We start from the raw sequence: 57,671 nt of genomic DNA on the forward strand, positions 1-57,671 counted from the left end.
AGAGCACGGGATTGTGACTCCCGTTGTCGTGGGTTCGATCCCCATCGTCCACCCCATATTTCGAAAGGCGCCAGATTAAAAGTCTGGCGCCTTTGCTTTAACAGCTTCAACCCGCGGATGTGGTGGAATTGGTAGACACACTGGATTTAGGTTCCAGCGCCGCGAGGCGTAAGAGTTCGAGTCTCTTCATCCGCACCAAATAAAGCTTCAGTCATGCCGCTTGGCTTGTTTGGGGCTGACTAAAGAAGTTGTTTGGCTTCTTTGTCATGCAATATGGTGGGCGTAGCTCAGTTGGTAGAGCACGGGATTGTGACTCCCGTTGTCGTGGGTTCGATCCCCATCGTCCACCCCATATTTCGAAAGGCGCCAGATTGAAAAGTCTGGCGCCTTTTTTGTTTCAGCGGTTCGAGTATTCAGCGGCTGCAGGTTCTGGGTCGCAGGGGCAGGGCGTTTCGTCGTATTTATGTTTCTCGATGATGCTGCGCTGCTCGCCGGCCTTGCTCGCAAGATCGGCTGTCAGGGAGATGATTGGCTGCCTCTTCTATATATAGAAGGGTTGGCGCAGAGCCCTGGCGTGATTGGCTGTATTTGCCACCGGGGCGAGGTGCATCCGTGCATTCGCACCTATAAATTGCCAGCTGCTTTTTTACCCGTTTTCAGTAGGGTGACTTCTTGAGTTTGACCCACTAGAATGCATGCCCTTGATTCTGGGGTCGGAAACGGCCGGCTAACGTCTGTGCAACGAGGAATATCCATGCAAGTTTCTGTTGAAAATACTTCTGCTCTTGAGCGCCGCATGAGCATCACCGTGCCGGCTGAGCGCATCGAGACTCAGGTCAACAAGCGTCTGCAGCAGACTGCCCAAAAGGCCAAGATTGCTGGCTTCCGTCCAGGCAAAGTGCCAATGAGCGAAATCAAGCGCCGTTTCGGCGCTGAAGCTCGCCAGGAAGCTGTAGGCGACGTGATCCAGTCCTCTTTCTATGAAGCTGTGGTTGAGCAGAAGCTGAACCCGGCTGGTTCGCCTTCGATCGAGCCTAAGTCGCTCGAAGCTGGCAAGGACCTGGAATACGTTGCTGTTTTTGAAGTGTTCCCTGAGTTCACCGTTGCCGGTTTCGAAGGTATCACCGTAGAGCGTCTGAGCGCTGACGTGGCTGATGCCGATCTGGACAAGATGCTGGACATCCTGCGCAAGCAGAACACCCGTTTCGAAGTGGCCGATCGCGCTGCTCAAAACGAAGACCAGCTGAACATCGATTTCGTAGGCAAGGTCGACGGTGAAGTGTTCGCTGGCGGCTCCGCCAAGGGCACTCAGCTGGTTCTGGGTTCCGGTCGCATGATCCCTGGTTTCGAGGACGGCCTGGTTGGCGCCAAGGCCGGCGAAGAGCGCGTTCTGAACCTGACCTTCCCAGAGGACTATCAGAACCTGGACCTGGCAGGCAAAACCGCTGAGTTCACCGTCACCGTAAACACCGTTTCCGAGCCAAAACTGCCAGAGCTGACCGAAGAGTTCTTCGCTCAATTCGGCATCAAGGAAAGCGGCCTGGAAGGCTTCCGCACCGAAGTTCGCAAGAACATGGAGCGCGAGCTGCGTCAGGCGATCAAGTCCAAGGTCAAGAATCAGGTTATGGATGGTCTGCTGGCCACCAACCCGATCGAAGTGCCTAAGGCTCTGTTGTCCAACGAAGTTGACCGTCTGCGCGTGCAGGCTGTTCAGCAGTTCGGCGGCAACATCAAGCCTGATCAACTGCCGGCCGAGCTGTTCGAAGAACAAGCCAAGCGTCGCGTAGTACTGGGCCTGATCGTCGCTGAAGTGGTCAAGCAATTCGACCTCAAGCCTGACGAAGCCCGCGTTCGCGAGATGATTCAGGAGATGGCTTCGGCTTACCAAGAGCCTGAGCAGGTTGTGTCCTGGTACTACAAGAACGACCAGCAACTGAACGAAGTCCGTTCGGTTGTGCTGGAAGAACAAGTTGTGGATACTGTTCTGCAGAAAGCTAGCGTGACCGACAAATCGGTCTCTTACGAAGAAGCGGTCAAGCCGGTAGAAGCTCCACAAGCCGACTGATTGTTTTTGCGGTAAGAAGTACACACCATAAGCCAGCCTTCGTGCTGGCTTATGCGTATTCAAGACATAACTATTTGGGAGTGACTGCAGAGCATGTTCCGTAATTCGTATATTCAGCAGAACTCTGATATCCAGGCCGCAGGCGGCCTGGTCCCGATGGTTGTCGAGCAGTCTGCTCGTGGCGAGCGCGCCTATGACATCTACTCGCGTCTTCTCAAGGAGCGAGTGATTTTTCTGGTAGGTCCGGTAGAGGACTACATGGCCAACCTGATCTGTGCGCAACTGCTGTTCCTTGAAGCGGAAAACCCGGACAAGGACATCCATCTCTATATCAACTCCCCGGGTGGTTCGGTGACGGCGGGCATGTCGATCTATGACACCATGCAGTTCATCAAGCCAAACGTGTCGACTACCTGCATTGGCCAAGCGTGCAGCATGGGTGCGTTTCTTCTCACGGCTGGTGCCCCTGGCAAACGTTATTGCCTGCCGAACTCACGTGTGATGATTCACCAGCCATTGGGCGGTTTCCAGGGCCAGGCTTCGGATATCGAAATCCATGCCAAGGAAATCCTCTTTATTCGTGAGCGTCTCAACACGCTGATGGCCAAGCATAGTGGTCGCACTCTTGAAGAAATCGAGCGAGACACAAACCGCGACAATTTCATGAGTGCGGAAGCCGCGCGTGAATACGGGTTGATCGATGAAGTGATCAGCCAGCGCCCTGCTTAAAATAAGCAGCTCAAAATAAGGTTGGTCGGCAGGTCCGATCACCTGCGGGCTTGAAAAAGCCCGCAATAGCCTTCATCTTGTGTTGCAAGCCTATCGGATTTGGATCGAACGAATGACTGACACCCGCAACGGCGAGGACAACGGCAAGCTGCTCTATTGCTCCTTCTGTGGCAAAAGCCAGCATGAAGTGCGCAAATTGATTGCCGGCCCCTCGGTCTTTATCTGCGACGAGTGCGTCGACCTGTGCAATGACATCATCCGTGAGGAGGTGCAGGAAGCCCAGGCCGAAAGCAGCGCGCATAAATTGCCTTCGCCTAAAGAAATCAGCGGCATCCTTGATCAGTATGTGATTGGTCAGGAGCGTGCAAAAAAAATTCTGGCCGTAGCGGTGTACAACCACTACAAGCGCCTGAACCAGCGTGACAAAAAGAATGACGATGTCGAACTCGGCAAGAGCAACATCCTGCTGATCGGCCCGACAGGCTCGGGTAAAACCCTGCTTGCCGAAACACTGGCCCGCTTGCTGAACGTTCCGTTCACCATCGCCGACGCAACCACCCTCACCGAGGCGGGTTATGTGGGTGAAGATGTCGAGAACATCATTCAGAAGCTGCTGCAGAAGTGCGATTACGACGTGGAAAAAGCCCAGATGGGCATTGTCTACATCGATGAAATCGACAAGATTTCGCGCAAGTCTGACAACCCGTCGATTACCCGGGACGTTTCCGGTGAAGGCGTGCAGCAGGCCCTGCTCAAATTGATCGAAGGTACAGTCGCTTCCGTTCCGCCTCAAGGTGGTCGCAAGCACCCACAGCAGGAGTTCCTTCAGGTCGACACCCGTAACATCCTGTTCATCTGCGGTGGTGCATTTTCCGGTCTGGAAAAGGTTATTCAAAACCGTTCCACCAAGGGCGGCATTGGTTTCAACGCGGAAGTGCGCAGCAAGGAAGAAGGCAAGAAAGTCGGTGAATCCCTGCGTGAAGTCGAGCCTGACGATCTGGTCAAGTTCGGTCTGATCCCGGAATTCGTCGGTCGTCTGCCGGTTCTTGCCACACTGGACGAGCTCGATGAAGCTGCTTTGATGCAGATCCTCACCGAGCCGAAAAATGCTCTGACCAAGCAGTACGCCAAATTGTTCGAGATGGAAGGCGTGGACCTGGAATTCCGGGCAGACGCACTGAAATCGGTTGCGAAACGCGCACTGGAACGCAAAACCGGCGCTCGTGGCCTGCGTTCGATTCTCGAAGGTGTATTGCTCGACACTATGTATGAAATCCCCTCGCAGTCTGAGGTGAGTAAAGTAGTGATCGATGAAAGCGTTATAGAAGGCAAGTCCAAGCCACTGTATATCTATGAAAACAGTGAGCCTGCTGCCAAGGCCGCGCCAGACGCATAAGCGTCACGCAGCCGGTACAAAGAAGGGGCCTTCGGGCCCCTTTGCTTTTGTGGCGGTGGGCTTGTCGGATCGCTGCGCCGCTGGGAAGGCGACATGCCAGCCCGCCTGCCTGTTTTTTCGCTGTCTCCGAGCCCCACAGTTGCCGCCGTAAGAAGCGATCTTTTAAGTCGTACTTTTATCCGCTTGTTTTTTTCCAGATCAGCCCCCATCTTGGTTTCAAGCTTACTTCCATCTGTTTACGGCCTTATGGCCGCCGTAGAGGCGAAATCATGAAGACAACCATCGAATTGCCTCTCCTGCCATTGCGTGATGTCGTGGTTTATCCGCACATGGTTATCCCGCTGTTCGTGGGGCGCGAGAAATCCATCGAAGCCCTTGAGGCTGCGATGACGGGCGACAAGCAAATCCTTCTGCTGGCACAGAGAAACCCTGCTGACGACGATCCCGGCGAAGATGCGCTTTATCGCGTAGGTACGATTGCCACCGTTCTGCAATTGCTGAAGCTGCCTGACGGCACGGTCAAGGTTCTGGTCGAAGGCGAGCAACGCGGCGCCGTGGAGCGTTTCAGTGAAGTGGACGGCCATTGCCGTGCCGAAGTCTCCTTGATCGACGAAGTCGACGCGCCTGCGCGCGAGTCGGAAGTGTTCGTGCGCAGCCTGCTGTCGCAGTTCGAACAATATGTGCAGCTGGGCAAGAAAGTCCCGGCTGAGGTCCTCTCGTCGCTCAACAGCATCGACGAGCCCGGGCGCCTGGTCGACACCATGGCCGCGCACATGGCCCTGAAGATCGAGCAGAAGCAGGAAATTCTCGAAATCATCGATTTATCGGCCCGGGTCGAGCACGTTCTGGCGCTGCTGGACGCCGAGATCGATCTGCTGCAAGTCGAAAAACGCATTCGCGGTCGTGTCAAAAAGCAAATGGAGCGCAGTCAGCGCGAGTACTACCTGAATGAGCAGATGAAAGCCATTCAGAAGGAGCTCGGCGACAGCGACGAGGGGCACAACGAAATCGAAGAGCTGAAAAAGCGTATCGATGCCGCTGGCCTGCCAAAAGACGCGCTGGCCAAGGCTACAGCCGAACTGAACAAGCTCAAGCAAATGTCGCCAATGTCCGCGGAAGCGACCGTGGTGCGCTCGTACATCGACTGGCTGGTTCAGGTGCCGTGGAAGGCCCAGAGCAAAGTGCGTCTGGATCTGGCGCGCGCCGAAGACATTCTCGACGCCGATCACTACGGTCTGGAAGAAGTCAAAGAACGAATTCTCGAATATCTCGCCGTTCAAAAGCGCGTGAAAAAAATTCGTGGCCCGGTGTTGTGCCTGGTGGGGCCTCCTGGGGTGGGCAAAACCTCCCTGGCGGAGTCGATTGCGCACGCCACCAACCGTAAATTCGTGCGCATGGCCCTCGGCGGCGTACGTGATGAGGCGGAAATTCGTGGTCATCGCCGTACCTACATCGGTTCGATGCCAGGAAGATTGATTCAAAAGATGACAAAGGTGGGCGTTCGCAACCCGCTGTTCCTGCTCGATGAAATCGACAAGATGGGCAGCGATATGCGTGGCGACCCGGCGTCGGCTTTGCTGGAAGTGCTCGATCCTGAGCAGAACCACAATTTCAACGATCACTATCTGGAAGTCGATTACGACCTGTCCGATGTGATGTTCCTGTGCACCTCGAACTCCATGAACATTCCGCCCGCGCTGCTGGACAGGATGGAAGTGATTCGTCTGCCGGGCTACACCGAAGACGAGAAGATCAACATCGCGGTCAAATACCTTTCGCCCAAGCAGATTACGGCCAATGGCCTTAAGAAGGGCGAGCTGGAATTCGACTCCGAAGCGATCCGCGACATCATCCGCTACTACACCCGCGAAGCCGGTGTACGGGGGCTGGAGCGGCAGATTGCCAAGGTTTGCCGCAAGGCGGTCAAAGAGCATGCACTGGAAAAACGCTTCTCGGTGAAGGTCACCGCAGACATGCTGGAACACTTCCTGGGCGTGCGTAAGTTCCGCTACGGCCTCGCTGAACAGCAAGACCAGATCGGTCAGGTCACCGGATTGGCGTGGACGCAGGTGGGTGGCGAGTTGCTGACCATCGAGGCCGCCGTCGTACCGGGCAAAGGCCAGTTGATCAAGACCGGTTCGCTCGGTGATGTGATGGTCGAATCGATCACGGCTGCCTTGACCGTGGTCCGTAGCCGCGCTAAGAGCTTGGGGATCCCCCTGGACTTCCACGAGAAGCGTGACACGCACATCCATATGCCGGAAGGGGCGACCCCGAAGGACGGCCCTAGCGCCGGTGTAGGCATGTGCACGGCGCTGGTTTCGGCACTGACCGGTATCCCTGTGCGCGCGGATGTCGCCATGACCGGTGAAATCACCTTGCGTGGTCAGGTGTTGGCAATCGGTGGCCTGAAAGAAAAACTGTTGGCCGCTCACCGTGGCGGGATCAAGACTGTGATCATTCCGGAAGAGAATGTGCGCGATCTGAAGGAAATTCCCGACAATATCAAGCAAGATCTACAGATTAAACCGGTTAAATGGATTGACGAGGTCCTGCAAATTGCGCTGCAATACGCGCCGGAGCCCTTGCCTGATGTGGCTCCGGAGATAGTCGCGAAGGATGAAAAACGCGAGTCGGATTCTAAGGAAAGAATTAGCACGCATTAGTACGTATTTGCCTGAAGGGCTTCCTTGACAGCTTTTTAGAGCCCTTGTTATAAAGCGGCTCTTAAGTGTCTGTAGGCCATTCAGCACTCGTTTTTGCTTTCACCAAAAAAACTTAGAATCATACTCAAATAGATATAAGGGGACTTAGAGTGAACAAGTCGGAACTGATTGATGCTATCGCTGCATCCGCTGATATCCCGAAAGCTGCTGCTGGCCGTGCGCTGGACGCTGTAATCGAATCCGTCACTGGCGCTCTCAAGGCTGGCGACTCTGTTGTTCTGGTTGGTTTCGGTACTTTCTCCGTCACTGATCGTCCAGCTCGCATTGGTCGTAACCCGCAGACCGGTAAGACTCTGGAAATCGCAGCAGCCAAAAAACCAGGTTTCAAAGCCGGTAAAGCTCTGAAAGAAGCTGTCAACTAAGTTCGATTCAGGTTTTTGCCTATCCGGGTCGGGGTCATGCCTGACCTGGCAGCGGAGCGGTAGTCCAGTCGGCAGATGCCGGTCCGAGACGCCGAGGCTCGCAAGTTCGAGTCATCGGTCCGCTCCGCCAGTTACGAGAAGGCGCATCCTCGGATGCGCCTTTCTTCTATCCGGATTCTACCCACGCTCCACGGTTGCCTAATTTTGAAGTTCAACCGTTTATGGGGGACGCATGCTGCAGAATATCAGGGACAATTCACAAGGCTGGATTGCCAAGACCATTATCGGGGTCATCGTTGCACTGATGGCTTTGACTGGTTTCGACGCCATTTTCAAGGCCACGACGCACAACAATGAAGCGGCAAAGGTCAACGGCGAACAAATCAGCCAGAACGAGCTGAGCCAGGCGGTTGATATGCAACGCCGTCAACTCATGCAACAGCTGGGCAAGGATTTCGATGCTTCCTTGCTCGACGAAAAAATGCTGCGCGAATCGGCCCTCAAAGGCTTGATCGACCGCAAACTGCTGCTGCAAGGCGCAGAGAGCTCGAAATTCGCTTTCTCCGAAGCGGCGTTGGACCAGGTCATCCTGCAAACACCTGAATTCCAGGTGGATGGCAAGTTCAGTCCTGAGCGTTTCGATCAGGTTATTCGTCAGCTCGGCTACAGCCGTCTGCAATTCCGTCAGATGCTGGCCCAGGAAATGCTGATCGGTCAATTGCGCGCCGGCGTTGCGGGCAGCGGTTTTGTCACCGATGCACAGGTCCTGGCTTTCGCCCGTCTGGAAAAACAGACCCGCGATTTCGCTTCCCTGAACATCAAGGCTGACCCGGCGGCTGTGAAGTTGACCGACGATGAAATCAAAGCCTATTACGACGAACACGCCAAGGAATTCATGACGCCAGATCAGGTGGTCATCGATTACCTGGAGTTGAAGAAGTCCTCCTTCTTTGATCAGGTCAGCGTCAAGGACGAAGACCTGCAAGCGGCGTATCAGAAAGAAACCGCGAACCTGTCCGAGCAACGTCGGGCGGCGCACATTCTGATCGAAGTGAACGACAAGACCACTGAGGCGCAAGCCAAGGCCAAGATCGAGGAGATCCAGGCCCGTCTGGCCAAAGGCGATAAATTCGAGGCTCTGGCCAAGGAATTCTCCCAGGATCCTGGGTCGGCCAACAACGGTGGTGATCTCGGCTACGCGGGGCCGGGTGTCTATGATCCAGCGTTCGAAAAAGCATTGTATTCACTGGCCAAGGATCAGGTTTCCGCACCGGTTCGCACCGACTTCGGTTTCCACCTGATCAAGCTGTTGGGTGTGGAAGCGCCGGAAGTGCCGACCTTCGCCAGCTTGAAAGACAAGCTGACTCGCGAACTGAAGGCCCAGCAGGTCGAACAGCGCTTCGTCGAGGCAACCAAGCAACTGGAAGACTCTTCGTTCGAGGCGTCTGATCTGGCTCAGCCGGCGCAGGACCTGAAGCTGACCGTTCACACCTCCAAGCCGTTCGGCCGTGAAGGTGGCGAAGGTGTTACGGCCAACCGTGCCGTGGTGACTGCAGCGTTCAGCCCTGAAGTACTTGATGAGGGTGCCAACAGCACTGCCATCGAACTCGATCCGGAAACCGTGATCGTGTTGCGCGCCAAGGAGCACCTCAAGCCTGCGCAGCTGCCGCTGGAAAGCGTCGCCGGCCCGATCCGCGAGCAATTGACCAAGGAGCACGCCAGTGCCGCCGCCAAGACCAAGGCTGACGAGCTGATCGCCAGTCTGCGTGCTGGCAAGACGCCGTTGGACAAGGCGATCGACGGGCAGAACTGGAAAGTCACCGCCGGCGCGACTCGCGCTCAGGAGGGGGTTGACCCAACCGTGCTGCAAGCGCTGTTCCGGATGCCGAAGCCTGTCGCGAAAGACAAGCCGGCCTTCAGTAGCGTGACGTTGCCTGATGGCAGCCTGATGATCGTGCGGCTGAACAGTGTCAACGAAGCGGCAACGCCAACCGAAGAAGAGAAGGCTCAATACCGTCGCTTCCTCGCTTCGCGCGTTGGCCAGCAGGACTTTGCGGCTTACCGCAAGCAGCTGGAAAGTCAGGCGGACATCAAGCGTTTCTGATGCCCGACTGAGTTTTGCGCTTATCAAGAACCCCGGCCGAAAGGTCGGGGTTTTTTGTTTGTGCAGTTGTCATCAATCTTCCGGGATCTTTTGCCTAATATCGGGATCAACGGACCTGTAACTGTTTTAAGACACAATCGTTGCGCCGCTAAGCATCGATCTGTTGCACAATACGCCCCGAACCGATTTCCTCAGGATGTTCAATGTTTAAATCATTTCCCATGCGTGTTGCCGGGCTGGCGCTGGTGCTGGCCGTTGCGGCCGGGTGCTCGTCGAAAAAAGCCGCCATCTATGAGCATGAGAACTTCGCCGACTCCGGTACGTTTTCCCGTAACTATCCGGTGACTGATGCGCAATCCTGTGAAGCCGCCCGTCGGGCGTTGCTCAGCCAGGGCTATATCATCACCAGCAGTGATCCGAAACTGGTCAGTGGTCACAAGAGCTTCCAGCAGACCGGTGAGACCCATATGGAGATCAGCTTCAGTGTGGTGTGTACCGATGATGGTAGCGAGGGACACCACGCGACCATGTTCGCCAATGCCCTGCAGGACCGCTATGCATTGAAGAAGACCAACAACTCCGCGAGTCTTGGTGTCGGTGTGTTGGGTTCGGTGTCGATGCCAATAGGCTCGTCTGACGACTCGATGGTCAAGGTCGCCAGCGAAACCGTATCGTCGGCCAAGTTCTATGAGCGTTTTTTCACGCTGGTCGAACTGTTCCTGCCACCGGAGGCGAAGAAGGCTGCACACATCACCGAAAAACCGAAAACCGATCTGGGAGTGCCTGAAGCCAAGGCTGCTCCGGCTCCGTTAGCAGCGACCCCGGCACCGGCAGCAGTACCTGCACCCGTAGCGGCCCCAGTGCCCCCAGTGCCCCCAGTGCCCGCTGAAGCCACTCCCGCAGCCTCTGAGCCGGTTGCGCCGCCGGAAACCGCGCCAGTTGCGGCGACCCGGAGCGAAGAGCCGGCCGCATCCTCGGAAACCATTACGCCGCCGACCCATTCAAGCGACATGCCGCCGCCGACAGAACCGATTCCGGCGATGCCTGTTACCGGCCAATAGCGGGTTGCAGCGTCGCGGGAGTGGAAAACCGCTCCCATTGCGCTGCACAGATTGACCCACGTCAAACCAGGCTGCCGTTCTGCGGTCTGTCTCGAAAAAAACGCTGATAAATGCCTGACCGCCTGCTACGTTTTATCGTAGAGCGAAGGCGTGTCGTGGCTGCGTCATTTTTCTTTCATGCGCGGACTTTATGCTCAAGTTGCTGGTCATTTATTCAGACAATTTTCAATGAGCCGTGGGGGATTCAAAATGGACGATTATCAGGAAGAGCTGCTCGAGTATCAGGCCTTTGAGCTGGACCCGCTGGAACCAGCCGAAGACGCGACCGAGCTGTAAGCGTCAGGCTAACTGACGGTGGCTGCGGCGAAATTCGCCGGGGGTCTGACGGTTCCAGCGCTTGAATGCGCGTTGAAAGGCTTCGGCTGAGGCAAAACCCAGCAGATAGGCGATTTCTCCGAATGCCAGTTCGGTGTCGCGAATGTAGGTCATGGCCAGGTCGCGACGTGTGTCGTTGAGAATTGCGCGAAATTGCGTGCCTTCTTCGGCAAGTCTGCGACGCAAGGTCCAGGTGGGCAGCTTCAGGCGTGCCGCCACTTCTTCGAGGTCGGGTTCCCGGCCGCCATTGAGCAACGGCCCCAGCAACTGAGTGATACGTTCACGCAGGCTGCGGGTGCGTGTCAGTTGCTCCAGTTCCCGCTCGCACAGTTGCAGCAAGTGACGCCAGGTGCTTGGACAATGTTCAGGGTTGCGCTGAGCGAGACTCTCCAGGCCCAGGCGCAGCTGATTGTGTTCGCAGCCGAACTGGATCGGGCAGTCACCCAACACTTCATAGTCCGCGCGGTAATCGGGGGCTTCGAATTCGATCTCGATGCGCTCGGCACGCAGTGGAGCAGGGCTGACGCTGGACAATTGCTGCAACCAGCCGGCAATGATCGAGTCGACCACAAAGCGGTTATAGCTGTTGTAAGGGCTGATCGAGTAGAACCTCAGCCAGGCACCCTGGGGGTCTTCGTGAAAGCTCGATTGTCCGCGATAGTTGGAACCATACAAGGCTTCAAAACGGATCAGGCAACGTGCCGCTTCGCGCACGGTCGGCGCCTGGGAGGCGGTAACTCCGGCGAGGCCCGCCTGGCTCAAGCGACTGTACCGGCCCATGCGCAGTCCAAGTGCCGGGTTATCGGTCAGCTGAATAGCGCCATGGCCCAGGCGCATGTAGCGGGGTATCGAGAGTCGTGCACACGCTTCGCCGAGTCGGGCTGCGTCGAGGCCGTATTGTTCGAGCAAGGGTTGCGGGTCCACTCCGTGGCTGCGTATGGCGTCAGCCAGGCTGTGAACAAACCCCACTGACAGATCGCCCAGACGCATCGGAAGGGATTTCATGCGCTACAACCAGAGGTTCAGCAAGCGCGCACCATGCGCGTTGGTATCGATGAACTGCTGGCCGCTGCTGCTGATGAAGCTTTGTCCGGCGCTGCCCTGATCCCAGAATTGCCCGCGCAGAAACACGCTGACCCCAGCGGAGGCCTGACTGGCCGGTGCCTGGGTCGTGAGGGTCAGGTGCTGCCACGCCTGGCCTTCGCTGAGCTCTCCTGGCTTGAGGTTGACAGAGAGTGGCGTCGACGAGCCCCGGTATCCTCGCCACGGTTGATCCCAGGTGCCGCGCCCTGCCAAATAGGCGGGAACCGCAACCAGTTGCACGTGCAGCTCGTCGAGCTTGCGATAATTTTCCGGATACCAGCTGTCGCGACCGATCAGCACGCCCAAACGTCCGGCCGGTGTGTCGACCACATTGAGTGAATGCTCGCCACTGGCCTTGATCCCATCCTGCTTGGCAAACATCGGGTGCATCTGGCGCTGCGGTTGCCCGATTGGCAGGCCATCGCGGCTAAACACCACGCTACTGTTGTAAAGCGCACCGTGGCCGATTTTCAGAGTGCCATCGATGATGCTCGGCTCGGGCAATACAATGGAGCCTGCCACCAGCGTCACGTTGAATTCTTTCGCCAGGCCGCCAAACAACGCCTGGTAATCCTTGGCCATGCCTTTTGCTTTCATACGCAGGTGAGCATCGTCCAGGCGGTTGCCGCCTTCGGCGCTGATCAAGGCACGGACAAATTTCAAGGGGTTGCTTGCGGCCAGCCAGTTCATGGCTTCCTTCAACGTGCTGGCCTGGTACAGCTCATCCTTCTCGCCGCTGACCATCAGCCAGGTGCCGACATGCTCCGGCAGGACCACGATGGTTTTTTCGTTCAGCAATCCCTGGTCTTTGGCTTTCTGCAAGTAGGCCGCGAGTTTGCGGTGCAGGCGTTCAGGGCTCTGATAATCGGTGGGAAAGAGTTCGGGCTGGATGCCCAGCAGATTGCCGCGGTCGGCAGGCGTGCCCTGATCGACGGCCAGGTTGATCCGCAAGTCCGAGAGGTAATGCCCCACCGGGCGATCCGCGGCCCACATGGCGTAGGTCGTCAGGACAGCAATCAGCGCCATGGAGAAGGTCAGGTACAAAAGTTTGCGCATGGGGAAACAGTCAACGGCCGCGAGCAGGATTCGTCGACTAGGGTATGGCCCATGCCGGCGCTTGCCAAGGGGGGCTGCGCATTTGGATCAATAAGTTGTCAGTTATGGTCATTGAGTGACAACGACTCGGCTCTTAGTCTGTCGAACATGACTGACGGGGGCCACGAGAGCTTCCGCATTTTTCCCGTGATCGCTCGATGTGGAGTTTCCGATGACCGCCGCCCATTACCCGCACCTGCTGGCCCCGCTGGACCTGGGTTTCACCACGCTGCGCAACCGTACCCTGATGGGGTCGATGCACACCGGCCTCGAAGAGAAACCGGGTGGGTTCGAGCGCATGGCGGCCTATTTCGCCGAGCGTGCCCGTGGGGGTGTCGGTTTGATGGTCACCGGTGGCATTGGTCCGAACGATGAGGGCGGGGTGTATTCCGGCGCCGCCAAGCTGACCACCGAAGAAGAGGCGCTCAAGCACCAGATCGTGACGCGCGCGGTGCACGAGGCGGGTGGCAAGATCTGCATGCAGATCCTTCACGCCGGCCGTTATGCCTACAGCCCGAAACAGGTCGCGCCGAGCGCCATTCAGGCGCCGATCAACCCGTTCAAGCCCAAAGAGCTGGACGAGGAAGGCATCGAGAAGCAGATCCGCGATTTCGTCACCTGTTCGACCCTGGCGCAACAGGCCGAATACGACGGCGTCGAAATCATGGGCTCCGAAGGGTATTTCATTAACCAGTTCCTGGCCGCTCATACTAACCACCGTACCGACCGCTGGGGCGGCAGCTACGAAAACCGCATGCGCTTGCCAGTGGAGATCGTCCGCCGGGTGCGTGAAGCGGTAGGGCCGAACTTCATCATTATTTTCCGCCTGTCGATGCTCGATCTGGTGGAAGGCGGCAGTACCTGGGAAGAAATCGTGCAGTTGGCCAAGGCCATCGAGCAGGCGGGTGCGACCCTTATCAACACCGGTATCGGCTGGCATGAAGCGCGGATTCCGACCATTGCCACCAAGGTCCCGCGTGCGGCCTTCAGCAAGGTCACGGCTAAGCTGCGTGGTTCGGTGAATATTCCGCTGATCACCACCAACCGCATCAACACCCCCGAAGTCGCCGAGCAGATTCTGGCCGAAGGCGATGCTGACATGGTCTCGATGGCGCGGCCGTTCCTCGCCGACCCGGACTTCGTCAACAAGGCCGCTGAAGGCCGCGCCGACGAAATCAACACCTGCATCGGTTGCAACCAGGCGTGCCTGGACCACACCTTCGGCGGCAAGTTGACCAGTTGCCTGGTCAACCCGCGTGCCTGCCACGAAACCGAACTCAACTATCTGCCGGTCAAGCAGATCAAGAAAATCGCCGTGGTCGGTGCCGGCCCTGCCGGTTTGTCCGCCGCGACCGTAGCGGCCGAGCGCGGCCATCAAGTGACGCTGTTCGATTCGGCCAGCGAGATCGGCGGGCAGTTCAACGTCGCCAAGCGCGTACCGGGCAAGGAAGAGTTCTACGAGACCCTGCGTTACTTCAACCGCAAGTTGCAGACCACCCACGTCGAGCTGTGCCTGAACACCCGGGTGGATGTGGCAAGACTGGTCGAGGGCGGTTACGACGAAATCATCCTGGCGACCGGCATCGCCCCAAGAACCCCGGCGATTCCAGGCGTCGAGAACGCCAAGGTCCTGAGTTACCTGGACGTGCTCCTCGAGCGCAAGCCAGTGGGCAAGCGTGTCGCGGTGATTGGCGCCGGTGGTATCGGTTTCGATGTGTCGGAGTTCCTTGTTCACCAGGGCGTGTCCACCAGCCTGAACCGCGATGAATTCTGGAAAGAATGGGGCATCGATACGCACCTGGACGCGCGCGGCGGTGTCGCCGGGATCAAGGCCACGCCCCATGCCCCGGCCCGTGAAGTGTTCCTGCTGCAACGCAAGAAGTCCAAGGTCGGCGACGGCCTTGGCAAAACCACCGGCTGGATTCACCGCACCGGTTTGAAGAACAAGCAGGTGCAGATGCTTAACAGTGTCGAATACCTGAAGATCGACGACCAAGGCTTGCACATCCGCATCGGCGAAACCGGCGAGCCGCAAGTGCTGCCGGTGGACAATATCGTGATCTGTGCCGGCCAAGACCCGTTGCGCGAGTTGCAGGAAGGCCTGGTCGCGGCAGGGCAGAACGTGCATTTGATCGGTGGCGCCGACGTCGCGGCGGAGCTGGATGCCAAGCGTGCAATCAATCAGGGTTCGCGGTTGGCGGCTGAGTTGTAATAGCAGCACTGCGGCGAGGGCGCGAACGCCCTCGTCACCCGTCAACTGCTAAGATGCCGGCTCTTTTCCCTGGGCCGGCATCAATGCTTTCTCCTCCCGCAAACTGGCGACCCCAAGCCCCCCTCGAACCACTGCAACTCGACTGGCTCAGCCGCGCCAGAATCGAAGTCGCCATCCTGCGCCTGGATCAGATCGACCCGCTGATCAGCGGTAACAAATGGTTCAAGCTCATCGAACACCTCAACGCCGCTGACCGGGCGGGTGCCGAGGGCATCATCAGCCTCGGTGGCGCGCACTCCAATCACCTTCACGCACTGGCCGCCGCCGGCAAGCGCCTGGGTTTTGCCACGGTCGGTCTGCTGCGCGGCCACCCTCAGCAAACGCCCACCGTGAAAGACTTGCAGGCGTTCGGCATGCAGTTGCACTGGCTCGGTTATGGCGGCTATCGCGCGCGGCACGAAGCGGGTTTCTGGCAGCCGTGGCAATCCCTGTACCCGACATTGCACCCGGTCCCCGAAGGCGGCGGTGGTTTGCCAGGCGCGCGGGGCTGCATGCAGTTGAGGGCGCAGGTCACTGCGCAACTGGCCCGTGTCGGCTGGAGCGACTACGACGGTTGGTGGCTGGCCTGCGGAACGGGTACGACCCTGGCCGGCCTGGTGCTGGCTGAAGCGGGGGATCATCCGGTTTACGGCGCGTTGGCGGTGCCCGACGATCATGGGGTCGCGCAGGCGGTCGAGAGGATCGTTGCAGAAGCGGGCGAAACCACGGCGGTTTATCAACTGTTCGACGCCAGTCGTGGCGGTTTTGCCCGCGTCGATCCGCCGTTGCTCGAATTCATCGAAAAGACCGAGCGCGCCAGCGGCATTCCTCTGGAACCGCTGTACACAGGTAAGGCGTTGCTGGCGCTCAAACAGCAAGTCGAGGCGGGCCGGTTTGCTCCCGGGACCCGACTGATCTTCATCCATACCGGTGGCTTGCAGGGCCTGCGAGGGTTCGGTTCGCAGCACTGAAGGGCAACAGAAACCAGTGTGGGAGCAGGCTTGCTCCCACACTCAGGTATTGCGGGTCTCAGGAATTGCGGCTCACTCGTTTGGGCATCATCCGCAGCAAGGTGTTATCGCCGACCACGTAGTGATGATAAAGCCCGGCCAACGCGTGCAGGCCAATCAGCCAATAGCCGATGGTTGCGCCAAGTTCATGCCAACCCTGGATTTGTTTGGCCAGTGCTTTGTCTTCAGCGATCAGCATGGGCAGGTCGATACCATAAAACATCACTTGATTGCCTTTGGCACTGGTGACCAGCCAGCCGAGAATCGGCATGGTGATCATGAAGAGGTACAGCGCCCAGTGCATCAGCCTGGCCATCACCGTCTGCCACCGAGGGGAGGCCGGGAAGATTTGTGGCGCCGGGCCCAGGCTGCGAGCAAACAAACGCAACCAGACCAGAACGAACACGGTCAGGCCGAGCATGAAGTGCGATTCCACGATCAGTGTTCGCCCGCCACTGCCCTTGGGGAAAATCCCGCGAAATTCTATGCAGGCATAAACCAACGCCAGCAAGACCAACATCAACCAATGCAGCGCTATCGAGACGGTGCTATAGCGCGAATCGGAATTTTTCCATGGCATACGGTGTTCCTCACAGGTCAGCTCAAGCCACCGTTCTTCTTCGACGGTGTGCTTTACTGTAATCCTGTTTCACCGTGTTTGCCTGTGGCGATGGGTCACGGGAGCACTGGTTCAGCTGATTGACAGCAAAAAGCGCCAGTTCCGTTCACACACTGGCGCTGCATTTGGAGGCGTGGCAATCAGCTGGTTTGCGGCATCTCACCGTTGGCCAGTCGCTTGTTGATATCGGCGATCACGGCCGGCAAGTCGGTGATGGTGTCGATCATGTAATGCGGGCGCGAGCCTTCGAACAGCGCATGGATACGCGTGCGTTCGCTGTCCAGTTTATCGCTGTCCAAGGCGCGATAACCCTCGTAGTCCAGGCCCAGGGCGTTGCCCGAACAGATCAGCGCCACGGTCCACATGCCAGCGCGGCGACCTTCGAGAATGCCTGGCACGGTGTCGTCGATCTTCACGCAGGCGGCGACATCGTCGATGCCCAGGGCAATTACGTTGGCCAGTGCCTGTGCCGGCCATGGGCGGCCATTCGGCACTTCGTCGGTGGCGACCACGTGATCGGCCACGTAACCGTTGGTGGCGGCCAGTTCGACCACCTTGTCCATGACCTGCTTCGGGTAGCCGGAGCACGAGCCGATCTTGATCCCTTGCCGGCGCAGGTTGGCGATGGTGTCCAGGGCGCCCGGGATCAGTGCCGAATGCTCGGCGATTTTTTCGATCTGCAGCGGCATGAAGCGTTCATAGATGGCGGTGACGTCATCGTCGGTGGGCGTGCGGCCAAACACGTTGCGGTAGCGCTCGGCGACTTCCGGCTGATTGCACAAGGTGCGGATGTGGTCCCACTTGCCCATGCCCATCGGGCCACGGGCTTCATCGATGGACACCTGGACGTCGAACTCGGCGAAGGCTTCGACAAAGATCTGCGTCGGCGCGAAGGAGCCGAAATCGACCACGGTGCCGGCCCAGTCGAGGATGGCGGCCTGGAGTTTGCTTGGATGGGTGTAGTTCATGGTGATCAAGTCCTGTGGCAACTGGCTAATAGGGGCGATGTGGTTACTGTGGGGAAGGCGGTATGGCTTAGATCTCTAACACTTCCATCTCACGCAGCACGTCGCCAATCGCCGCCACCGCTTCGCGCATCTGCGCCGGGGTGACGTGACCGATGCAGCCGACGCGGAAGGTTTCGACCTGGGTCAGTTTGCCGGGGTAGAGGATGTAACCCTTGGCCTTGACCCGTTCGTAGAATTCCTTGAACTGGTAGCGTGGATCTTTCGGTGCGTGGAACGTGGTGATGATCGGCGCCTGGATGGCGGCCGGCAGGAAGCTGCGCAACCCAAGCTTGCCCATCTCTTCCATCAGTGCCTCGCAGTTGGCGGCGTAGCGCTGGTGCCGGGCCGGCAGGCCGCCTTCTTCGTTGTATTGCAGCAGGGCTTCGTGCAGCGCCGCGACCACGTGGGTCGGCGGGGTGAAGCGCCATTGGCCGGTCTTGGCCATGTAGGAGTGCTGGTCAAACAGATCCATTGCCAGCGAGTGCGAGTTGCCGGCAGCGCTGGCCAAGGCTTCCTTGCGAGCGAAAACGAACCCCATCCCCGGCACGCCTTCCAGGCATTTGCCCGAAGCGGCGATCAGTGCGTCGAACGGAATCTGTTGCGCGTCGACCGGCAGCGCGCCAAAGGAACTCATGGCGTCGATGATCAGGCGTTTGCCGTGTTGCGCAACGACCCGAGCGATTTCCGGCAGCGGGTTGAGGATACCGGTGCTGGTTTCGCAGTGAATCAGCGCGACGTGGGTGATGCTGTCATCGGCGCGCAGCAGGCGCTCGACGTCGGCGGCGGTGGTGGGTTCGTCTTCGGCGGTTTCGAAGGTGCTGAACGAGCGGCCGAGCACTTCGCAGATTTTCGCCAGGCGTTTGCCGTAGGCACCGTTGATCAGTACCAGCACTTTGCCGTCGCGCGGTACCAGCGTGCCGATGGCCGCTTCGACCGCGAAGGTGCCGCTGCCTTGCAGGGGCACGCAGTGATGACTGGCGCCCCCGTTGATGATTGCCAGCAGTTGTTCGCAGAGGCTGGCGGTCAACTGGTTGAAGCGCTCATCCCATGAACCCCAGTCGACCATCATCGCCTGACGGGTGCGTGCCGAAGTGGTCAGTGGGCCAGGGGTGAGCAGGATGGGGGCGGCAGTACTCATTCTCGTGTCCTCGCAATCGATGGGATGAAGCTACGGGGCCTAAATTGCAATTTGCTGTGTTATCAATCAAATTGTTTGTTGTTATGCCAGCCATCAGTGAGGCTTATTCATGAATCTGTTTCAGCTGCGTGCTTTCGACGCAGTGGCCCGCGAGGGCAGCTTTACCCGGGCGGCCGCACGGCTGTTCATCAGTCAACCGGCGGTCACCGGGCACATCAAGGCGCTGGAGGAGCACTACCAGATCAGCCTGTTGCGCCGCACCGCGCGACGGGTGGAGTTGACGGAAGAGGGCACCAAACTGGCGGCGATCACCCGGGCCATGTTCGGCCTGGCCGAAGAAGCACAGGCGATGCTGGAGGCCAACCGGCAGTTGCTGACCGGGCGCCTGGAAGTGGCGGCAGACGGCCCGCATATGGTTATGCCGATGCTCGCGAGCCTGCGGGCGCGTTATCCGGGCATCACGGTGAACCTGCGCCTGGGCAATGCTCAGGAAACCCTGGCGGCGCTGTTGTCCGAACATGCCGACGTGGCGGTGCTGACCGAAGTCGAGCCGCGCAAGGGGCTGCATCTGCAAGCGCTCAGCGAGTCACACATTTGCGCACTGGTGCCCGACGGTCATCCGTGGGCGCAACGGTCCAATGGCGTGCCACTCAAGGAACTGGATCAGGTGATCATGGTGTTGCGTGAGCCGAGTTCGATAACCCGGCGCACCTTTGATCAGGCGTGCGCCCATGCCCAGGTCAACCCAAGGGTGTTGCTGGAGCTGGACAGTCGCGAAGCGGTGACTGAAGCGGTGGCCGCCGAGTTGGGCGTGGGCGTGGTGTCTTCGGTAGAGGTGAGCCACGACCCCCGGGTGACGGCGGTGCCGATCATTGGCGAGGGGTTGGTGAACCGGCACATGATGGGGTGCATGGAACGGCGCCGGGATTTGCGTTTGATCCAGGCGTTTTTTGAGTTGGTGCCAGGCCGATAAACCGCGATGGGGCCAGACCTGCCTACCTCAGGCTCTCGCGCACCATTTCCAGAAACGTCGCCACCACCCGCCGCGAACTCTGCTCGCGCAAGCACACCAGCGTTTCGGTCAACCGCCGTTTGCAATCGGTAATCGGCAATGCACACACACGCGAATCCGCGCCGAATTCGGCTGCCGACACCACGCCGACACCAATCCCCACCACCACCGCTTCTCGCGCCGCCTCCCGCCCTTCGACCTGAATGGCCGGGCGGATGCGAAAACCGGCGCCAGCCATTTCCTCTTCCAGTGTTTGTCGCGTCACCGAACCGATTTCCCGCAGCACCAGCGGCGTATCGTCCAGGTCCGCCAGGCAGATGGACTTACGATCGGCCCACGGGTGATTGCGCGACACGAACGCCACCATCGGGTCGTTGCGCAGCGGTAACGAGAGCAGACGTTCATCACTGACATCACGGCCCAGTAACGCCAGATCGGCCTGATAGTTGAAGAGCCGCAATAGCGACTCATCGGTGTTGCCGGTTTCGATCTTCACGCTGATCCCCGGATAACGCTCACAGAATCGGGCGATCTGCGGCAGCACATGCACCGGCGCGTCCACCGCCAGAACCAGGCTGCCGGTCTGCAAGGCCTGGGAGTCTTGCAACAGTTCCTGGGCTTCGGCTTCGATCACGAACAGTTTCTGCGTGACGCCGAGCAAGCGTTCGCCCAGGTCGGTCAGGCGCACTGAACGCTTGTTGCGGTGGAACAGCAGCACACCGTAGCGCTCTTCGAGTTTGCGCACCTGATCGGAAATGGCCGGTTGCGTGAGAAACAGTCGTTCGGCGGCTTTGGTAAAGCTCCCGTGCACGGCTACGGCGTGGAAGGCTTTGAGTTGGGCGTGGGAAACCGACATGCGAATCTCCAATAACAAGCTGAGCTTATTTTTGAAATACGATAAATCGATTTCACTTATTAATCAGTAATTGTTTTTATCCACCTCAGCCCCGGTGACTGGTCAATCGAACAGCAGCGGGTGCCATGAGCCTGTGCGTGCAACAACAGGACTCATCTGACCGGAATCGCCCACAGGGACAAGGTGATTTCGCAGTGCTCAACAATAAAAACACAGGCGTTTTCTTTCAATTCTGCCGGCACACTCACACCCTGAGGTCAGAACCACAATGAACAAGCCCATCGGCACCATCAAACGTTGGCGCGTGCAGATCTTCGCGATCACCTGGCTCGCCTACGCCGCTTTCTACTTCACTCGCAAAGCATTCTCTGTTGCAAAACTCGGGATTGGCGAAGACCCGATGTTCATGCTCGACAAAATGGCCATGGCCAACCTCGATGCAATCTATCTGACCGCTTACGCCATCGGGCAATTCACCTGGGGCATCCTGGCCGATCGCTTCGGCCCGCGGGTCGTGGTACTGGGCGGCTTGCTGATTTCTGCGGCCGCCGCGCTGGTGATGGGCAGTTTCGCCACGTTGCCGATTTTCGCCACTTGCATGTTGATTCAAGGCCTGGCGCAGTCCACCGGTTGGTCGGGGCTGTGCAAGAACCTCGGTAGTTTCTATCCCGCCGAGCAGCGCGGGCGGGTGTTGGGCCTGTGGAGTTCCTGCTACGCCTTTGGCGGTCTGGTGGCATCGCCCTTTGCCGGTTGGTGGGCCTATACGCTCATCGGCAGCTGGCATGCGGCGTTCATTTCCAGTGCGGCGGTGGTTGGGCTGGTCGCCGTGCTGTTTTTTATTTTTCAACGCAACAAACCCGAAGACGTTGGTTTGCCGGCTGTGGAGCCCGAGCCCGAGCTGACCGCTGAAGAGGCACAGGCTCAAAGCAAAATCAGCGTCCTGGAGCCGTTAAAGGAAATTCTGCGCAATCGTACGGTACTGGTGCTCGGCCTCGCGTACTTCATGCTGAAGCCGGCGCGCTATGCGATTCTGCTCTGGGGCCCGGTGATTGTTTTCGAACAGATGCCCTCGGTGGGCAAGGTCGGCGCGGCGATCATTCCGACGGCGTTCGAACTGGCCGGGTTGCTCGGACCGATCATGATCGGCCTCGCCTCCGACAAAATGTTCGGCGCCCGACGTATGCCCGCCTGTGTGCTCAGTCTGCTGGCGCTGACCGTGTCGCTCGCGCTGTTCATGGGTGCCCTGCACACCGGCAGTGTGCTGCTGGTAGTGGCGCTGCTGTTTGTCATGGGGCTGACGCTTTATGGACCGGATTCGATGATCAGCGGCGCGGCCGCCATCGACTTCGGTACTGCCAAGGCCGGTGCGACCGCCGCCGGTTTCGTCAACGGTTGCGGCTCGGTCGGGGCGATTCTTGGCGGGTTGCTGCCTGGTTATTTCGACACCGTGACGGTGTTCATTGTCTTCGCTGGCTGCGCGATGTTCTCCGCACTGGTGTTGATCCCGCACTGGAACAGCCGCCCCGGTGGTTTGCGAACCCACTATCCCCTCGTGCCTAACCGGCCGATAAGCGTCAAATCCCTGCGTACCTGAACCCTGTCCGTCGCCGCCTGCTGCGTTTACGGCAGGCTGGCGTGCGGACTATCGAATGGAGAGTGATCCCATGAGACCCTTTTGGCTGGAGCAGGCCTTGAAGACCGAGACGTGCGAAACCTGTCCGGCGCTGCAAGGCGACATCCGCGCCGACGTCTGCATCGTCGGCGGCGGTTACACCGGGTTATGGACCGCCATCATGCTCAAGGAGCAAAACCCCGGCCTGGAAGTGATGCTGATCGAAGCCGATATCTGTGGCGCCGGCGCCAGTGGCCGCAACGGTGGTTGTGCGCTGTCGTGGTCGGCCAAGTATTTCACCCTTGAACGCCTGTTCGGCGCAGAAGAAGCGGTGCGGCTGGTCAAGGAATCCGAGCGCAGCATCCACGCGATCGGGGCCTTCTGCGAACGGTATGCGGTGGACGCCGACTACCGCCTCGATGGCACCCTCTACACCGCGACCAACCGTGCTCAGGTCGGCTCGACCGACGCGGTGATCGCCGCGCTGGAGCGCAACGGCATCAACTCGTTCAGTCAGCGATCGCTGGCTGATGTACAACGCATGGCCGGTTCTACCAGGCACCTGGAAGGCTGGTTTTCCCCGGCCGCCGCCAGCGTGCAGCCAGGCAAACTGGTGCGTGGTTTGCGCCGGGTGGCCTTGCAGCTTGGCGTGCGGATTCATGAAAACACCGCCATGACCGGGCTGGAGGAAGGTAAGTCGGCCGTCATCCAGACCGCCAATGGCAGCGTTCGCGCCGATCGTGTGGTGCTGGCGATGAATGCCTGGATGGCACGGGCATTCCCACAGTTCGAACGCAGCGTGGCGATCGTCTCCAGCGACATGTTGATCACCGAACCACGACCCGATCTGCTCGACGAAATCGGTTTGACCAGCGGTGTCACCGTGCTCGATTCGCGGATTTTCGTGCACTACTACCACAACACACCCGACGGCCGGATCATGCTCGGCAAGGGCGGCAATACCTTCGCTTACGGTGGTCGCCTGTCACCGGTGTTCGATCAGCCATCGCCCTATGCCGGTCTGCTTCGCAGCAGTCTGACGGACTTCTTCCCGGCGTTTGCCGACGTCAAGGTCGACGCAACCTGGAACGGCCCGTCGGATCGCTCGGTCACAGGGCTGCCGTTCTTTGGGCAGATGAGTGCCAGCGGGAACCTGTTCTACGGTTTTGGATATTCCGGCAGCGGCGTCGGGCCATGCCACATGGGCGGTCAGATTCTGGCTTCGATGGTCCAGGGCCTGGACAATCCCTGGACGCGCTCGCCACTGGTCAACGGACCGCTGGGCTTCTTCCCGCCGGAACCGATTCGTTACCTTGGCTCGCTGATGGTGCGCAACGCCATTCGCCGCAAGGAGCGCGCCGAGGACCACGGACGGCGGCCCCGGCATCTGGACGTGCGCCTGGCCAGGTTCGCGGCGGCGGCCGGCAAGGCTGACAAGGGGTGAGGCTCAGGACCCGGCGTCGGTGGGGTCGATCAACCAGTCGAGCAGCAGTCGGCTATCGCTCCGTGGCTCATGGCGTCGGGCGGATCGAGGCGTGGAGCGGTGTCCGGTGCTGGCGCAGAACACCGGGCGGTCGGGATCGCTGTCGAGGAAACTGACCCATCCGTCTGTGCCGGCCATGGGCAAACCGCCAGGATCGATGCGGGCACCCGTCACCGCAACGGGCAGCCAGAGGCCGATGCCATCTTCGGTTTCATTGTCCGTAGCAGGCCACAAACTCACCTGTATGCGACCTTGCTCATCCAGCGCCGACTGCTGCCCGGTCTGGCCCAGCACCCGCGCTGGCTGATAACCGGGGATACGCGGCCTCGGCTGTTCGAGCGCCGGACGAAACACCGTTGACCAGGGAATCGCGCTGAACTGATTGCGGTAACGCCTGGGCGCGCCCGAGGTGCCCTGCTGCAGAATCGACCCCTGCTCTCCCTGATGACGCGCCTGGGTCACCAACCATTGATCGTTGAAACCGGTTAGTGGGTGCTCAGTCACCTGCACGATGCAGCCGCTGCGCAGTTCGCCGTGATTACTTTGGCCGTGAATCTGCATTTGCCGGCATCGCAAGCGCTCCAGATGCCGGCGAGCAAGTTGATCGCGGTAGCGCTGTTCGGGAGCGGGGCGGGCCGTGGGCGCCATGGCTTGGCTAAACACATGATTGGCCGCGCCGTCGTCGGTGTCCATGGCGCCGCGGTCTCGGGCATCCAGCCTTGGCGAAGAGGGCCGTGAATCGTGACGCTGGAACAGCTCGCTGATTCGCCATGGGTTGCTGTCATCGGGTGCATCGCTCCGGAACGGCATCAACAACGGTTCCTGAGGGAAACTCAGGCTGTCGTCGGCGAACACCAGAACGTGCCCGTGGCGGTGGTGTTCGAAGTGATAGTGAATGCCTTCCTCCTCGCACAGCCGTTGCAGCAGGGCCAGGTCGGTTTCTTCGTACTGAATGCAAAACGGTCGCTGAGGATAGTGGCCATGGGTCAGTTCGAAGCGATAGCTGTCATCGGGTAGCTCATGTTCGGCCAGCAACTGCTGCAGGATCATGGGCACGCTGGACGGCTCAAAAATGCGTCGGCAACGATGTCGGTCCAGCGATTGCAGGGCGGGGCCCAGCACCAGTTTGTAGCCGACCCGGTGCGGGCCGCGATGTTCGCGACTGACGTTGTACAGTACGCCGTGAATGCCCTGGCCCTGTCCAAGGCTCAGGAACGCCGCTTGGTGCAGTAGTTGTTGCAGCGGCATGGCCGGCGCCAGGCCAATCACTTCAATCTCGAATCGATAGGGTTGGTTGAGGGCTTCTTGGCCACTGAACTGCACCACCTGCAGGCTCAAATCGTCGTCAAGCAGTGTCAGGGTGAAGGGACTTTCCTTGTCGTTATGCATCGGACGCGCTTCTGCCATGGAGTACGGCTGCAGAGGGTACGAAACCACAGCCCTTAATGGTCATCGCAAACAGGAGTTTCAGAATCGCCCTACAACTGCCGGTGAATATGTCGATTCGAGGTCGGAATTTTTGGTCGATTGCCAACTTTAGGCCGGGTAAACTGGCGCAATGCGTCGGCCAATAGATGTCTCGGCGCCACAGACAAGAGAGTGAGTAATGGGCGCACAGTGGAAGGTTAAACACAAAGAAGCGGCAGCCAACGCCAAGGGAAAGATCTTCGGCAAACTGGTGAAAGAAATCACCATCGCTGCGCGCAACGGCGCTGATGTCGCCACCAACGCACACCTGCGCCTGGTGGTTGAACAGGCCAAGAAAGCTTCGATGCCCAAGGAAACACTGGATCGCGCCATCAAGAAGGGTGCGGGCCTGTTGGGCGAAACCGTGCAATACCATCGCGTGACGTATGAAGGCTTCGCGCCGCATCAGGTGCCGCTGATCGTTGAATGCGTGACTGACAACATCAACCGTACCGTCGCTGAAATCCGCGTGGCATTCCGCAAGGGCCAGTTGGGCGCTTCCGGTTCGGTGGCCTGGGACTTCAACCACGTGGGCATGATCGAAGCCTCGCCGGACACCCCGGACGCCGATCCGGAAATGGCCGCCATCGAAGCGGGCGCTCAGGATTTCGAGCCGGGCGAAGACGGCGCGACCCTGTTCCTGACCGAGCCTGCGGATCTGGACGCAGTACAGAAAGCCCTGCCGGGGCAAGGCTTCACCGTACTGTCGGCCAAGCTGGGCTACCAGCCGAAGAACCCGGTCAGCGGCCTGAGCGACGAGCAGATGGCTGAAGTCGAAGCCTTCCTCGAAGGCCTCGATAACCATGATGACGTGCAAGACATGTTTGTCGGGTTGGCGGGTTAAGTTGTATTTCCAGTAACACCGCCATTGCGGGCCAGCCCGCTCCCACAGTATTTGTGTCGTTCGCAAAAAATGCGTACGACGCTGAACCCTGTGGGAGCGGGCTGGCCCGCGATGGACCGCGCAGCAGTCATCAATCTTTCAGCAGTTGAATAACCTCGTCGAACCCCGGTCGCGCCAGTACATCAGGCTGACAGCAGCGCTGCTGCAGATCCTCCAGCCGCAGACGCTCCTCGGCGCTCAACCCCGAGTCGATCCGCTCCAGCAATTCCCCCAGCAGAACCCCGAACGCTCGCACTTCGATGCGTTGCAGTGCACGGCTTTCCAGGGTGTCTTGCGTGGCATGGAAAGACGCCGCGCCAAAGTCCCCCAACAGGCAATCACCCTGCGCGTTCCACAGAATATTGTGGCCGTAGAGGTCGCCATGGGTGATGCCCTGGCGGTGCAAGTGCTCGGCGACCGAGGCGATACCACGGGCGATGCGCAAGGCGACATCGGCCGTGAACCGGGTATCTTCGGCGTAGACATCGCGGCTGCAGGTCGCCAGGCTCGGCAGCGCGGCAAGGTTGCGGTAGCTCGGCTCGATCAGTTGCATCACCAGCCCGGCGGTGTCTTGCGGGTGATCGACCACCCGGCCTTCGACCCGGATCAGGTTGGGGTGAAGGCCAGCGGTAATGCAGGCGTTCATTTCATGCAACGGCGAGCCATCACTGGTCATTTCGCCCTTGTAGAGTTTGACCGCGACTGGCGTGTCCGCGTGGCCCGGTCGTGCCCATGCCGCCCGATGAATCAACCCCGAAGCGCCTTCGCCCAGGAGCTGCTCCAGACGCAACTGCGACCAGGGGATGCTCGCAGTGGCTGCCAGGGCGGCCGCGTCGGCTTCGGTTTCCAGTGGGTTACCGGCGTACGCCAGCCAGGTCAGGCTCGGCAGCGCGAGCAGCCATTCGGGTAATTGGCTGATCTGGTTGGCGGCGATGCGGATCAGCTCCAGCCGATGGCAATGGCGCAAACTTTCCGGCAAGCGTTGCAGTCGGTTACCCGCCAGCATCAGTTTTTGCAGGTTGGGGCGTTCGCCCAGCTCCGTCGGCAGTTCGCCGATGCAGTTGTCGGTCAGGATCAGCCAACGCAGGAGCGGTGGCAACGCAGCGCCCGGCACGTGCTCGATGCGGTTGGCCTTGAAGCCGATCATGGTCAGCGTCGCGCACTGGCCCACGCAGGCCGGCAGTTCGGTGAACAGATTGTCCGAGCAGAACAACACGCGCAAACGGGTCAGGCGATGCAGGTCGTCCGGGAGGCTGCTCAAGGCATTGCCACTGAGGTTGAGCACTTCCAGGGAGTCCGCCAGGTCGAAGATTTCCCGGGGGAATTCTGTCAGGCCGCAGCTGAGGTCCAGACGGGTGATGCCTGCCAGTGTGCCGGCGCGCAATTGTGCAAGGGTGTGCATGAACGGGGCTCGCCATCGATCAAATGAATGGGCGGCATGATAACGGGAATGAGTGTTGTCGGTCAGACCGCTTTCGCGAGCGAGCCCGCAGTCGATCGAGTTGTTTAATCAAGCGCGGGCGAAATGCGGGAGCGAACGCGCCAGCCGCCCAATCGAATACGAGCGATCAGGCCGGCTCCCGGACCTCCACCAACTGCCCCAGGCGGCTGCGGGTGCGTGCCAGGTCGATGGCATCGCCGTCCAGGCTTTCGCGCAATGAATGCTGCCCCATCAGCACCAGATGCTTGTCTTGATCGTACAAAACGTCCACCAGATTGATGAAGCGTTGCTGAGCGGCGATTGAACAGTCGGCCAGGTTGGGCAATTCGTCGATGATCCAGTGATCGTAGCGTCGGCACAGCTCCAGGTAATCCATGACCGCCGTGGGCTGCTCACACAGATCGGTGAAGGTAAAACCGATGGTACGGTCTTCGCAGTAACGAGCGGGCAGGTGGCGAGGGCCGACCGGCAGCGCAATGGCCGGCGCGTTGGCGGGTGGCAGGTTGGATGCCTGACGCTGCGACGCTGTGCCGGGCCAGATGTATTGACCCTGGGTAAACAGTTGATGCGTGTGAGTTCTGGCCTGGCTGCGGTAGTCGTGTGGCCCGCCGACCTCCATCACCTGCATGCGCGCATTGATCAGGTCGATCACCGGTTTGAAGCGCGCGTGGTACAGCGGATTGGGCAACAGACCCTCCGGTGGGTAATTGGAGGTGACCAGCAGCAGAATGCCTCGACGGAACAGCGCTTTGAACAGACGCTTGATCAGCATCGCGTCGCCGATGTCATGGACATGGAATTCGTCGAAACACAGCACTCGGCAATCGCACAGCAAATCATCCAGGGTGGTCGCCAGCGCGTCCGGTTGATCGCGATGGCTGAACATCCCCTGATGCAACCGGGCAAAAAACTCGTGGAAGTGCAGGCGCTGTTTTTGTTCCAGGGGAATAGCCTGGAAGAAGCCGTCGAGCAGCCAACTCTTGCCGCGACCCACGGCGCCATGCAGATAGAGGCCGGGCAGGGGGGGCGCTGCGCTGCCCAGCAGTGCGGTGGCGTGTTGCGCCATGCAGTCGATCACGCGCTGTTGACTGTGACTGAGGGTGTAGCCCTGCGCATGAGCCTTGCGGTGAAAGTAATCGTGGATGACCCGGCCTGTTGCGGTTCCATGGGCGTGCGCAGCCGAGGCCTTGCCGAACAGGCGGCGCAGCGATGGCCAGCGCGGTGCGAGACGCAAACGGTTGGGCGGTCGAACGGTCACTGTGATGTCACCCCATAATCTTCAGGCCGGCTCCCGCGCGGCGGCGCCATAGTGTACCCAGAGGGGAGAATTTGCTTCCAGTCATGTCGCTGGAATGCTGGTTTTTTTGGACGGATTACTGCGGTGTGTACAACTTATTTCGAGTTGGAATTCTGTAGAAAATCGATACAGGCCCTACAAAATCAATTCAATTGGGCGTGGATACATTTTTTCGGGGCCGTCAGGTGGTCCACTGCAACGCTAAGATCTACGTGGGCAACGCTGAAAAAGAAAGCGTAGGCGAAACCCGGCAGACGCTGCCAGGCCAGCGTCTACGGAATTGATGTGGCGCTCAGAACTGAGTTGTCTGTTTGAGCATCTGCGCCGCCGGCGTATCCGCCGGGCTGACCATCGCATAGTTGTAGCCGCCCCCTGACCAGTACTCGGCCTGCAAGCCGTCATCACGGCGACTGCCCCGTGGCAGCAGGAAGTTTTTCGGCCCCGGCGGGCGCACGTAGAAGCTGACTTTGTGCCCGCCCTGATCCTCATAGACCACCATCGCCGCCGGCCCTTGCTCGGTGCTGAGCAAACGCCCGCTGACCGGTTTGAACCCGGCGCCCGAGAGATCGGGCAGGCGATTGGCCTGGGTGAAGTAACGGTCGAGCCAGCCTTGCATGTCGCCGTCGGCACTGACCTTGTAGTCGGCTGGCAAGATGCCTTGCTGGGCAATCAGCCGGTAGGCCTGCAGGGCATCGGTCATGGGCAGCGGGGCGCTGGCGAGGGTCATCTCCCGCGCCTGCCAGCCGCTGACCCCGCCGATGCCGACGGCGATCAGCAATACAGCGGCGCTGGCCAGATGACGACGGGACTGGCGTTTAAGGCGTTGACGAATCCTCACAGGATCGAGGTCCGGGTTGGCCGGTTGCTGCAGGGCGCCGCTCAGGGCTGCGCGCAGTTGCTGGGCGTCTTTTTGCCAGGCGCGCACCTGCTCGGCAATGGGCGCGTTGCCAGAGAGATAAGTCTCCACCAGGCGTCGGTCGTCATCGCTGAGTTGGTGGTCGACATAAGCGTGCAGATCGCGCTCGCTGGGGGGCATGCTGATCATTTGAGTCTCCGCAGGGAAGGGCGGTTGATTTCGCCATCGCTGAGTTGGCGCAAGGCCTGGCGGGCCCGGGACAGGCGGGACATCACCGTGCCAGTGGGGACATCGAGAATCTCGGCGACCTCTTTGTAGCTCAGGCCTTCCACCGACACCCAAAGCAGCAGCGCGCGCTGTTCGGTGGGCAGTTGATCGAAGGCGTTCAGTGTCGATTGGGCGATCACCGTTCGCTCTGTCGAGGGCTGCGCGTCGTCGCGACCGGTGAAGAACTCGAGCATTCGCGCATAGCGTCGGGAGCGCCGGTGAGCGTCGAGGAACTGCCGATAGAGAATCGAAAACAGCCAGGCACGCAGGTCTCCGTCGGGCCGCTTGTCGCCCCAGGCCGACAGTGCCCGTTCCAGGCACGACTGCACCAGATCGTCTGCATTGCCGGGATTTCGCGTCAGCGATACAGCGAAACGGCGCAGCCTGGGAATAATTTCCCGCAATTGTTCGTCGATATCATTCATCAAGTTCTGACCAGTCACTACGCTGTGGTGAGTGTCCAGCAAGACGCATGGCAATCGAGGTTATTCCACGCCGGAAAAAATAAAAACCGAACGATGGAATAAACCCTCGGGGGGATCGTCTGTCTGGTTCTTCTCACTTGTGGCCGATGGCCCTGGAGTCCTTCATGGTAGATCGATCAACACCGCCCACCCGGCCACCCCTGAGTACCGCGAGCCTGATGATGCGCCTGGCGGGCATTGCCGTGGTCGTCGCCGCCGTGGCCGGGGCGTTTGCCTACGTCAACGGCACCCTCGACCCACAGCGCCTGACGCCGAAAAAGCTGATCAATGTGCTGGAAACCAACAACGGCGTGCACCCAGGGTTCCGACGCAATCACTCCAAAGGCGTGTGCGTGATCGGCCATTTCGAGAGCAGCGGCGAAGCGCGCAGTTACTCCTCGGCGCAGGTGTTCAATGAAGCGCGGACCCCGGTGGTCGGGCGTTTCGCCTTGCCGGCGGGCAATCCTTATGCGCCGGACAGTGCCGTGCCCATCCGCAGCCTGGCGTTGCGCTTCACCCAGGCCAACGGCCAGCAGTGGCGCACCGGGATGAACAGCATGCCGGTGTTCCCGGTGGGCACGCCCGAGGCCTTCTATCAATTGCAACAAGCCCAGTCGCCTGACCCGGCCACCGGCAAGCCGAACCCGGCGGCGGTGCCGGCGTTCTTCGGCTCGCACCCTGAAGCTGCACCTTTCCTGGCCTGGATCAAGACCGCCAAGCCATCGGCCAGCTACGTGACGGAAACCTACAACAGCGTCAACGCGTTTTACCTGGTGAACGCCGCCGGGCAACGACAGGCGGTGCGCTGGAGCATGGTGCCGGTGGCTCAAGATGCACCGGGCGCGACAGCCCCGGAGGGCAGCGATTATCTGGAAAAAGACCTGGTTCAACGCATCGCCGCTGGACCGTTGCGTTGGCAGTTAAACATCACCCTGGCCAACCCCGGCGACCCGGTCAACGACGCGAGCAAGGCCTGGCCCGACGGGCGCAAGGTGTTGAACGCCGGCACCCTGGTCCTGGAAAGCACCCAGCCGCAGCTCAGTGGCGAGTGCCGTGACATCAACTACGACCCGTTGGTATTGCCCGCCGGGATCGAAGGTTCCGACGACCCCTTGCTCGCCGCTCGTTCGGCCGGTTACGCCACTTCCTACCTGCGTCGCACCAGCGAAGTCAGCCAGTTACCCGCCGCCAAACAGGAGGCCAAGCAATGAGCGCCCAACCGAACCATTTCGCTCCCCTGGCGCGATTGCTGCACTGGCTGATGGCGCTGATGATCATCGCCATGCTGTTCATCGGTGCAGGCATGGTGGCCTCGGTGTCCGAGCGTCATGAATGGCTGATTCACCTGCACAAACCCTTGGGTGTCGCCATTCTGCTGTTGGTGATCGTGCGTCTGCTCGTGCGGTTCTCCACGCAACAGCCGCCGTTACCCGCGGACTTGCCGGGCTGGCAAGCGCTGGCGGCCAAGGCCTCCCACGTGCTGCTGTATGCCTTGATGCTGATATTGCCGCTGCTGGGCTGGGCGATGATTTCGGCCTCGGGCGAACCGGTGATGCTCAGCAAATCGTTGCAATTGCCATCGATCCTGCCGGCCAATGCCCAGGTGTTTGCCTTCCTGCGCAAGGCCCACGGGTATCTGGCTTATCTGTTGTTCTTGACGGTGTTGCTGCATTTGGCGGCGGCGTTGTTTCACGCCTGGGTGCGTCGGGATGACGTGCTGGACAGTATGTTGCGGGGCAAGGATCGCGGTTAGTCATAACCTGAAAAAAGATCGCAGCCTGGGGCGTTGCCGCAGGCTGCGATCTTTTGATCTGAAAAAGCAATCAGCGCAGCGTATCAACCATCTCGGCCACCGTGGTCAACACATCCTTCCCCAACTGCTTCGACCGCTTGCCCGACCAACCTGTCAGCGGGTTCGGATGATCATCGTTATCCTTGAACGGCATTTCCAGGGTCAGCGACAGGCAATCGAATTTCTCACCCACGCTGTTGCACGCCAGCGTCATGTTGGCCTTGCCCGGTTCGTCGCGGGTGTAGCCATGTTTGGTCTGGAAGTCCTTGGTCAGGTGCTTCAGGTGATTGCGAAAGTGCTCTTCCAGTTTTTCGATTCGCGGTGTGTAGCCTGGATTGCCTTCGCAGCCCGCGGTGAACACGTAGGGGATTTCCTCATCGCCGTGGATGTCGAGGAACAGGTCGACGCCGTACTTTTCCATCTGTTGCTGTACGAAAAAGACTTCGGGGCTGATTTCCGGGCTGGCGCTCTGCCAGGCGCGGTTCAGGTCCTGGCCCATCGCGTTGGTGCGCAGATGACCATGGAAGGCGCCGTCCGGATTCATGTTCGGCACCAGGTAAAGGTCGGCGCTGGCCAGCAGTTTGTTCAGTTCGGGGTCGTCGTGTTTTTCCAGGCGTTCGATCACGCCTTCCATGAACCACTCGGCCATGTGTTCGCCCGGATGTTGCTGAGCGATCATCCACACCTTGCGCTGGCCTTCGGCGCCCGAGCCTTTGCGCAACAGCTGAATGTCCCGACCTTCGATGCTCTTGCCGGTGGCCAGCAGTTCTGTGCCGGCCTTGGTCAGCGCCTGCTCGATCAACCAGTCGTGACGGCCACGGCTGTAGGGTTCGAAGTAGGCGAACCAGGCGTGGGTCTGGGTCGCTTCAAGACTGAAACGCAGGCAGTCGCCTTCGAAGATGGTCGGTATGCGAAACCAGTTCACATGATCGTAGGACGCCACCGCCTGATAACCGTCCCAAGCCTTGTTGTAAGAGGACTTGCTGGCATTGTTCAGGCGAAACCAGTGCTCCTGTCCGACATGCAGGCCACTGGCTTTGAAGTGGAACCATTGAAAATGCTGGCTGCGGGTGTCGGGCTTGATGGCCAGCAGCGCCTGCAGCGGGTTGCTGATGTCCAGCACTTCAATGTTGCCGCTGTCAAAGTTGGCACTGATGTCGAGAGAGGATTTAGCCACGGTTGGGTTCCTGTTTAGATTTTATGGCGGCTACTGTACACGCAAGAGAAGGGGGTTAGGAGCGGCAGAAAAAACGTTTCACCCTTCCTGCGGATGCACTGATCCGCGGCCCGTGTCCGCCACGAAGCGCTCCTTCTCAGCGTAGCGATCATCCGTGTTACCACCAGCACTGTTTTGAGGCTATCGAGTTGCAGAATGGGGGAATTTCTACGCGTTCCTAGTTTGGTGCGCTCCATACAGCCTGCCCCTCTATATAGCCAGCCCCGATCTCAATCCGCTTTGGCGCCGTGGGCATGAGGTTAGCGACCTGACCGGTTACGGGCGGATTCGCATATCGTGGTGTATTGAGGTCAGGAGGGCGAGGGTGGTGCATCCTCGCCTGCATACCCGCTTCAACCTGATGGTGACGGCAAGACAGGTCATCGCAGAGACAAGGAACGAGGGGGGGCAGGCGGATGATGTAAAGCGGGGGGGGGGCGTCTTCCTTGACGCTGTCGCAGCTTAGAGACTGTGGAATTGATTCTCAAGTGCTATTTTTCGGTGGTTCGCCCCAATGATGTCGGGCTGCCCATGCCAGCGGACATTCTTTTGATATCGTGCGCGCCATTGCGTGTATGCGGTACTTAAAGAGTTGATCAGCCTGAAGCCACAGGCCAGAAAACGGGCAAAAAAAGACCCGGCAATAAGCCGGGTCAAAAACCGTGATTAGCCTGATGAGGAGATAGACCAAAAGTCCGACCTGAGGTCCCTTGATCCATCGACTGATCTCGCGACCAGATGGTGCAATAATAATCATTCTCGTTTGCGGGTCAAGCTTTTTTTATCTTGGGATCGGAAAGTTCTTTCCGGTCCTCTGTCAGCGCCTTCCTCTTAGGCTTTCTGGTGCCCCTCCAGGGAGCGGGCGACCATGGCTTTGGCCATATCGATCATATGCACTGCCGAAAACGCCAGGTCCCGACTGGCGCCCTGGAGGTGATTGGCTGACTCGTAGGCGATGGCTGCGGCACAACGCAGCAGATCGGAAGCATGGACCAATGCCTCTTCTCTGCTGATGTTGCGGTTCACATCAAAGAAGCGCTCCTCGACCTCATTCTCTGAAACCGCCGGCTTCAAGTAGTAGTCCAGCGCCCGTTGGGCGGCAGCGGAGCCTTGGGGCGAGGTGAGGGAGGTGTCGATTTGCAGGTCGGGCAGTTCGTTGGCCGGTTGTTGGGTCATGGTGATGGCAAGCTCCGTGATAGGTTCAGATCCGTGAGCTCATCCTAGTACGATTTGTATTTGTGATCATGGGTTTAATACTACAATTTGTGTTTTGATGGCCGGAGTTGCCCCAGTATCGTGCCGCCCATGGATAAATGGATCGAATTGGTCAAGGCCAAGATGAGTGAACTCAAAATCACTCAGGAAATACTCGCCGAGCGCCTCGGGATGTCCCAGGGTGGCATTGGCCATTGGCTGAATAAACGTCGCGAGCCGGGTGTCGAGAACATGAATCGAGTGTTGAAGGCGCTCGGCATGGACTTTCTGGAAGTGGCGCTGGTGATCCGCGAAACCACGGACGAGAAGGACGACGAAGTCTCCCTGACGCAAAAGTACAATCCGTACTTTCGTTACCCGGTCAGTGACTGGAAGGCAACCGCTGAAGTGCGCGACGGAGAAGGGGCGCAGTACCGTTTCGAATTGTCGGACTACCACGCCCAGGGCTCGGCATTCTGGCTGACGGTGACCGGCGACGCGATGACCGCCCCCAGTGGCCTGAGCATTGGCGAAGGCATGTTGATTCTGGTGGACCCGGACGTGGCTGCGGAGCCCGGCAAACTGGTGATCGCGCAATGGCACGACAGCACCGAGGCGATCTTTCGCAAGCTGATCGAAGAGGGCGGGCAGCGTTACCTGGTCCCGCTCAATCCGACGTATCCCAAAGCCCTCTACACCGACGACTGCCGAATCATCGGCGTGGTGGTTCAGGCGACAGCCAAGTTCTGACCGGATCGGTCCTCGCCAGGCGCAGGACCGATCTTCATTTCACGCTTCTTCCAGTTCGACCAGCGCACTGCCTTCGCTGACCATCTCGCCTTCCTGGCAATACAGCGCCTTGATCACCCCGGCGTGTGGCGCACGGATGCTGTGCTCCATCTTCATCGCTTCGAGCACCACCAGTTGCGCACCGGCTTCGACCGTTTGCCCGGCCTCTACCAGTACGCGCACGATGCTGCCGTTCATGGGCGCTGTCAGCCCGCCCTGATGGCTGTGACTGGCTTCGACGGCGCCGATCGGGTCATAGGCTTCGATGCGGCGCAACTCGCCATCCCATTGCAGATAGACCCGCTCACCCTGGCGGATGGCCCGATGCTGGCGACGCACGCCGTCATGCTCGGTCAGCAATTGCTCACCCTTGAGCCGCGCGCTCTGGGCGTTGATGTTGCCCAGCGTCAGCGCGCGGTCCTGGCCTTCACAACTCAAGTGTAGGGTGATTTCCGATGGCAATCCGGCGCGGAAACCGTTGCTGTCGGCCCAAGGCGAACTCGGGTCATCGACGCGCGGTGAACGAGGCTGGCTCTGGGCAAATGCCTGGGCGGCGGCTTGCCAGAAGTCGTCGCTGAGCGCCACCGGCGCCGGCAATAGTTGCTCCTGGTAACGCGGAATGAACCCTGTATCCAGTTCCGCCGCGGCAAACGCCGGATGGGCAATGATTCGACGCAGGAAGTTGATGTTGGTCTTGAGCCCGCCAATGGCGAATTCATCGAGCATGCTCAGCAAGCGCAAACGCGCCTGTTCACGGTCCTCGCCCCAGGCAATCAACTTGCCGAGCATCGGGTCGTAGAAGGGTGAAACCTCATCGCCTTCCTCAACGCCGCTGTCGACACGACGCCCCGGCCCCTCGGCCGACTCACGATACAACTCCAGGCGTCCGGTCGCCGGCAGGAAATCATTGCCCGGATCTTCGGCATACAGCCGCACTTCAATGGCGTGGCCGATCAGCGGAACCTGATCCTGGGTCATGGGCAGTGCCTCGCCCCGTGCGACACGAATCTGCCAGGCCACCAGGTCGAGGCCGGTGATGGCTTCGGTGACCGGGTGCTCGACTTGCAGGCGTGTGTTCATCTCCATGAAGAAGAACTCGCCGCGCGCATCAAGCAGAAACTCCACGGTGCCGGCGCCGACATAACCGATGGCCTGGGCCGAGCGCACGGCCGCTTCGCCCATGGCACGTCGCAGTTCCGGGCTCAGGCCTGGCGCCGGTGCTTCTTCCACGACTTTCTGGTGCCGACGCTGAATCGAGCAGTCACGTTCGTTGAGGTACAGGCAGTTGCCGTGTTGATCGGCGAACACCTGGATTTCCACGTGGCGCGGTTTGAGCAGGTATTTCTCCACCAGCATCCGCGAATCGCCGAACGACGATTGCGCTTCACGCTGGGCCGAGGCCAGGGCTTCGGCCAGTTGGCTGACGTCCTCGACCACTTTCATGCCCTTGCCGCCACCACCGGCCGTGGCTTTGAGCAGCACCGGGTAACCGATGCGTTCACAGGCCGCGCGGAAGGTCTCGAAGTCTTGAGCTTCGCCGTGATAACCGGGCACCAGCGGCACGCCTGCGGTTTCCATCAAGGCTTTGGCGGCGGACTTGCTACCCATGGCGTCGATGGCCGACGCGGGCGGGCCGAGGAAAATCAGGCCGGCCGCTTCGATCGCGCGGGCGAACCCTGCGTTCTCCGACAGAAAGCCATAACCGGGGTGGATGGCCTGGGCGCCGCTGGCCTTGGCGGCGGCGATCAGTTTGTCGATTTGCAGGTAGCTGTCGGCGGCTTTGCTGCCACCGAGGTCGACGCGAATATCGGCTTCGCGGCTGTGGCGGGCGTCACGGTCAGTGGCGCTGTGCACGGCCACGGTGGTCAGGCCCAGGGCCTTGGCGGTGCGCATGACCCGGCAGGCGATTTCGCCACGGTTGGCCACCAGCACAGAGGTGATAACAGGTGCGCTCATCAACGGGGCTCCTTGGTGGTGGTTTCGGACTGCCAGCTCGGCGGACGTTTTTGCAGAAAGGCGCGCAGGCCTTCCTGGCCTTCAGGGCTGACGCGGATGCGGGCAATGGCGTTCTCGGTGTAGCGGCGCAACGCCGGGTTCAGCGAGCCATCGCCGACTTCACGCAGCAGATCCTTGCTGGCACGCATGGCGGCGGGGCTGTTGAGCAACAGGTTGTCGATCCACTGTTCGACCTTTTGCTCCAGATCGATCAGCGGATAGCACTCCGACAACAAACCGAGTTCCCGCGCCCGTTGCCCGCCGAAGCGTTCAGCGGTCAACGCATAACGTCGGGTGGCCCGTTCGCCGATGGCTTGCACCACGAACGGGCTGATCACCGCCGGTGCCAGGCCGATGCGGACTTCTGACAGGCAGAATTGCGCGTCATCGGCACCGATGGCCATGTCGCAGCAACTGATCAGGCCCAGCGCGCCACCGAAGGCCGCGCCTTGCACCACCGCCAGGGTCGGGACTTTCAACTTGGCGAGGTTGTACATCAACTCCGCCAGTTCACGGGCATCGTCGAGGTTGGTGTGGTAATCGAGTTCGGCCGATTGTTGCATCCAGGCCAGGTCGGCACCGGCGCTGAAATGCTTGCCGCGGCCACGCACCAGCAGAAAACGCAGGCTGGCGTCATTCGATACCTTGTCCAGCGCGAGGATCAGTTCGCGGATCATCTCGGCGTTGAACGCGTTGTTCTTCTCTTCGCGGCTGAGCCACAGGGTGGCGAAACCCCGAGGGTCGGTCAGCAATTGGAGGGTGTTGAATTCGCTCATTTTTTATTCTCCACGGCACTTGCAGGAGCGAGCCCGCTCGCGATGGACTAAAGGGCGGCGCGTTTATCCAGAACACACGCGTTATCGTTAACGTCCATCGCGAGCCAGCTCGCTCCTACAGGGTCGGATCACATCCGGAACACGCCGAAGCGGCTCGGTTCGATTGGCGTGTTCAACGACGCGGACAAGGCCAGGCCCAAAACATCGCGAGTCTGTGCCGGGTCGATGACACCGTCGTCCCACAAGCGGGCGCTGGAATAGTAGGGGTGGCCCTGTTCTTCGTATTGGTCGAGGATCGGCTGCTTGATCTCGGCTTCCTGCTCGGCACTGAAACTTTGGCCACTGCGCTCGGCTTGCTCGCGCTTGACCTGCACCAACACGCCAGCCGCCTGCTCGGCACCCATCACGCCGATGCGCGCATTCGGCCACATCCACAGGAAACGTGGGTCATAAGCACGACCGCACATCCCGTAGTTGCCGGCACCGAAGCTGCCGCCAATGATCACCGTGAATTTCGGCACTTTGGCGCACGCCACGGCGGTCACCAGTTTTGCGCCGTGCTTGGCGATACCGCCGGCCTCGTATTTCTGCCCGACCATGAAGCCGGTGATGTTTTGCAGGAACAGCAACGGGATGCCGCGCTGGCACGCCAGTTCGATGAAGTGCGCACCTTTTTGCGCCGCTTCGGCGAAGAGGATGCCGTTGTTGGCGAGGATCGCGACCGGATAACCGTGCAGGTAAGCAAAACCGCACACCAGCGTCGTCCCGAACAGCGCCTTGAATTCGTCGAACACCGAGCCGTCCACCAACCGGGCAATCACTTCGCGCACGTCGAACGGTTGCTTGGCATCGGCCGAGACCACGCCGTACAACTCGTCGCTGCTGTAGAGCGGGGCGATCGGTGTGCGTTGCTGAACTTCGCCTTGTTTGCGCCAGTTGAGGTTGGCCACACTGCGGCGCGCTATGGCGAGGGCGTGTTCATCGCTTTCGGCGTAATGGTCGGCCACGCCCGAGATCTTGCAGTGCACATCGGCCCCGCCGAGGTCTTCGGCGCTGACCACTTCACCGGTGGCGGCTTTCACCAGCGGTGGGCCGGCGAGGAAGATCGTCGCTTGCTCACGGACCATGATCGCTTCGTCGGCCATCGCCGGCACATAGGCGCCGCCAGCGGTGCAGGAACCCATGACCACGGCAATTTGCGGAATGCCCATGGCGCTCATGTTGGCCTGGTTGAAGAAGATCCGCCCGAAGTGCTCGCGATCCGGAAACACTTCATCCTGGCGCGGCAGGTTGGCGCCGCCGGAGTCCACCAGGTAGATGCACGGCAAGCGGTTTTGCTGGGCGATGGTCTGGGCACGCAGGTGCTTTTTCACGGTCAGCGGGTAGTACGAGCCACCTTTCACCGTGGCATCGTTGGCGACGATCATGCATTCGACGCCTTCCACGCGGCCGATCCCGGCAATCACGCCAGCGGCGGGAACATCTTCGCCATAAACCCCGTAGGCGGCCAATTGGCTGATTTCGAGAAACGGCGAGCCCGGATCGAGCAGGCGATTGATGCGCTCACGGGGCAGCAGCTTGCCCCGCGAGGTGTGGCGTTCTTGCGCTTTCGGGCCGCCACCTTGCGCCACTTGGGCGAGCAGGGTGTGCAGGGCGTCGACCTGTTTGAGCATCGCCGCGCTGTTGGCGGCGAACTCCGCCGAACGGGGGTTGAGCTGGGTATGCAGGATAGCCATGGACAGCTCCGTTTAGCGGGTTTCGTTGAACAGTTCGCGGCCGATGAGCATGCGACGGATCTCACTGGTGCCAGCGCCGATTTCGTACAGCTTGGCGTCACGCAGCAGACGACCGGCCGGGAATTCGTTGATGTAGCCGTTACCGCCGAGAATCTGGATCGCGTCGAGGGCCATTTGCGTGGCGCGTTCGGCGCTGTAGAGGATCACGCCCGCAGCGTCCTTGCGCGTGGTTTCGCCGCGCTCGCAGGCCTGGGCCACGGCGTACAGGTAGGCGCGGCTGGCGTTGAGTTGGGTGTACATGTCGGCCACTTTGCCCTGGATCAGCTGGAATTCGCCGATGCTTTGGCCGAACTGCTTGCGGTCGTGGATGTACGGCACGATCAGGTCCATGCAGGCCTGCATGATCCCGGTCGGGCCACCCGAAAGCACCACACGCTCATAGTCGAGGCCGCTCATCAGCACTTTCACGCCGCCATTGAGCACGCCGAGGATGTTTTCTTCCGGCACTTCGACGTCATCGAAAAACAGTTCGCAGGTGTTCGAACCGCGCATGCCGAGCTTGTCGAATTTGTTGCTGCGGCTGAAGCCTTTCCAGTCGCGCTCGACAATGAAGGCAGTGATGCCGTGTGGGCCTTTTTCCAGGTCAGTCTTGGCATAGATTACGTAGGTGTTGGCGTCCGGACCGTTGGTGATCCAGGTCTTGCTGCCGTTGAGCACGTAGTGATCGCCGCGTTTGTCGGCGCGCAGCTTCATCGATACCACATCGGAACCGGCGTTCGGTTCGCTCATCGCCAGGGCACCGATGTGCTCGCCGCTGATCAGTTTCGGCAGGTATTTGGATTTCTGTTCGTGGTTGCCATTGCGGTTGATCTGATTGACGCAGAGGTTGGAATGCGCGCCGTAGGACAGCGCAACCGAAGCCGAACCACGACTGATTTCTTCCATGGCCACCACGTGGGCCAGGTAACCCAGGCCAGCGCCGCCATACTCTTCCGGCACGGTGATGCCCAGCAGGCCCATGTCGCCGAACTTGCGCCACAGGTCGGCGGGGAACAGGTTGTCGATGTCGATCTGAGCGGCGCGCGGGGCGATCTCTTTGGCGACGAAGGACTGAACCTGATCGCGCAGCATGTCGATGGTTTCACCGAGGGCGAAGTTCAGTGATGGATAGCTCATGGGTCACCTTTTGGCTTTTTTGTTGGGTGGGGAGGGCAGCGATTCAGCTCTCACCTTTACGTTAACGTAAGCCTGTGACGAATGGCTGTCAATCGCCCTTTACGTTAACGTCAACTTGAGCGAGAGTAGAGCTGTTCTTACAGACTGGCGTCGCACTCTGTGGCGAGGGAGCAAGCTCCCTCGCCACACATGCCGCGCACCAACAATAAAGATAATAGGGGTCGTCATGGATCAACCCAGTGCACATCCGCAGCGCAGCTACACCCGCGGTTCCCAGGACAAAGCCTTGCTGGCGATGACCATCGGCCAAGCGTTCGACAACACCGCCGCGCAGTACCCGGACGGTGAAGCGTTGGTCGTGCGCCATCAGCAGCTGCGCTACACCTGGCGGCAATTGGCGGACGCGGCGGACCTGCACGCCAGAGCCATGCTGGCGCTGGGCCTGCAGACCGGGGACCGCCTGGGGATCTGGGCTCCGAATTGCGCTCAGTGGTGCATCAGTCAGATCGCCAGTGCGAAAATCGGCGTGATCCTGGTCAACATCAACCCCGCCTACCGCAGTTCCGAACTGGAATACGTGTTGAAGCAATCCGGCTGCCAATGGCTGGTCTGTGCCGGGGCGTTCAAGTCCTCCAATTACCACGCCATGCTGCAAGGCCTGGTGCCGGAACTGGCGGAGCAATCCATTGGCAAGCTGCAGAGTGATCGCTTGCCGGCGTTGCGCGGCGTCATCAGCCTTGATGCGCAGCCACCCGTCGGTTTCCTGCCCTGGTCGCAGCTGAGCGATCTGGCGGCCGGGGTGTCGGTCGAGCAATTGCACGAGCGCCAGGACAGCCTGCATTTCGACCAGGCGGTGAACATCCAGTACACCTCCGGAACCACCGGGTTTCCCAAAGGCGCGACCCTCAGTCACTACAATATTCTCAACAACGGTTACATGGTCGGTGAAAGCCTTGGCCTGAGCGCCGCCGATCGCCTGGTCATTCCGGTGCCGTTGTACCACTGCTTCGGCATGGTGATGGGCAATCTGGGTTGTATCACCCACGGCAGCACCATGATTTACCCCAGTGACGCCTTCGATCCGCTGCTGACCCTGAACACCGTCGCCGAAGAGAAAGCCACTGCGCTGTACGGCGTGCCGACCATGTTCATCGCCATGCTCGATCAGCCTCAACGTAACGATTTCGATCTGTCGACCCTGCGCACCGGGATCATGGCGGGCGCGACCTGTCCGATTGAGGTGATGCGGCGGGTCATCAGCGAAATGCACATGAGCGAAGTGCAGATTGCCTACGGCATGACGGAAACCAGTCCGGTGTCCTTGCAGACCGGGCCGTCAGATGACCTGGAGTTGCGCGTGACCACCGTCGGCCGTACCCAGCCGCAGCTGGAAAGCAAAATCATTGATGAGGCGGGCAACCTGGTGCCGCGCGGCACCATCGGTGAACTGTGCACCCGCGGTTACAGCGTGATGCTCGGCTACTGGAACAACCCCGAAGGCACCGCCGAAGCGATCGACCAGGCGGGCTGGATGCATACCGGGGACCTGGCGAGCATGAATGACGAGGGTTACGTGTGCATTGCCGGGCGCAACAAGGACATGATCATCCGTGGCGGCGAGAACATCTACCCACGGGAGCTGGAGGAGTTCTTCTTCACCCACCCGGCCGTGGCCGACGTGCAGGTGATCGGCATTCCTTGCTCGCGCTATGGCGAGGAGATTGTTGCCTGGATCAAATTCCACCCCGGTCACAGCGCGACCGAGCAGGAACTGCAAGCCTGGTGCAAGGAGCGCATCGCACACTTCAAGACGCCGCGTTACTTCAAGTTCGTTGAGGAGTTTCCGATGACGGTGACCGGCAAGATCCAGAAATTCCGGATGCGCGAGGTCAGCATCGAGGAGTTGCGTAGCAAGCAGGGCTGACCAGGCCTTGTGTAGGAGCGAGCCTGCTCCGGGCGGCGTTCCGACGAAGAACTCAAAGGCACCGCGTTGATCCAGATTGCACGCGTTATCGTTGACGTTCTTCGCGAGCAGGCTCGCTCCCACAGGAGAGTGGTGAAAAACACAAATGCCAGACAGCACAAAGGGGAGCCGAAGCTCCCCTTTAATTTTCGTTGCGCGTGCTCTTTTTTTATTATTGAGGGGCGGTCTGTTGTTGTTTTTGGTGACCGTGACCCTTTACCGCTGTTTTTGTCGATCCCCATCCGGGATCAAGAGCAAACGTATTTTTTTGAGCGCTGATCTACTTTCTCGCTGAGCGATCCAACCGATTCGGGAGCTACCTGAAGGTAGTTTTATTGTTCTCTGTCCGGTTGCGGGTAACTTCGCAAAGCACCCCGAAAAGCACATCTTCTCCAAAAAAATCTGTTAGCTGCGTCTCTGCCGTGTTGTTTTTGTTATGTCAGAGTCGTTACGTCTTGTTTTTATTGGTTGTGCCGCTTTTTTTATTCTTGTTATGCCATAGAGATAGCAGTTGTCGTGCCAACTTTTAAAAAACCTTTTAAATCAATGGCTTAAGAAAAGCGTAAGGTTTTTCCCTCAGGCAAACCCCGACAATTTGTTTCCGTGTTACTCGCTTTTGCCCCACGCTCAGCCGCAGCGGTAACACCCGGACACAACCGCGCCCTCACTGAGCGCTACGTGCCTTGGCCACGCGCGAACCGGTAGGCCGCCCCAGCACTGTGCAGATTTGTTGGCCGGCGAGGATCAAGGCGTCCAGGTCGATTCCCGTGTCGATGCCCAGCCCATTGAGCAGGTAAACCACATCTTCCGTGGCGACGTTACCGCTGGCGCCCTTGGCGTAAGGGCAGCCGCCGAGGCCCGCGATGGAGCTGTCGAATACCGAGATTCCTTCAAGCAGGCTGGCGTAGATGTTGGCCATGGCCTGGCCGTAGGTGTCGTGGAAGTGCCCGGCCAGTTTGTCCCGTGGCACGACGGCGGAAACCACGTCGAACATCTTGCGGGTGGCGCCCGCGGTGCCGGTGCCAATGGTGTCGCCCAGGGATACCTCGTAGCAGCCCATGGCGTAGAGTTCGCGGGCGACCCTGGCCACTTGTTCCGGTGCGACGTTACCTTCATAGGGGCAGCCCAGCACACAGGACACGTAACCACGCACGGTCACGCCGTGTTGTCTGGCCGCCTCCATGATCGGCACGAAACGCTCCAGGCTTTCGCTGATCGAGCAATTGATGTTGCGTTGGGAAAACGCTTCGGAGGCCGCCGCAAACACCGCGACTTCCTTGACCCCGGAAGCGATGGCGTCTTCAAACCCGCGAAGGTTGGGGGCGAGCGCGCCGTAAGTCACCCCGGGTTTACGCTGGATCTGCGCGAAGACATCCGCAGAGCCCGCCATCTGCGGTACCCATTTGGGCGAGACGAAACTGCCGACTTCTATATAGCCCAGGCCGGCAGCCGTCAGCGCGTCGACCAGTTGTACCTTGTCGGCAACGCTGATGGGTTGGGCTTCATTTTGCAGACCGTCGCGCGGGCCGACTTCGACAAGGCGTACATGGGTAGGGAGGGACATGGGGTTCGACCTGTGCTGATTGTTCGGAGAACCCTGTAGGAGCGAGCCTGCTCGCGATGGGCTCCCAGGCACCGCGTTTATCCAGCCAGCACGCGTTATCGTTAACGACCATCGCGAGCAGGCTCGCTCCTACTAGGGGGCGGGTTTTATTGAATGACTTCCTGGCTTTTGAGGGTCTGCTCCAGCGCCTGGACGCAGCGTTCTTCCGCCGTATCGAGTTCGAGTTTCATCTGCTCGATGTCCAGCAGTTGCTGTTCCAGCTGTTCCCGACGCTCGCTGATTTTCGCCAGCATGCTGTGCAATTGCTTGGTGTTACCGCTGGAAGGGTCGTAGAGCTCGATCAGTTCGCGGCATTCGGCCAGGGAGAAGCCGATGCGCTTGCCTCGCAGGATCAACTTCAGGCTGACCTTGTCGCGGGGCGAATAGATGCGTTCCTGACCTCGCCGCTCGGGGCTGAGCAGGCCTTGCTCCTCATAGAAGCGAATCGCCCGGGTGGTGATGTCGAGCTCGCGGGCGAGGTCGGAAATGCTGTAGGTCTGGCTGCTCATGGAAGCGCTCGCAAAAGGTCATGGCGCTAAGCTAATGGCAGGTTGACGTTTACGTCAAGGGGCGGGTTCTGCGCTGTGATCACTGGCGTCTTCGCGGGCAAGCCTCGCTCCTACAGGTTACTCCGCCAACTGTAGGAGCGAGGCTTGCCCGCGAAGAACCATAGCGCGGTGTAACGCCTTACACCTTTTCGAGCTTCTTCTCATGTGCCGTCACCTGCTGGCACAACTCGATCATCTGCTCGCGCATCCAGCGGTTGGCCGGATCCTGGTCGGTGCTTTCGTGCCAGTACAGGTGGGTTTCCACCGGCGGCACATCGTTGACCGGCAAGCTGAAGGCGTGCAGATCGTTACGACGGGCGAAGCGCTCCGGAACGGTCATGACCATGTCGGTCTGCTGCAGCACTTGCGATGCCATCAGGTAATGCTGTGAGCGCAGGGCGATCTTGCGCTGGATGCCCATCTTGCCGAGGGCCAGGTCGACATGCCCCAGACCGCTGCGACGGCTGGAAATATGGATGTGGGTCAGGCCCAGATAATCATCGAGGGTGAATTTTTCCTTGCCCGCCAACGGATGCCCCTTGCGCATGGCGCATACATAGCGGTCTTCCATCAACTTGACGTGGCGCACTTGCGGGTCGGTGTTGAGCGGCGCATCCACCGCAAAATCGAGGCGACCGGCGGCCAGTTCCTTGGTGGTTTCGCGGCGCTTGGACAGGAAACTCTCGATGATCACCGTGGGGGCGAGGCGGCGCAGGCGCTGGAACAACGGCGGCAGGATCACCGCCTCAGTCAGGTCGGTCATGCTGATGCGGTAGGTCTTGACCGCCTGCAACGGGTTGAAAATGCGGCTTTCCTGCACCGATACCCGCAGCAGGGAAAGGGCGTTGCGTACCGGGCCGATGATGTTCTGGGCCATCGGCGTCGGCACCATGCCCTGGGCGGTGCGCACGAACAAAGGGTCGTTGAAGGTTTCGCGCAGGCGCGCCAGTGCGTTGGATACCGCCGGTTGGGTGATCCCGACAATCTGCCCGGCGCGGGTCAGGTTGGCTTCGGTGTAGATCGCGTCGAAGACGATGAAAAGGTTGAGGTCGACCTTGCTCAGATTCATTACGCGGCTCTCTTATTGTGTGGGCGGCTGGCCTTGAAGATCAGTCGATCATATATCGGTGATGAATGTTAATACACGCCGAGAATAGGCTAGGTAAATTTTCGTAGCTGTTCTAGCATCGATTGCATGATCTAAACAACCTCCCCCAAGAAGGTATCTTGCTCATGGATTTCGCTTATTCGCCCAAGGTTCAGGAACTGCGTGAGCGCGTGACAGCGTTCATGGACACCTACGTCTATCCCGCTGAAACCGTGTTCGAGCGCCAGGTCGCCGAGGGCGACCGCTGGCAGCCGACCGCGATCATGGAAGAACTCAAACTCAAGGCCAAGGCGGAGGGCCTGTGGAATTTGTTTCTGCCTGAGTCAGAGCTCGGTGCCGGCTTGACCAACCTCGAATACGCGCCCCTGGCCGAAATCATGGGGCGCTCGCTGCTGGGGCCTGAGCCGTTCAATTGCTCTGCGCCCGACACCGGCAACATGGAAGTGCTGGTGCGCTACGCCAACGAAGAACAGAAGCAACGCTGGCTCGAGCCGCTGTTGCGCGGCGAAATCCGCTCGGCATTTGCCATGACCGAACCGGACGTCGCATCGTCCGACGCCACCAACATGGCCGCCCGTGCCGTGCGCGATGGCGACGAGTGGGTAATCAATGGCAAGAAATGGTGGACCTCCGGGGCCTGCGATCCACGCTGCAAAATCCTGATCTTCATGGGCCTGAGCAACCCTGATGCACCGCGCCATGCACAGCACTCGATGATTCTGGTTCCGGTGGACACCCCCGGCGTGAAAATCGTGCGTCCGCTGCCGGTGTTCGGTTACGACGACGCGCCCCACGGTCACGCCGAAGTGCTGTTCGAAAACGTGCGCGTGCCGTACGAAAACGTCCTGCTGGGTGAAGGACGCGGCTTCGAAATCGCTCAGGGTCGCCTCGGCCCGGGCCGGATTCACCACTGCATGCGTTCGATCGGCATGGCCGAACGTGCCCTGGAATTGATGTGCAAACGTTCGGTGAACCGCACGGCGTTCGGCAAACCCCTGGCGCGACTGGGTGGCAACATCGACAAGATCGCTGACTCGCGGATGGAAATCGACATGGCACGCCTGCTGACGTTGAAAGCGGCGTACATGATGGACACCGTCGGTAACAAAGTGGCGAAAAGCGAAATCGCACAGATCAAGGTGGTGGCGCCGAACGTGGCGTTGCGGGTGATCGACCGGGCGATCCAGATTCACGGCGGGGCAGGGGTCTCCAACGATTTCCCGCTGGCCTACATGTATGCGATGCAGCGCACCCTGCGCCTGGCCGACGGCCCGGACGAAGTGCACCGAGCGGCGATCGGCAAGTTCGAAATCGGCAAGTACGTACCAAAAGAAATGATGCGTAGCGGGCAATAACAGGCACCGAGTCATCGTTCATCGCGGGCAAGCCCGGCTCCCACAGGTTTAGTGTGAACCTTGTGGGAGCGGGCTTGCCCGCGATGGCGTCGGCCCATTCAACACATCTACATCAAATTCAATACACCCAAACTTCAACACGCCGATTCTTGATCCGCCCCTCATCGGCGCTATTGGCCGCCACAGGCATTTCGGCGCCAAACCCGCGAACGTCGCGCAGCACCACGCCACTTTTAACCAGTTCCCGCCGCACCGCCATGGCCCGCAGCTTTGACAGCAGGTCAGCGCGGGCCGGGTCGCTCTTGGCATCGCCAAACCCCACCAGTGTGACCTGCCGATCGGTTTTGCCGCGCTGCTTTATATAGTCGAGCACCCGTGACAGATCCTGTCGCGCCTTGTTGTCCAGGCTGGCGCTGCCTTCCTCGAAGCGAAAGTTCACGGTCAGGCGCTGGGCGTGGCGGCTGAGTCCCTGGTAGGCCTCGGGCATCAGTGCGTTGGGTGTGACGGTCATGGCCTGCACGGTCTGGGCGATAAACCCGTTGGCCGCGACAATCGCCTGGCCCTGGCTGCTTTGGGCGAACGTCACCAGCGCGTCGGCCCAGGGATTTTTCCCATTGGGCGGCAGGTAGAGGAACAAGCGGCGGGACAGGGGATAGTCTTCCGTGGCGATCAGGCTGTTGAGCGGCAGCATGGCCTGGGATTGGCCGTCGACAATCGCCACCGGTTTGGCCGAGCGCACGTACGGCAGGCCAATGAAGCCGATACCTTGTGGGTCGAGGCTGACCGCGTCCGACAATTGCTCGCTGGATTCGAAACGTTTCGCTGCACCGCTCAGGGTTTTCCCGCGACGGCTGAGGACCAGTTCCTTGAAGGTGTCGTAGGTGCCGGAGTGATCATCCCGCGCATACAGATGAATGGCCCCGCCACGGCCGCCGAGTTCTTCCCAGGTTTTGATCTCGCCACTGAAGAGGCGTGCCAGTTGCTCGGTATCGAGTTGGTTCAGCGGGTTTTGCGGGTGAAGGATAATGGCCAGGCCGTCGATGGCGATGACCTGCTCGGCGGCCGCGCTTTTCAGATCACCCAGGGATCGGAGGTCAACCAACTCGCTGTCCTTGATCGGGCGCGATGAAGCGGCCAGATCGGCCCTGCCGGCCTTCAGTGCGCTGAAGCCGGTGCTGGAGCCGTGGGCGGCGAGTTCGACTTCGACCCGGCGCCCTTGCGGGGTTTCACCGACTATTCGCAGTTCGTTGGCCTTGTCCGGGGCTTCGCTGTGCACCTTGAGCAACCCCTGTTCGCGCAACAGTCCTTCGACCAGCGCCGGACCGAGTGCCGCTCCGATGGTGTTGGAGCCCTGGATGCTGAGCATCGGGCCATGGTCCGGCACCGGCAAACTGTTGGCCGAGGTCATCAGCGGCAAGCAGGTGCACAGCATCAACAGGAATAAACCGCGCAGCGTCATGCCGGCACCTTGAATGGCTAAAGGAGGTGCCGGGAGATTAAGTCAGTAGGGTTTCAGAGAGATGACAGTTTCTGAATGCGGGAGCAATCCCGCTCCCACATGGCCGCATGAAGTATGCGATCAGCTCAACTCAAGCCAGATCGGCGCGTGATCGGAGGGTTTTTCCATGCCGCGCAGTTCGTAGTCCACGCCCGCGTTCTTGACCCGCGGCAACAACCCATGGGACGCCATGATCAAGTCGATGCGCAGTCCGCGCTTGGGCTCGTCTTCAAAACCGCGGCTGCGGTAGTCGAACCAGCTGAATATATCGGTCACCTCCGGGTTCAGGTGACGGAAACTGTCCACCAGGCCCCAGTTTTTCAGGCGGGCCATCCACTCGCGCTCTTCCGGCAGAAAGCTGCATTTACCGGTTTTCAGCCAACGCTTCATGTTGTCCGGGCCGATCCCGATGTCGCAGTCTTCCGGGGAAATGTTCACATCGCCCATGACCACCAACGGCTGGTCGTTACGGAACTGGCTTTCCAGCAACTGCTGCAGATCGCTGTAGAAGCGTTCCTTGGCCGGGAATTTGGTCGGGTGGTCGCGACTTTCGCCTTGAGGGAAATAGCCGTTCATGATGGTCACCGGCACGTCATTGGCGTCGGCGAACGTGCCCCAGATAAAGCGCCGCTGGGCATCTTCATCATCGGTGGCGAAGCCTTTGTGCAGCGCCAGCGGTTCTTTGCGCGACAGCAGGGCGACGCCGTAGTGACCTTTTTGTCCATGGAAATACACGTGGTAGCCCAGGGCTCTGACTTCATCGAGCGGAAACTGGTCGTCATGGACCTTGGTTTCCTGCAGCCCGATCACGTCGGGCTGGTGTTTGTCGATCAGCGCCGCCAGCTGATGGGGACGGGCACGCAGCCCGTTGATGTTGAAGGAGACGATCTTCATGGTCGGCAGTCCTGGCAAAAGGGCGATGCTAGCTGACATGTCGGCATCGGGCCAGTGTCGGTGCAGCCGGCTTTTATATTGACTGACTGATCGGCGAGTCTGGTCTATACCTGTGGGGGGGAACTGTGTTGCCACCCAAAGGCTCCTACCAACAAGAGCACAGCCATTCGAGCTGTGCCGGGGAGAATGACCGTCATGCCCGAAACGTCCACCGCCATCGCCGATATTCACATGCTCGACAGGGGCTATTCCCGCGAAGCACGTTCCCTGTTGTACCAGGCTTACCGGCACGAGCCGACGTTCGGCTACCTGTTCGAAGCCGAGCGTCCCGGCTATGAACAGCGGGTGCGCGCCACGGTGCGCGAGCTGGTCAAGCAGCACTTTCTCCAGGATTTGCCGGCCATCGGCCTGCTGGTCAACGATCGCTTGATCGGCATCGCCCTGATCGCACCGCCGCAACGGCGCCTGGGCATCACTGAAAGTTGGGCCTGGCGCCTGCGGATGGTGCTGAGCACCGGGTTTCGCTGCACCCGTCGCTACCTCGAGTATCACGATGCGGTGATGGCTTGCGTGCCGTCCGACTCGGTGCATTTGCTGCCATTGCTGGGGATTCATCCGCAATTCCAGGGCAAACACTTCGGCGAACAACTGCTGCAAGCGGTGCACAACTGGTGCGCGGTGGATGAACATTCTCAGGGCGTGGTGCTCGACACCGGCAATCCGCGATATCTGGAGTTCTATAAGCGACAGGGTTACGAGGAAATTGGCGAGGTCGCTGTAGGACCAATCCGCGAGCACGTGTTTTTCCACGCCAATCCTCAAGTCGTGCAAAGCGCAACGGCATAATCGTCGAACTTTTGGGGCGCACCGGGCTCTATCACGCTCCCATGTTCATCAAGCATGCTCGTGATAGCATCCGCGCCTATGAAGTTTCCAGGAAGAATTACCAGTGGCGTGCTCATGCTGATTTCCAGCTGCGCGGCGCTGGCCCAAAGTGAATTGGATGTTCGGATCAAACCGTCCAACGATGAACTGAAAGCCAATATAGAGGGCTATGTCGGCAGTCTCGGCGATCGTGACGAAGAAGCCTTACTGCGCTTCAGTCGGGGCGCCGAGGAACAGGCGCGCAAGGCCGCCCAGGCCTTGGGTTATTACCAGCCGCACATCGACAGCGACGTGAAGGGCGGCAAGACGCCACGCCTGATACTGAACATCGACCCCGGCGAACCGGTGCATCTGCGCAACGTCACCCTCCGCATCGACGGCCCGGCCGCCTCGTTCAAATCCTTTCGTGTGCCCAATGACCATTCGCTGAAAACCGGTGCGGTGCTCAACCATGGCCATTATGAAGATGCCAAGCGGCTGATCCAGAACCAGGCCTCGCGCTATGGCTTTTTCAGCGGGCGTTTTACCCGTTCGACATTGTCGGTGGACCCGCGAGCCGGCGTGGCCGATATCGAGCTGGTCTATGACAGTGGTCCGCGTTACGCCCTGGGCAAGGTCAGCTTCGAGGGCGACACACCCTTCGACGAAGGCCTGCTGCAACGCATGGTGCCGTTCAAGGCAGGCGCGCCCTATGACTCCGAGCTGATTGCCGAACTCAACCAGGCCCTGCAATCGAGCGGCTATTTTGAGGGCGTGCGGGTGGATGCGGCACCGACCGCCTCCAGGGACAATGTGATCCCGGTGGACGTCCGGCTCGAAACCCGCAAGCCGCGGACCATGGGCCTTGGCCTGGGTTACTCCACCGATGTCGGCCCGCGGATCAAAGCCAACTGGACGCGGCACTGGGTCAATCCGCAGGGGCACAGCTATGGCTGGGAAACCGAGGTCTCGGCGCCACGGCAAAACGTCGGGGTGTTCTATGACATTCCGCTGGACCCGCCACTGACGGACAAACTGCGTTTCGCCGGTGGTTATCAGAATGAGGAAATCGCGGACAGGGACAGCCTCAGCAAACTCCTGACCATCGGTCCCGAATGGCACAGCAAGTTGCCCAGTGGATGGCAGCGGGTGGTGTCACTCAAGTGGCAACGCGAGGAGTACCGGCTCGGCGACGACTCGGGACTCAGTAACCTGCTGATGCCCGGCGTGAGCTATTCGTACCTCAAAAGCGATAACCGCATCGACCCGCACAATGGTTATCGCCTGCAATTCGAAAGCAAGGTGGCCAAGGAAGGTCTGGGGTCGGATAACAACCTGGTGTACGGCACGGCGCTGGTGAAGGGCTTGACCACGGTGTTCGACAAACACCGCTTCCTCGGTCGGGTGCAAGTCGGCGGCAGTGCCACCAACGGCTATAAGTCGGTTCCGCCATCGCTGCGCTTCTTCGCCGGTGGCGATCAGAGCGTGCGCGGCTACGACTATCAGAGCCTGTCCCCGGAAAACAATGAGGGTGACCGCATCGGGGGCCGCTACATGGTCGCCGCCAGCGCGGAGTATCAATATTCCATTGCCGAAAAATGGCGTGTCGCCACGTTCATCGACCAGGGCAATTCCTTCAATACACTTGAACTGCCGAATCTGAAGACCGGTGTCGGTATCGGTGTGCGCTGGGTGTCGCCAGTGGGGCCGATCCGCCTCGACCTGGCCCACGCGCTGGATGACGATGGCGGCATTCGACTGCACTTTTCCATGGGGCCCGAGTTGTGAAGCGTGGTTTGAACCTATCGCTGCTGGCGATCCTGACGCTGCTGATGCTGGTCGCCCTGACCCTGGCCACGGTGCTGGGCACGGCGGCGGGCAGCCGGTGGGCGCTTGGCTTTGTACCGGGTTTGACCCTGGACAACTTCCAGGGGCGGCTGGGCGGGCAATGGAGCGCCGATCGCGTTGTGTGGCAGCAGGACGCCAGTCAGGTCGAACTGAGCAAGGTGATTTTTGCCTGGTCGCCGCTGTGCCTGACGCGCATGACCTTGTGCATCGAACAATTGAAGGCTGATCAGGTCAGCCTGCAATTCCCGCCGGGCGGTGAAGAACAAAGCAGCGGGCCGATCAGCCTGCCGGATTTGAAATTACCGGTGGCGCTGGAGTTGGGTGACGTGCAGGTCGGCAGCGTGCGGTTCAACGGCAGCGAGCAGCTCAAGGGCCTGCAACTGACGGCGCACTGGACCGAGAAGGGGATGCAGATCGACTCGGTAAAACTGCAGCGGGACGATCTGAACCTGAATTTGACCGGGCAGCTGCAACCGGGCGGCAACTGGCCGCTCAGCGCTGAGGGGCAATTGACCCTGTCGACCCCCGCGCCCTGGACGCTGGCCCTGAAAATCGACGGCGATTTGCTCAAGACCCTCAACCTGAAAGCCGACAGCAGCGGATACCTCAACGGCCAACTGACCGGCCAACTGCAACCGCTGGTGGAGAACCTGCCGGCCAAGGTGCGCATCATCGCTGACGGTTTCAAGCCCGGCGCCGATCTGCCGGACACCTTGCAACTCAATCAACTTGAACTCACGGGCGACGGCGACCTGAAAAACGGCTACGCGCTGCTCGGCAAGGCCACGTTACCGGCCGAACAAGGACCTGTTGCGCTGGTGCTGCAAGGCAAGGTCGACGCCAATGGCGCGCAGATCGCCGCGCTGGACCTGACGGCCAGCGACAAGCAACACCTAAAACTTACGGGGCAAGTCGACTGGAGCAAAGGCCTGAGTGCCGAGGCGAAAATCGATTGGCTGGACTTTCCGTGGCACCGCCTCTACCCGCTGATCGATGAGCCGCAAGTGGCTCTGCGCAGCTTCAATGGCGAAGTTTCCTATACGGACGGTCAGTACCTCGGCCACTTCAACGCCGCGCTGGACGGTCCGGCCGGGGCGTTCAGCCTGACCAGTCCGTTCGCGGGTGACCTGACGAAAATCTACCTGCAACAGATTCAGCTCGCGGCCGGCCAGGGCAAGGCTGAAGGGCATCTGAACCTGCAGTTCGCCAATGGCATCGCCTGGGATACCGCGCTGGATTTGTCGGCGATCAACCCGGCGTACTGGGTGGCGGAATTGCCCGGCACCCTGGCCGGCCCGTTGCGCAGCCAAGGGGAAATCAAGGATGAAAAACTCAGCCTGAGCGCCGACCTTGATCTGAAAGGCAAACTGCGTGGCCAGCCTGCGGTGATCCAGGCCAAGGCCAATGGCGGCGGCGAGCAGTGGAACCTCGATGCGCTGCAGATACGCCTGGGCGACAACAGCATCAACGGCAAGGGCAGCCTGCAACAGAAGCTCGCCGGGCAGATCGATATCAAGCTGCCGCGTCTGGCCCAGCTCTGGCCGCAATTGCGCGGTCAGCTCAATGGCCGGATTGATGTCGCCGGCACGCTCAAGGCCCCCCAAGGCAAGCTAGGTCTGCAAGGCAACCAGCTGGCGTTCGCCGACAATCGGCTGCAAAGCCTGAACCTGGACGCCACCCTCGACAGCGCGCAACGGGCGAAAATCGACCTCAAGGGCAGCGGGATCCAGGCCGGCGACACCTCTCTCGGCACCCTGACCGCCAGTGGGCAGGGCGATATCAAAAGCCAGAAACTGACCCTCGACCTGCAAGGGCCGAAGCTGAAGCTGGCCCTGGGTCTCGACGGCAGCCTGGACAACGGCAACTGGCGCGGACGCCTGGCCAGTGGCGATATCCAGGCCGGTGGCCAGGACTGGAGGCTGCAAGGCCCGGCAAAACTGGAGCGGCTGGCGGACGGCAAGATCAACTTCGGCGCCCATTGCTGGCAGTCCGGCCCGGCCAGTTTGTGCGGTGAAGATCAGCGCCTGATGCCTGATCCGAAACTGCGCTATCACCTCAAGCAGTTCCCCATCGAAAGCCTCGCGCAGTGGTTGCCCAAAGACTTTGCCTGGCAGGGCCGACTCAACGCCGACGTGCAACTGGATCTTCCCGCCAGCGGCCCGAACGGCCAGGTCAGCCTCGACGCCAGCGGTGGCGTCTTGCGCATGCGCGAGAAAGACCAGTGGCTGGACTTTCCGTACCAGGCCCTGAAGCTCACCAGCAAATTCACGCCCAAACGCATCGACACCGACCTCAACTTCGTCGGCGGCAAGCTCGGCGAACTGATGGTGCAGGCGCAGATCAACCCGCTGCCCAAGAACAAACCCCTGAGCGGTTCATTCCGCTTGAGTGGCCTGGACCTGTCGGTGGCGCGACCGTTTGTGCCCATGGTCGAAAAGCTGACTGGCCGTTTGAACGGCAGCGGCACGATTTCCGGTGGGCTGCTGGCGCCCCAGGTCAATGGCAATCTGTTGCTCAGCGATGGCCAGGTTTCCGGGCCGGAACTGCCAATGGAGATTGAGGCGTTGCAACTTCAGGCCGTCATCGCCGGCGAAACCGTGCAATTGAACGGTGGCTGGAAAAGCGGCAAGACCGGGCAGGGCAGTTTGAGCGGCAGCGTTGCCTGGGGTCAGGCTCTGGTGGTGGACCTGGCGCTCAAGGGCTCACAGTTGCCGGTCACCGTCGAGCCCTACGCCAAGCTGGAAGTGGCGCCAGACCTGAAGATCTCGATCAAGGACGACAAGCTCGCGGTTTCCGGGAAAGTGCAGGTGCCCAAGGGCGAAATCACCATTCGCGAGCTGCCGCCATCGACGGTCAAAGTCTCCGGTGACACGGTGATCGTCGGCCAGCAGACCGAACAGGGCAAGCCGCCGATGGCCACGCTGATGGACATCGATGTGGTGGTCGGCGAGGACAAACTGAGCTTCGCCGGGTTTGGCCTCACGGCCAATCTGCAAGGTCATGTGCACATCGGCGACAACATGGACACCCGGGGTCAACTCTGGCTCAACGACGGCCGCTATCGCGCCTACGGTCAGCGGTTGATCGTGCGTCGTGCGCGTTTACTGTTTGCCGGGCCGATCGATCAGCCTTACCTCGACATCGAAGCCATTCGCAAGACCGACGACGTGATCGCCGGCATTCGCTTGAGCGGCAGCGCCGAGCAGCCGACCACGCAGATTTTCTCCGAGCCGGCCATGAGTCAGGAGCAGGCGCTGTCCTACCTGGTGCTGGGCCGTCCGCTGAGCAGCAACGGCGAGGACAACAACATGCTCGCCCAGGCGGCCCTCGGGTTGGGGCTGATGGGCAGTTCCGGGGTCACTAGCGGGCTGGCCAAGAACCTGGGTATTCAGGACTTCCAGCTCGACACCCAGGGCAGCGGCAACACCACCAGCGTGGTGGCGAGTGGCAACCTTTCCGAGAAGCTCAGCCTGCGCTATGGCGTGGGCGTGTTCGAACCGGCAAACACCATTGCCTTGCGTTACAAACTGAGCAAAAAGGTCTACCTCGAAGCCGCTGGCGGCGTGGCCAGTTCGCTGGACATCTTCTACAAGCGGGATTTCTAGGTCCCGTTTTCTCCAATACGTGCTCTGAACCTTCGCTGGCTTGCCAGCGAAGGCATCACCGCGTTCGCCGTTAATATCCGACGCCGTTAGTCAACTAATTACAAAGCATGCTAACTATTGCGTTGACATTCGCTGCCTAAGCAGTAATATCTCGACATACATTCACTGCCTAGGCAGCTAACTGGTGTCCAGATGAAACATTTCACCCCAGACGATTTCCACAATTGCCACCTTGGCCTGCTGCTCGGACGCGCTGCGCTGCTCAAGGACCGGATTATCGACACGCACATGGAGCCCCACGGCATAACCGCCGCGCAGTTCAAGGTGCTGATCATCATGGCCCAGTTCGGCGTCGATACCCCGGCCGAGCTGTGCCGGCACCTGTCGTTGGACAGCGGTTCGATGACCCGGATGCTCGATCGTCTGGAACAGAAAGGTTTACTTGCCCGCCAACGCTGCGAAGCCGATCGCCGGCAGATCCAGCTGGTGTTGACCGAAGAGGGCCAGAAACTGGCCGCTCTGTTGCCGCACATCGGTGCCGAAGCCATGAACGAACTGGCGAGCGGCATCACCCCTGAAGAGTTGAAGACCCTGGAACAGATCCTGAAGAAAATCCTGGTGGCAGCCGGTGACGCGATCACCTTGCTGCGGGTAGGTGACAAATGAGCAGCAAAACCCTGCGTACCGGTTTGAGCCTGGTGCTGTTGGCCATGACCCTCGCCGGTTGTGCCAATTACAGCGGCCTGAATACCGAAGGTGTCAGCCTCGAGGCGAAAAACCTCAAGGCCGGGCAATCCCTCAGCGGCGTGAAGCTTTCGCCGGCAGCCTGGCCGAAGAGCGACTGGTGGACAAGCCTCGGCGACCCTCAGCTCGACGGCCTGATTCGCGAAGCCCTGCACGACAGCCCTGACATGCAGATCGCCGACGCCCGTGCCCATCAGGCCAGCGCCGCCGCATACGCCGCCGATGCCGCGCGGATGCCGACTATCGATGCCAGCGCCGGCGTGACCCGTTCGCGTCTGGCCCGTGATCAAGACCCGAGCGGGCAGGGC

Annotated in this window: 46 protein-coding genes and 3 tRNA genes (2 of these 49 only partly in view); 27 read left to right on the top strand and 22 right to left on the bottom strand. The window is 60.0% G+C overall.

What is annotated here, in order from left to right; all coding sequences use genetic code 11:
* The 11 genes from AC1Q6D_RS18275 to AC1Q6D_RS18325 form a co-directional block, all read left to right on the top strand.
* Window positions 1–56, top strand: a tRNA-His gene (locus AC1Q6D_RS18275) (it extends 120 nt beyond the left edge of the window).
* Window positions 57–113: 57 nt separating this feature from the next.
* Window positions 114–198 (top strand) — tRNA-Leu (locus AC1Q6D_RS18280).
* A gap of 78 nt (window positions 199–276) precedes the next feature.
* Window positions 277–352, top strand: a tRNA-His gene (locus AC1Q6D_RS18285).
* Between the two features lie 402 nt (window positions 353–754).
* Entirely contained in the window at window positions 755–2,065 is a 1,311-nt protein-coding gene (tig, locus tag AC1Q6D_RS18290) for a trigger factor (protein ID WP_047527526.1), read from the top strand.
* Between the two features lie 93 nt (window positions 2,066–2,158).
* A complete protein-coding gene (gene clpP, locus AC1Q6D_RS18295) occupies window positions 2,159–2,794 on the top strand; it encodes an ATP-dependent Clp endopeptidase proteolytic subunit ClpP (protein ID WP_090468346.1) in 636 nt (211 codons plus the stop codon).
* A gap of 112 nt (window positions 2,795–2,906) precedes the next feature.
* Entirely contained in the window at window positions 2,907–4,190 is a 1,284-nt protein-coding gene (clpX, locus tag AC1Q6D_RS18300) for an ATP-dependent Clp protease ATP-binding subunit ClpX (protein WP_047527529.1), read from the top strand.
* A gap of 269 nt (window positions 4,191–4,459) precedes the next feature.
* Window positions 4,460–6,856: an endopeptidase La gene (gene lon / locus AC1Q6D_RS18305; RefSeq protein WP_047527532.1), complete on the top strand. Its 2,397-nt coding sequence runs from the start codon at window positions 4,460–4,462 to the stop codon at window positions 6,854–6,856.
* Window positions 6,857–7,005: 149 nt separating this feature from the next.
* Window positions 7,006–7,278, top strand: coding sequence for an HU family DNA-binding protein (locus tag AC1Q6D_RS18310; RefSeq protein ID WP_002552737.1), 273 nt, complete (start codon window positions 7,006–7,008; stop codon window positions 7,276–7,278).
* A 232-nt stretch (window positions 7,279–7,510) separates the two neighbouring features.
* A complete protein-coding gene (locus AC1Q6D_RS18315; protein ID WP_047527544.1) occupies window positions 7,511–9,382 on the top strand; it encodes a SurA N-terminal domain-containing protein in 1,872 nt (623 codons plus the stop codon).
* Between the two features lie 203 nt (window positions 9,383–9,585).
* Window positions 9,586–10,443, top strand: coding sequence for a DUF2242 domain-containing protein (locus AC1Q6D_RS18320; protein ID WP_103405994.1), 858 nt, complete (start codon window positions 9,586–9,588; stop codon window positions 10,441–10,443).
* A gap of 150 nt (window positions 10,444–10,593) precedes the next feature.
* Window positions 10,594–10,779 carry a hypothetical protein gene (locus AC1Q6D_RS18325; RefSeq protein WP_130207725.1) on the top strand — a complete coding sequence of 62 codons (186 nt, stop codon included), beginning with the start codon at window positions 10,594–10,596 and terminating at the stop codon, window positions 10,777–10,779.
* A gap of 3 nt (window positions 10,780–10,782) precedes the next feature.
* Here the strand turns inward: AC1Q6D_RS18325 and AC1Q6D_RS18330 are convergent, their stop codons facing one another.
* Window positions 10,783–11,823: an AraC family transcriptional regulator gene (locus AC1Q6D_RS18330; RefSeq protein ID WP_103405993.1), complete on the bottom strand. Its 1,041-nt coding sequence runs from the start codon at window positions 11,821–11,823 to the stop codon at window positions 10,783–10,785.
* 3 nt (window positions 11,824–11,826) lie between these two features.
* Complete coding sequence (locus AC1Q6D_RS18335) at window positions 11,827–12,957, bottom strand: nitrilase-related carbon-nitrogen hydrolase (protein WP_103405992.1); 1,131 nt, start codon at window positions 12,955–12,957, stop codon at window positions 11,827–11,829.
* Between the two features lie 211 nt (window positions 12,958–13,168).
* Between AC1Q6D_RS18335 and AC1Q6D_RS18340 the strand changes: the two genes are divergently transcribed.
* Both AC1Q6D_RS18340 and AC1Q6D_RS18345 read left to right on the top strand, forming a co-directional pair.
* Window positions 13,169–15,208: an oxidoreductase gene (locus AC1Q6D_RS18340; protein ID WP_103405991.1), complete on the top strand. Its 2,040-nt coding sequence runs from the start codon at window positions 13,169–13,171 to the stop codon at window positions 15,206–15,208.
* An 83-nt stretch (window positions 15,209–15,291) separates the two neighbouring features.
* Window positions 15,292–16,218 (top strand): 1-aminocyclopropane-1-carboxylate deaminase/D-cysteine desulfhydrase, encoded by a 927-nt coding sequence (locus AC1Q6D_RS18345; RefSeq protein WP_103405990.1) that lies wholly within the window; start codon window positions 15,292–15,294, stop codon window positions 16,216–16,218.
* Window positions 16,219–16,276: 58 nt separating this feature from the next.
* Here AC1Q6D_RS18345 and AC1Q6D_RS18350 read toward each other — a convergent pair whose 3' ends face one another.
* From AC1Q6D_RS18350 to AC1Q6D_RS18360, 3 genes are all read right to left on the bottom strand, one after another.
* Complete coding sequence (locus AC1Q6D_RS18350) at window positions 16,277–16,837, bottom strand: cytochrome b (protein WP_047527556.1); 561 nt, start codon at window positions 16,835–16,837, stop codon at window positions 16,277–16,279.
* 179 nt (window positions 16,838–17,016) lie between these two features.
* Window positions 17,017–17,844, bottom strand: a complete 828-nt coding sequence (phnX, locus tag AC1Q6D_RS18355; RefSeq protein ID WP_103405989.1) for a phosphonoacetaldehyde hydrolase — start codon at window positions 17,842–17,844, stop codon at window positions 17,017–17,019.
* Window positions 17,845–17,911: 67 nt separating this feature from the next.
* The gene (locus AC1Q6D_RS18360; protein WP_103405988.1) at window positions 17,912–19,021 is read right to left on the bottom strand and encodes a 2-aminoethylphosphonate--pyruvate transaminase; all 1,110 of its coding nucleotides are present in this window, start codon (window positions 19,019–19,021) and stop codon (window positions 17,912–17,914) included.
* Window positions 19,022–19,130: 109 nt separating this feature from the next.
* Between AC1Q6D_RS18360 and AC1Q6D_RS18365 the strand changes: the two genes are divergently transcribed.
* A complete protein-coding gene (locus AC1Q6D_RS18365) occupies window positions 19,131–19,994 on the top strand; it encodes a LysR substrate-binding domain-containing protein (protein ID WP_103405987.1) in 864 nt (287 codons plus the stop codon).
* 22 nt (window positions 19,995–20,016) lie between these two features.
* Here the strand turns inward: AC1Q6D_RS18365 and AC1Q6D_RS18370 are convergent, their stop codons facing one another.
* Window positions 20,017–20,889 (bottom strand): LysR family transcriptional regulator, encoded by an 873-nt coding sequence (locus tag AC1Q6D_RS18370; RefSeq protein ID WP_103405986.1) that lies wholly within the window; start codon window positions 20,887–20,889, stop codon window positions 20,017–20,019.
* 268 nt (window positions 20,890–21,157) lie between these two features.
* On the opposite strand from AC1Q6D_RS18370, the gene AC1Q6D_RS18375 reads away from it, so the two are divergent.
* Window positions 21,158–22,483, top strand: a complete 1,326-nt coding sequence (locus AC1Q6D_RS18375; RefSeq protein ID WP_103405985.1) for an MFS transporter — start codon at window positions 21,158–21,160, stop codon at window positions 22,481–22,483.
* Between the two features lie 70 nt (window positions 22,484–22,553).
* Window positions 22,554–23,945: an FAD-dependent oxidoreductase gene (locus AC1Q6D_RS18380; protein WP_103405984.1), complete on the top strand. Its 1,392-nt coding sequence runs from the start codon at window positions 22,554–22,556 to the stop codon at window positions 23,943–23,945.
* Window positions 23,946–23,948: 3 nt separating this feature from the next.
* On the opposite strand, the gene AC1Q6D_RS18385 is transcribed toward AC1Q6D_RS18380, so the two are convergent.
* A complete protein-coding gene (locus AC1Q6D_RS18385) occupies window positions 23,949–25,373 on the bottom strand; it encodes a type VI secretion system Vgr family protein (RefSeq protein WP_103405983.1) in 1,425 nt (474 codons plus the stop codon).
* A 217-nt stretch (window positions 25,374–25,590) separates the two neighbouring features.
* Between AC1Q6D_RS18385 and AC1Q6D_RS18390 the strand changes: the two genes are divergently transcribed.
* On the top strand, window positions 25,591–26,295 hold the full coding sequence (locus tag AC1Q6D_RS18390; RefSeq protein WP_090323589.1) for a YebC/PmpR family DNA-binding transcriptional regulator: 705 nt from the start codon (window positions 25,591–25,593) through the stop codon (window positions 26,293–26,295).
* 130 nt (window positions 26,296–26,425) lie between these two features.
* Here the strand turns inward: AC1Q6D_RS18390 and AC1Q6D_RS18395 are convergent, their stop codons facing one another.
* The 4 genes from AC1Q6D_RS18395 to AC1Q6D_RS18410 all read right to left on the bottom strand — a co-directional run bounded on the left by AC1Q6D_RS18395 (window position 26,426) and on the right by AC1Q6D_RS18410 (window position 30,620).
* A complete protein-coding gene (locus tag AC1Q6D_RS18395; RefSeq protein WP_103405982.1) occupies window positions 26,426–27,736 on the bottom strand; it encodes a leucine-rich repeat-containing protein kinase family protein in 1,311 nt (436 codons plus the stop codon).
* Window positions 27,737–27,902: 166 nt separating this feature from the next.
* Window positions 27,903–29,033: a cell division protein ZapE gene (gene zapE / locus AC1Q6D_RS18400; protein ID WP_103405981.1), complete on the bottom strand. Its 1,131-nt coding sequence runs from the start codon at window positions 29,031–29,033 to the stop codon at window positions 27,903–27,905.
* Window positions 29,034–29,364: 331 nt separating this feature from the next.
* On the bottom strand, window positions 29,365–30,117 hold the full coding sequence (locus tag AC1Q6D_RS18405; protein ID WP_103405980.1) for an anti-sigma factor family protein: 753 nt from the start codon (window positions 30,115–30,117) through the stop codon (window positions 29,365–29,367).
* Window positions 30,114–30,620, bottom strand: a complete 507-nt coding sequence (locus AC1Q6D_RS18410) for a sigma-70 family RNA polymerase sigma factor (protein WP_103405979.1) — start codon at window positions 30,618–30,620, stop codon at window positions 30,114–30,116. Before AC1Q6D_RS18410 ends, AC1Q6D_RS18405 begins: the two co-directional genes overlap by 4 nt.
* 164 nt (window positions 30,621–30,784) lie before the next feature.
* On the opposite strand from AC1Q6D_RS18410, the gene AC1Q6D_RS18415 reads away from it, so the two are divergent.
* Window positions 30,785–31,870 carry a catalase family peroxidase gene (locus tag AC1Q6D_RS18415; RefSeq protein WP_103405978.1) on the top strand — a complete coding sequence of 362 codons (1,086 nt, stop codon included), beginning with the start codon at window positions 30,785–30,787 and terminating at the stop codon, window positions 31,868–31,870.
* Window positions 31,867–32,412, top strand: a complete 546-nt coding sequence (locus AC1Q6D_RS18420) for a cytochrome b (protein ID WP_103405977.1) — start codon at window positions 31,867–31,869, stop codon at window positions 32,410–32,412. Before AC1Q6D_RS18415 ends, AC1Q6D_RS18420 begins: the two co-directional genes overlap by 4 nt.
* A gap of 70 nt (window positions 32,413–32,482) precedes the next feature.
* Here the strand turns inward: AC1Q6D_RS18420 and AC1Q6D_RS18425 are convergent, their stop codons facing one another.
* Window positions 32,483–33,628, bottom strand: coding sequence for a M14 family metallopeptidase (locus AC1Q6D_RS18425; protein ID WP_207291542.1), 1,146 nt, complete (start codon window positions 33,626–33,628; stop codon window positions 32,483–32,485).
* A gap of 870 nt (window positions 33,629–34,498) precedes the next feature.
* Window positions 34,499–34,843 carry a DUF6124 family protein gene (locus AC1Q6D_RS18430; protein ID WP_047527586.1) on the bottom strand — a complete coding sequence of 115 codons (345 nt, stop codon included), beginning with the start codon at window positions 34,841–34,843 and terminating at the stop codon, window positions 34,499–34,501.
* A 129-nt stretch (window positions 34,844–34,972) separates the two neighbouring features.
* Here AC1Q6D_RS18430 and AC1Q6D_RS18435 point away from each other — a divergent pair, with 129 nt between their 5' ends.
* Window positions 34,973–35,611, top strand: coding sequence for a LexA family protein (locus AC1Q6D_RS18435; protein ID WP_103405036.1), 639 nt, complete (start codon window positions 34,973–34,975; stop codon window positions 35,609–35,611).
* A 39-nt stretch (window positions 35,612–35,650) separates the two neighbouring features.
* Here the strand turns inward: AC1Q6D_RS18435 and AC1Q6D_RS18440 are convergent, their stop codons facing one another.
* The 4 genes from AC1Q6D_RS18440 to AC1Q6D_RS18455 all read right to left on the bottom strand — a co-directional run bounded on the left by AC1Q6D_RS18440 (window position 35,651) and on the right by AC1Q6D_RS18455 (window position 41,333).
* Complete coding sequence (locus AC1Q6D_RS18440; RefSeq protein ID WP_103405037.1) at window positions 35,651–37,606, bottom strand: acetyl/propionyl/methylcrotonyl-CoA carboxylase subunit alpha; 1,956 nt, start codon at window positions 37,604–37,606, stop codon at window positions 35,651–35,653.
* Window positions 37,606–38,421 carry a gamma-carboxygeranoyl-CoA hydratase gene (locus tag AC1Q6D_RS18445; protein ID WP_103405038.1) on the bottom strand — a complete coding sequence of 272 codons (816 nt, stop codon included), beginning with the start codon at window positions 38,419–38,421 and terminating at the stop codon, window positions 37,606–37,608. Before AC1Q6D_RS18445 ends, AC1Q6D_RS18440 begins: the two co-directional genes overlap by 1 nt.
* Window positions 38,422–38,549: 128 nt before the next feature.
* Window positions 38,550–40,157, bottom strand: a complete 1,608-nt coding sequence (locus AC1Q6D_RS18450) for a carboxyl transferase domain-containing protein (protein ID WP_103405039.1) — start codon at window positions 40,155–40,157, stop codon at window positions 38,550–38,552.
* Between the two features lie 12 nt (window positions 40,158–40,169).
* Entirely contained in the window at window positions 40,170–41,333 is a 1,164-nt protein-coding gene (locus AC1Q6D_RS18455) for an isovaleryl-CoA dehydrogenase (RefSeq protein ID WP_008031893.1), read from the bottom strand.
* 226 nt (window positions 41,334–41,559) lie between these two features.
* On the opposite strand from AC1Q6D_RS18455, the gene AC1Q6D_RS18460 reads away from it, so the two are divergent.
* Window positions 41,560–43,257, top strand: coding sequence for an AMP-binding protein (locus AC1Q6D_RS18460; protein WP_103405040.1), 1,698 nt, complete (start codon window positions 41,560–41,562; stop codon window positions 43,255–43,257).
* Between the two features lie 703 nt (window positions 43,258–43,960).
* Here AC1Q6D_RS18460 and AC1Q6D_RS18465 read toward each other — a convergent pair.
* From AC1Q6D_RS18465 to AC1Q6D_RS18475, 3 genes are all read right to left on the bottom strand, one after another.
* Window positions 43,961–44,860, bottom strand: coding sequence for a hydroxymethylglutaryl-CoA lyase (locus AC1Q6D_RS18465; protein ID WP_103405041.1), 900 nt, complete (start codon window positions 44,858–44,860; stop codon window positions 43,961–43,963).
* A gap of 146 nt (window positions 44,861–45,006) precedes the next feature.
* A complete protein-coding gene (locus AC1Q6D_RS18470; protein WP_103395451.1) occupies window positions 45,007–45,408 on the bottom strand; it encodes a MerR family transcriptional regulator in 402 nt (133 codons plus the stop codon).
* 178 nt (window positions 45,409–45,586) lie between these two features.
* Window positions 45,587–46,516, bottom strand: a complete 930-nt coding sequence (locus AC1Q6D_RS18475; RefSeq protein WP_047527602.1) for a LysR family transcriptional regulator — start codon at window positions 46,514–46,516, stop codon at window positions 45,587–45,589.
* A gap of 164 nt (window positions 46,517–46,680) precedes the next feature.
* Here AC1Q6D_RS18475 and AC1Q6D_RS18480 point away from each other — a divergent pair, with 164 nt between their 5' ends.
* The gene (locus tag AC1Q6D_RS18480; RefSeq protein WP_103405042.1) at window positions 46,681–47,910 is read left to right on the top strand and encodes an acyl-CoA dehydrogenase; all 1,230 of its coding nucleotides are present in this window, start codon (window positions 46,681–46,683) and stop codon (window positions 47,908–47,910) included.
* A 118-nt stretch (window positions 47,911–48,028) separates the two neighbouring features.
* On the opposite strand, the gene AC1Q6D_RS18485 is transcribed toward AC1Q6D_RS18480, so the two are convergent.
* Window positions 48,029–49,369, bottom strand: coding sequence for a substrate-binding domain-containing protein (locus tag AC1Q6D_RS18485; RefSeq protein WP_047527606.1), 1,341 nt, complete (start codon window positions 49,367–49,369; stop codon window positions 48,029–48,031).
* Between the two features lie 120 nt (window positions 49,370–49,489).
* Complete coding sequence (gene xthA / locus AC1Q6D_RS18490; protein ID WP_103405043.1) at window positions 49,490–50,302, bottom strand: exodeoxyribonuclease III; 813 nt, start codon at window positions 50,300–50,302, stop codon at window positions 49,490–49,492.
* A 195-nt stretch (window positions 50,303–50,497) separates the two neighbouring features.
* On the opposite strand from xthA, the gene AC1Q6D_RS18495 reads away from it, so the two are divergent.
* The 5 genes from AC1Q6D_RS18495 to AC1Q6D_RS18515 all read left to right on the top strand — a co-directional run.
* The gene (locus tag AC1Q6D_RS18495; protein ID WP_103405084.1) at window positions 50,498–51,148 is read left to right on the top strand and encodes a GNAT family N-acetyltransferase; all 651 of its coding nucleotides are present in this window, start codon (window positions 50,498–50,500) and stop codon (window positions 51,146–51,148) included.
* A gap of 78 nt (window positions 51,149–51,226) precedes the next feature.
* Window positions 51,227–52,954: an autotransporter assembly complex protein TamA gene (locus AC1Q6D_RS18500; RefSeq protein ID WP_103405044.1), complete on the top strand. Its 1,728-nt coding sequence runs from the start codon at window positions 51,227–51,229 to the stop codon at window positions 52,952–52,954.
* Window positions 52,951–56,619, top strand: coding sequence for a translocation/assembly module TamB domain-containing protein (locus AC1Q6D_RS18505; protein ID WP_103405045.1), 3,669 nt, complete (start codon window positions 52,951–52,953; stop codon window positions 56,617–56,619). Before AC1Q6D_RS18500 ends, AC1Q6D_RS18505 begins: the two co-directional genes overlap by 4 nt.
* A 192-nt stretch (window positions 56,620–56,811) precedes the next feature.
* Window positions 56,812–57,285, top strand: coding sequence for a MarR family winged helix-turn-helix transcriptional regulator (locus AC1Q6D_RS18510; protein WP_103405046.1), 474 nt, complete (start codon window positions 56,812–56,814; stop codon window positions 57,283–57,285).
* On the top strand, window positions 57,282–57,671 hold the 5' portion of the coding sequence (locus tag AC1Q6D_RS18515) for an efflux transporter outer membrane subunit (RefSeq protein ID WP_103405047.1). Its footprint extends 1,080 nt past the window's final position; 390 of the gene's 1,470 nt are visible here — the first part of the coding sequence; its start codon is at window positions 57,282–57,284; the stop codon falls past the right edge of the window. The genes AC1Q6D_RS18510 and AC1Q6D_RS18515 overlap by 4 nt, the downstream gene beginning before the upstream one ends.

The sequence above is a fragment of the Pseudomonas sp. MT92 genome, from assembly GCF_058792515.1.

Bases quoted from the DNA above. Each gene is read 5' to 3' on its own strand.
- tig (WP_047527526.1), top strand. From the start codon at position 755: ATGCAAGTTTCTGTTGAAAATACTTCTGCTCTTGAGCGCCGCATGAGC.
- clpP (WP_090468346.1), top strand. From the start codon at position 2,159: ATGTTCCGTAATTCGTATATTCAGCAGAACTCTGATATCCAGGCCGCA.
- clpX (WP_047527529.1), top strand. From the start codon at position 2,907: ATGACTGACACCCGCAACGGCGAGGACAACGGCAAGCTGCTCTATTGC.
- lon (WP_047527532.1), top strand. From the start codon at position 4,460: ATGAAGACAACCATCGAATTGCCTCTCCTGCCATTGCGTGATGTCGTG.
- AC1Q6D_RS18315 (WP_047527544.1), top strand. From the start codon at position 7,511: ATGCTGCAGAATATCAGGGACAATTCACAAGGCTGGATTGCCAAGACC.
- AC1Q6D_RS18320 (WP_103405994.1), top strand. From the start codon at position 9,586: ATGTTTAAATCATTTCCCATGCGTGTTGCCGGGCTGGCGCTGGTGCTG.
- AC1Q6D_RS18330 (WP_103405993.1), bottom strand. From the start codon at position 11,823: ATGAAATCCCTTCCGATGCGTCTGGGCGATCTGTCAGTGGGGTTTGTT.
- AC1Q6D_RS18335 (WP_103405992.1), bottom strand. From the start codon at position 12,957: ATGCGCAAACTTTTGTACCTGACCTTCTCCATGGCGCTGATTGCTGTC.
- AC1Q6D_RS18340 (WP_103405991.1), top strand. From the start codon at position 13,169: ATGACCGCCGCCCATTACCCGCACCTGCTGGCCCCGCTGGACCTGGGT.
- AC1Q6D_RS18345 (WP_103405990.1), top strand. From the start codon at position 15,292: ATGCTTTCTCCTCCCGCAAACTGGCGACCCCAAGCCCCCCTCGAACCA.
- AC1Q6D_RS18350 (WP_047527556.1), bottom strand. From the start codon at position 16,837: ATGCCATGGAAAAATTCCGATTCGCGCTATAGCACCGTCTCGATAGCG.
- phnX (WP_103405989.1), bottom strand. From the start codon at position 17,844: ATGAACTACACCCATCCAAGCAAACTCCAGGCCGCCATCCTCGACTGG.
- AC1Q6D_RS18360 (WP_103405988.1), bottom strand. From the start codon at position 19,021: ATGAGTACTGCCGCCCCCATCCTGCTCACCCCTGGCCCACTGACCACT.
- AC1Q6D_RS18365 (WP_103405987.1), top strand. From the start codon at position 19,131: ATGAATCTGTTTCAGCTGCGTGCTTTCGACGCAGTGGCCCGCGAGGGC.
- AC1Q6D_RS18370 (WP_103405986.1), bottom strand. From the start codon at position 20,889: ATGTCGGTTTCCCACGCCCAACTCAAAGCCTTCCACGCCGTAGCCGTG.
- AC1Q6D_RS18375 (WP_103405985.1), top strand. From the start codon at position 21,158: ATGAACAAGCCCATCGGCACCATCAAACGTTGGCGCGTGCAGATCTTC.
- AC1Q6D_RS18380 (WP_103405984.1), top strand. From the start codon at position 22,554: ATGAGACCCTTTTGGCTGGAGCAGGCCTTGAAGACCGAGACGTGCGAA.
- AC1Q6D_RS18385 (WP_103405983.1), bottom strand. From the start codon at position 25,373: ATGCATAACGACAAGGAAAGTCCCTTCACCCTGACACTGCTTGACGAC.
- AC1Q6D_RS18390 (WP_090323589.1), top strand. From the start codon at position 25,591: ATGGGCGCACAGTGGAAGGTTAAACACAAAGAAGCGGCAGCCAACGCC.
- AC1Q6D_RS18395 (WP_103405982.1), bottom strand. From the start codon at position 27,736: ATGCACACCCTTGCACAATTGCGCGCCGGCACACTGGCAGGCATCACC.
- AC1Q6D_RS18405 (WP_103405980.1), bottom strand. From the start codon at position 30,117: ATGATCAGCATGCCCCCCAGCGAGCGCGATCTGCACGCTTATGTCGAC.
- AC1Q6D_RS18410 (WP_103405979.1), bottom strand. From the start codon at position 30,620: ATGAATGATATCGACGAACAATTGCGGGAAATTATTCCCAGGCTGCGC.
- AC1Q6D_RS18415 (WP_103405978.1), top strand. From the start codon at position 30,785: ATGGTAGATCGATCAACACCGCCCACCCGGCCACCCCTGAGTACCGCG.
- AC1Q6D_RS18420 (WP_103405977.1), top strand. From the start codon at position 31,867: ATGAGCGCCCAACCGAACCATTTCGCTCCCCTGGCGCGATTGCTGCAC.
- AC1Q6D_RS18430 (WP_047527586.1), bottom strand. From the start codon at position 34,843: ATGACCCAACAACCGGCCAACGAACTGCCCGACCTGCAAATCGACACC.
- AC1Q6D_RS18435 (WP_103405036.1), top strand. From the start codon at position 34,973: ATGGATAAATGGATCGAATTGGTCAAGGCCAAGATGAGTGAACTCAAA.
- AC1Q6D_RS18440 (WP_103405037.1), bottom strand. From the start codon at position 37,606: ATGAGCGCACCTGTTATCACCTCTGTGCTGGTGGCCAACCGTGGCGAA.
- AC1Q6D_RS18445 (WP_103405038.1), bottom strand. From the start codon at position 38,421: ATGAGCGAATTCAACACCCTCCAATTGCTGACCGACCCTCGGGGTTTC.
- AC1Q6D_RS18450 (WP_103405039.1), bottom strand. From the start codon at position 40,157: ATGGCTATCCTGCATACCCAGCTCAACCCCCGTTCGGCGGAGTTCGCC.
- AC1Q6D_RS18455 (WP_008031893.1), bottom strand. From the start codon at position 41,333: ATGAGCTATCCATCACTGAACTTCGCCCTCGGTGAAACCATCGACATG.
- AC1Q6D_RS18460 (WP_103405040.1), top strand. From the start codon at position 41,560: ATGGATCAACCCAGTGCACATCCGCAGCGCAGCTACACCCGCGGTTCC.
- AC1Q6D_RS18465 (WP_103405041.1), bottom strand. From the start codon at position 44,860: ATGTCCCTCCCTACCCATGTACGCCTTGTCGAAGTCGGCCCGCGCGAC.
- AC1Q6D_RS18470 (WP_103395451.1), bottom strand. From the start codon at position 45,408: ATGAGCAGCCAGACCTACAGCATTTCCGACCTCGCCCGCGAGCTCGAC.
- AC1Q6D_RS18475 (WP_047527602.1), bottom strand. From the start codon at position 46,516: ATGAATCTGAGCAAGGTCGACCTCAACCTTTTCATCGTCTTCGACGCG.
- AC1Q6D_RS18480 (WP_103405042.1), top strand. From the start codon at position 46,681: ATGGATTTCGCTTATTCGCCCAAGGTTCAGGAACTGCGTGAGCGCGTG.
- AC1Q6D_RS18485 (WP_047527606.1), bottom strand. From the start codon at position 49,369: ATGACGCTGCGCGGTTTATTCCTGTTGATGCTGTGCACCTGCTTGCCG.
- xthA (WP_103405043.1), bottom strand. From the start codon at position 50,302: ATGAAGATCGTCTCCTTCAACATCAACGGGCTGCGTGCCCGTCCCCAT.
- AC1Q6D_RS18495 (WP_103405084.1), top strand. From the start codon at position 50,498: ATGCCCGAAACGTCCACCGCCATCGCCGATATTCACATGCTCGACAGG.
- AC1Q6D_RS18500 (WP_103405044.1), top strand. From the start codon at position 51,227: ATGAAGTTTCCAGGAAGAATTACCAGTGGCGTGCTCATGCTGATTTCC.
- AC1Q6D_RS18510 (WP_103405046.1), top strand. From the start codon at position 56,812: ATGAAACATTTCACCCCAGACGATTTCCACAATTGCCACCTTGGCCTG.